The sequence below is a fragment of the Pseudomonas sp. ENNP23 genome (assembly GCF_001728945.1).
In the GTDB taxonomy this organism is placed as follows: domain Bacteria; phylum Pseudomonadota; class Gammaproteobacteria; order Pseudomonadales; family Pseudomonadaceae; genus Metapseudomonas; species Metapseudomonas otitidis.
Map to the genome: position 1 here is coordinate 1 of NZ_LYSP01000044.1, position 54,845 is coordinate 54,845.

The 54,845-nt window shown below is 69.5% G+C and carries 51 protein-coding genes; 33 read left to right on the forward strand and 18 right to left on the reverse strand.

The window, feature by feature from the left end; genetic code table 11:
• The 11 genes from A9G05_RS21465 to A9G05_RS21515 form a co-directional block, all read left to right on the forward strand.
• Positions 1-447, forward strand: a 447-nt coding sequence (locus tag A9G05_RS21465) for a UbiA family prenyltransferase (RefSeq protein WP_171902737.1), incomplete at its 5' end; no start/stop codon positions are given.
• 146 nt (positions 448-593) lie between these two features.
• Positions 594-1,229, forward strand: a complete 636-nt coding sequence (locus A9G05_RS21470) for an SCO family protein (RefSeq protein WP_069562882.1) — start codon at positions 594-596, stop codon at positions 1,227-1,229.
• Positions 1,230-1,313: 84 nt separating this feature from the next.
• Complete coding sequence (locus tag A9G05_RS21475) at positions 1,314-1,826, forward strand: RNA polymerase sigma factor (protein ID WP_069562883.1); 513 nt, start codon at positions 1,314-1,316, stop codon at positions 1,824-1,826.
• A gap of 67 nt (positions 1,827-1,893) precedes the next feature.
• On the forward strand, positions 1,894-2,883 hold the full coding sequence (locus A9G05_RS21480) for a FecR family protein (RefSeq protein WP_069562884.1): 990 nt from the start codon (positions 1,894-1,896) through the stop codon (positions 2,881-2,883).
• Positions 2,884-3,029: 146 nt separating this feature from the next.
• Positions 3,030-5,690 carry a TonB-dependent receptor gene (locus tag A9G05_RS21485; protein ID WP_069562885.1) on the forward strand — a complete coding sequence of 887 codons (2,661 nt, stop codon included), beginning with the start codon at positions 3,030-3,032 and terminating at the stop codon, positions 5,688-5,690.
• A gap of 77 nt (positions 5,691-5,767) precedes the next feature.
• The gene (locus tag A9G05_RS21490; protein ID WP_069562886.1) at positions 5,768-6,370 is read left to right on the forward strand and encodes a heme acquisition protein HasA; all 603 of its coding nucleotides are present in this window, start codon (positions 5,768-5,770) and stop codon (positions 6,368-6,370) included.
• Between the two features lie 156 nt (positions 6,371-6,526).
• A complete protein-coding gene (locus A9G05_RS21495) occupies positions 6,527-8,302 on the forward strand; it encodes a type I secretion system permease/ATPase (protein ID WP_069562925.1) in 1,776 nt (591 codons plus the stop codon).
• A gap of 13 nt (positions 8,303-8,315) precedes the next feature.
• Positions 8,316-9,638 (forward strand): HlyD family type I secretion periplasmic adaptor subunit, encoded by a 1,323-nt coding sequence (locus A9G05_RS21500; RefSeq protein ID WP_069562887.1) that lies wholly within the window; start codon positions 8,316-8,318, stop codon positions 9,636-9,638.
• Positions 9,638-10,972: a TolC family outer membrane protein gene (locus A9G05_RS21505; protein WP_069562888.1), complete on the forward strand. Its 1,335-nt coding sequence runs from the start codon at positions 9,638-9,640 to the stop codon at positions 10,970-10,972. The genes A9G05_RS21500 and A9G05_RS21505 overlap by 1 nt, the downstream gene beginning before the upstream one ends.
• Before the next feature lie 116 nt (positions 10,973-11,088).
• Entirely contained in the window at positions 11,089-11,682 is a 594-nt protein-coding gene (locus A9G05_RS21510; RefSeq protein WP_044403861.1) for a biliverdin-producing heme oxygenase, read from the forward strand.
• Positions 11,675-12,076 (forward strand): YbaN family protein, encoded by a 402-nt coding sequence (locus A9G05_RS21515; protein ID WP_069562889.1) that lies wholly within the window; start codon positions 11,675-11,677, stop codon positions 12,074-12,076. The genes A9G05_RS21510 and A9G05_RS21515 overlap by 8 nt, the downstream gene beginning before the upstream one ends.
• A 465-nt stretch (positions 12,077-12,541) precedes the next feature.
• Here the strand turns inward: A9G05_RS21515 and A9G05_RS21520 are convergent, their stop codons facing one another.
• From A9G05_RS21520 to A9G05_RS21535, 4 genes are all read right to left on the reverse strand, one after another.
• Positions 12,542-13,312, reverse strand: a complete 771-nt coding sequence (locus A9G05_RS21520) for a MetQ/NlpA family ABC transporter substrate-binding protein (RefSeq protein ID WP_069562890.1) — start codon at positions 13,310-13,312, stop codon at positions 12,542-12,544.
• A 55-nt stretch (positions 13,313-13,367) separates the two neighbouring features.
• Entirely contained in the window at positions 13,368-14,033 is a 666-nt protein-coding gene (locus A9G05_RS21525) for a methionine ABC transporter permease (protein ID WP_044403853.1), read from the reverse strand.
• A complete protein-coding gene (locus A9G05_RS21530) occupies positions 14,033-15,040 on the reverse strand; it encodes a methionine ABC transporter ATP-binding protein (RefSeq protein ID WP_069562891.1) in 1,008 nt (335 codons plus the stop codon). The genes A9G05_RS21525 and A9G05_RS21530 overlap by 1 nt, the downstream gene beginning before the upstream one ends.
• Positions 15,041-15,218: 178 nt before the next feature.
• On the reverse strand, positions 15,219-16,031 hold the full coding sequence (locus tag A9G05_RS21535; RefSeq protein ID WP_069562892.1) for a hypothetical protein: 813 nt from the start codon (positions 16,029-16,031) through the stop codon (positions 15,219-15,221).
• A gap of 234 nt (positions 16,032-16,265) precedes the next feature.
• On the opposite strand from A9G05_RS21535, the gene A9G05_RS21540 reads away from it, so the two are divergent.
• The gene (locus tag A9G05_RS21540) at positions 16,266-17,915 is read left to right on the forward strand and encodes a GMC family oxidoreductase (protein ID WP_069562893.1); all 1,650 of its coding nucleotides are present in this window, start codon (positions 16,266-16,268) and stop codon (positions 17,913-17,915) included.
• Here A9G05_RS21540 and znuB read toward each other — a convergent pair.
• From znuB to A9G05_RS21555, 3 genes are read right to left on the reverse strand one after another with little or no spacing between them, the layout of a single operon-like run.
• On the reverse strand, positions 17,912-18,697 hold the full coding sequence (gene znuB, locus A9G05_RS21545; RefSeq protein ID WP_069562894.1) for a zinc ABC transporter permease subunit ZnuB: 786 nt from the start codon (positions 18,695-18,697) through the stop codon (positions 17,912-17,914). The genes A9G05_RS21540 and znuB overlap by 4 nt on opposite strands.
• Positions 18,690-19,496 (reverse strand): zinc ABC transporter ATP-binding protein ZnuC, encoded by an 807-nt coding sequence (znuC, locus tag A9G05_RS21550; RefSeq protein WP_069562926.1) that lies wholly within the window; start codon positions 19,494-19,496, stop codon positions 18,690-18,692. Before znuC ends, znuB begins: the two co-directional genes overlap by 8 nt.
• Positions 19,493-19,993 carry a Fur family transcriptional regulator gene (locus tag A9G05_RS21555; protein ID WP_069562895.1) on the reverse strand — a complete coding sequence of 167 codons (501 nt, stop codon included), beginning with the start codon at positions 19,991-19,993 and terminating at the stop codon, positions 19,493-19,495. Before A9G05_RS21555 ends, znuC begins: the two co-directional genes overlap by 4 nt.
• Between A9G05_RS21555 and A9G05_RS21560 the strand changes: the two genes are divergently transcribed.
• The 4 genes from A9G05_RS21560 (at position 19,992) to A9G05_RS21575 (ending at position 25,641) form a co-directional block, all read left to right on the forward strand.
• Positions 19,992-20,969: a metal ABC transporter solute-binding protein, Zn/Mn family gene (locus A9G05_RS21560; RefSeq protein WP_083272632.1), complete on the forward strand. Its 978-nt coding sequence runs from the start codon at positions 19,992-19,994 to the stop codon at positions 20,967-20,969. The genes A9G05_RS21555 and A9G05_RS21560 overlap by 2 nt on opposite strands.
• A 147-nt stretch (positions 20,970-21,116) precedes the next feature.
• A complete protein-coding gene (locus tag A9G05_RS21565) occupies positions 21,117-23,252 on the forward strand; it encodes an adenosylcobalamin-dependent ribonucleoside-diphosphate reductase (protein WP_069562897.1) in 2,136 nt (711 codons plus the stop codon).
• A gap of 12 nt (positions 23,253-23,264) precedes the next feature.
• On the forward strand, positions 23,265-23,951 hold the full coding sequence (locus A9G05_RS21570) for an NrdJb (protein WP_069562898.1): 687 nt from the start codon (positions 23,265-23,267) through the stop codon (positions 23,949-23,951).
• A 610-nt stretch (positions 23,952-24,561) separates the two neighbouring features.
• Positions 24,562-25,641: a DUF4419 domain-containing protein gene (locus A9G05_RS21575; protein ID WP_069562899.1), complete on the forward strand. Its 1,080-nt coding sequence runs from the start codon at positions 24,562-24,564 to the stop codon at positions 25,639-25,641.
• Here A9G05_RS21575 and A9G05_RS21580 read toward each other — a convergent pair.
• On the reverse strand, positions 25,638-26,588 hold the full coding sequence (locus A9G05_RS21580; protein ID WP_069562900.1) for a homoserine kinase: 951 nt from the start codon (positions 26,586-26,588) through the stop codon (positions 25,638-25,640). The genes A9G05_RS21575 and A9G05_RS21580 overlap by 4 nt on opposite strands.
• Positions 26,589-26,620: 32 nt before the next feature.
• Positions 26,621-26,905 (reverse strand): DUF2782 domain-containing protein, encoded by a 285-nt coding sequence (locus tag A9G05_RS21585; protein WP_044403825.1) that lies wholly within the window; start codon positions 26,903-26,905, stop codon positions 26,621-26,623.
• Positions 26,906-26,982: 77 nt separating this feature from the next.
• Here A9G05_RS21585 and polA point away from each other — a divergent pair, with 77 nt between their 5' ends.
• Positions 26,983-29,733 (forward strand): DNA polymerase I, encoded by a 2,751-nt coding sequence (gene polA / locus A9G05_RS21590; RefSeq protein WP_069562901.1) that lies wholly within the window; start codon positions 26,983-26,985, stop codon positions 29,731-29,733.
• A 248-nt stretch (positions 29,734-29,981) separates the two neighbouring features.
• Here polA and yihA read toward each other — a convergent pair whose 3' ends face one another.
• Positions 29,982-30,635, reverse strand: coding sequence for a ribosome biogenesis GTP-binding protein YihA/YsxC (yihA, locus tag A9G05_RS21595; RefSeq protein WP_069562902.1), 654 nt, complete (start codon positions 30,633-30,635; stop codon positions 29,982-29,984).
• 177 nt (positions 30,636-30,812) lie between these two features.
• Between yihA and A9G05_RS21600 the strand changes: the two genes are divergently transcribed.
• From A9G05_RS21600 to A9G05_RS21620, 5 genes are all read left to right on the forward strand, one after another.
• Positions 30,813-31,103 carry a cytochrome c5 family protein gene (locus A9G05_RS21600; RefSeq protein ID WP_069562927.1) on the forward strand — a complete coding sequence of 97 codons (291 nt, stop codon included), beginning with the start codon at positions 30,813-30,815 and terminating at the stop codon, positions 31,101-31,103.
• A 54-nt stretch (positions 31,104-31,157) separates the two neighbouring features.
• Positions 31,158-31,763: a cytochrome c gene (locus A9G05_RS21605; RefSeq protein WP_069562903.1), complete on the forward strand. Its 606-nt coding sequence runs from the start codon at positions 31,158-31,160 to the stop codon at positions 31,761-31,763.
• 151 nt (positions 31,764-31,914) lie between these two features.
• Entirely contained in the window at positions 31,915-32,547 is a 633-nt protein-coding gene (locus tag A9G05_RS21610; protein WP_069562904.1) for a thiol:disulfide interchange protein DsbA/DsbL, read from the forward strand.
• A gap of 20 nt (positions 32,548-32,567) precedes the next feature.
• Positions 32,568-33,443, forward strand: coding sequence for an endonuclease/exonuclease/phosphatase family protein (locus A9G05_RS21615; RefSeq protein ID WP_069562905.1), 876 nt, complete (start codon positions 32,568-32,570; stop codon positions 33,441-33,443).
• Positions 33,440-35,482, forward strand: coding sequence for a GGDEF domain-containing protein (locus A9G05_RS21620; protein ID WP_069562906.1), 2,043 nt, complete (start codon positions 33,440-33,442; stop codon positions 35,480-35,482). The genes A9G05_RS21615 and A9G05_RS21620 overlap by 4 nt, the downstream gene beginning before the upstream one ends.
• A gap of 7 nt (positions 35,483-35,489) precedes the next feature.
• Here A9G05_RS21620 and A9G05_RS21625 read toward each other — a convergent pair whose 3' ends face one another.
• Positions 35,490-36,908 carry a DASH family cryptochrome gene (locus A9G05_RS21625; protein WP_069562907.1) on the reverse strand — a complete coding sequence of 473 codons (1,419 nt, stop codon included), beginning with the start codon at positions 36,906-36,908 and terminating at the stop codon, positions 35,490-35,492.
• A gap of 190 nt (positions 36,909-37,098) precedes the next feature.
• Here A9G05_RS21625 and A9G05_RS21630 point away from each other — a divergent pair, with 190 nt between their 5' ends.
• From A9G05_RS21630 to A9G05_RS21640, 3 genes are all read left to right on the forward strand, one after another.
• A complete protein-coding gene (locus A9G05_RS21630) occupies positions 37,099-37,719 on the forward strand; it encodes a hypothetical protein (RefSeq protein WP_069562908.1) in 621 nt (206 codons plus the stop codon).
• 71 nt (positions 37,720-37,790) lie between these two features.
• Positions 37,791-38,384 carry a MarC family protein gene (locus A9G05_RS21635; protein ID WP_069562909.1) on the forward strand — a complete coding sequence of 198 codons (594 nt, stop codon included), beginning with the start codon at positions 37,791-37,793 and terminating at the stop codon, positions 38,382-38,384.
• Entirely contained in the window at positions 38,381-39,166 is a 786-nt protein-coding gene (locus tag A9G05_RS21640; protein WP_069562910.1) for an N-acetylmuramoyl-L-alanine amidase, read from the forward strand. Before A9G05_RS21635 ends, A9G05_RS21640 begins: the two co-directional genes overlap by 4 nt.
• Before the next feature lie 9 nt (positions 39,167-39,175).
• Here the strand turns inward: A9G05_RS21640 and A9G05_RS21645 are convergent, their stop codons facing one another.
• Together A9G05_RS21645 and algB are read right to left on the reverse strand one after the other, a co-directional pair.
• Positions 39,176-40,963, reverse strand: coding sequence for a KinB sensor domain-containing domain (locus A9G05_RS21645; protein ID WP_069562911.1), 1,788 nt, complete (start codon positions 40,961-40,963; stop codon positions 39,176-39,178).
• Positions 40,960-42,309 carry a sigma-54-dependent response regulator transcription factor AlgB gene (algB, locus tag A9G05_RS21650; protein ID WP_069562912.1) on the reverse strand — a complete coding sequence of 450 codons (1,350 nt, stop codon included), beginning with the start codon at positions 42,307-42,309 and terminating at the stop codon, positions 40,960-40,962. The genes A9G05_RS21645 and algB overlap by 4 nt, the downstream gene beginning before the upstream one ends.
• Before the next feature lie 284 nt (positions 42,310-42,593).
• Between algB and A9G05_RS21655 the strand changes: the two genes are divergently transcribed.
• The 6 genes from A9G05_RS21655 (at position 42,594) to A9G05_RS21680 (ending at position 45,691) form a co-directional block, all read left to right on the forward strand.
• Entirely contained in the window at positions 42,594-43,028 is a 435-nt protein-coding gene (locus tag A9G05_RS21655) for a PA2169 family four-helix-bundle protein (RefSeq protein ID WP_069562913.1), read from the forward strand.
• A gap of 40 nt (positions 43,029-43,068) precedes the next feature.
• Complete coding sequence (locus A9G05_RS21660; protein WP_069562914.1) at positions 43,069-43,323, forward strand: hypothetical protein; 255 nt, start codon at positions 43,069-43,071, stop codon at positions 43,321-43,323.
• Positions 43,324-43,340: 17 nt separating this feature from the next.
• On the forward strand, positions 43,341-43,535 hold the full coding sequence (locus A9G05_RS21665) for a hypothetical protein (protein ID WP_069562915.1): 195 nt from the start codon (positions 43,341-43,343) through the stop codon (positions 43,533-43,535).
• Positions 43,536-43,563: 28 nt separating this feature from the next.
• The gene (locus A9G05_RS21670; protein WP_044406249.1) at positions 43,564-43,725 is read left to right on the forward strand and encodes a DUF1328 domain-containing protein; all 162 of its coding nucleotides are present in this window, start codon (positions 43,564-43,566) and stop codon (positions 43,723-43,725) included.
• Positions 43,726-43,734: 9 nt separating this feature from the next.
• Positions 43,735-44,190, forward strand: coding sequence for an inhibitor of vertebrate lysozyme family protein (locus A9G05_RS21675; protein WP_069562916.1), 456 nt, complete (start codon positions 43,735-43,737; stop codon positions 44,188-44,190).
• A 274-nt stretch (positions 44,191-44,464) separates the two neighbouring features.
• Complete coding sequence (locus A9G05_RS21680) at positions 44,465-45,691, forward strand: nucleoside recognition domain-containing protein (protein ID WP_069562917.1); 1,227 nt, start codon at positions 44,465-44,467, stop codon at positions 45,689-45,691.
• A 224-nt stretch (positions 45,692-45,915) separates the two neighbouring features.
• On the opposite strand, the gene A9G05_RS21685 is transcribed toward A9G05_RS21680, so the two are convergent.
• From A9G05_RS21685 to A9G05_RS21705, 5 genes are all read right to left on the reverse strand, one after another.
• Positions 45,916-46,947 carry a DUF5924 family protein gene (locus A9G05_RS21685; RefSeq protein WP_069562918.1) on the reverse strand — a complete coding sequence of 344 codons (1,032 nt, stop codon included), beginning with the start codon at positions 46,945-46,947 and terminating at the stop codon, positions 45,916-45,918.
• Between the two features lie 78 nt (positions 46,948-47,025).
• Positions 47,026-48,399, reverse strand: coding sequence for a pitrilysin family protein (locus A9G05_RS21690; RefSeq protein WP_069562919.1), 1,374 nt, complete (start codon positions 48,397-48,399; stop codon positions 47,026-47,028).
• A gap of 69 nt (positions 48,400-48,468) precedes the next feature.
• Entirely contained in the window at positions 48,469-50,052 is a 1,584-nt protein-coding gene (locus A9G05_RS21695) for a PAS domain-containing methyl-accepting chemotaxis protein (RefSeq protein WP_069562920.1), read from the reverse strand.
• Complete coding sequence (locus A9G05_RS21700) at positions 50,049-52,280, reverse strand: bifunctional diguanylate cyclase/phosphodiesterase (protein ID WP_139131218.1); 2,232 nt, start codon at positions 52,278-52,280, stop codon at positions 50,049-50,051. Before A9G05_RS21700 ends, A9G05_RS21695 begins: the two co-directional genes overlap by 4 nt.
• A 151-nt stretch (positions 52,281-52,431) precedes the next feature.
• The gene (locus A9G05_RS21705) at positions 52,432-52,746 is read right to left on the reverse strand and encodes a hypothetical protein (RefSeq protein WP_069562922.1); all 315 of its coding nucleotides are present in this window, start codon (positions 52,744-52,746) and stop codon (positions 52,432-52,434) included.
• A 178-nt stretch (positions 52,747-52,924) separates the two neighbouring features.
• On the opposite strand from A9G05_RS21705, the gene A9G05_RS21710 reads away from it, so the two are divergent.
• A complete protein-coding gene (locus A9G05_RS21710) occupies positions 52,925-53,836 on the forward strand; it encodes a bile acid:sodium symporter family protein (protein WP_069562923.1) in 912 nt (303 codons plus the stop codon).
• The gene (locus A9G05_RS21715; protein ID WP_069562924.1) at positions 53,824-54,777 is read left to right on the forward strand and encodes an SDR family oxidoreductase; all 954 of its coding nucleotides are present in this window, start codon (positions 53,824-53,826) and stop codon (positions 54,775-54,777) included. The genes A9G05_RS21710 and A9G05_RS21715 overlap by 13 nt, the downstream gene beginning before the upstream one ends.
• Positions 54,778-54,845: the final 68 nt, after the last annotated feature.

Genomic DNA, 54,845 nt, shown 5'->3' on the forward strand with positions numbered 1-54,845 from the left:
CTGGCCGGGGCCGCCCCGCCGCTGCTGGGCTGGGTTGCCGTCACCGGCCACGTCTCTGCCGAGCCGCTGCTGCTGGTGCTGATCATCTTCGCCTGGACCCCGCCGCACTTCTGGGCCCTGGCCATCCACCGCAAGGCCGAATACGCCAAGGCCGACATCCCCATGCTCCCGGTCACCCATGGCGAGCACTACACCAAGGTGCACATCGTCCTCTACACCCTGGTGATGTTCGCCGTCAGCCTGCTGCCCTACGCCATCCACATGAGCGGACTGCTCTACCTGGCCTGCGCCGTGCTGCTCGGCGGGCGCTTCCTGCACTGGACCTGGATGCTCTACCGCGACAGCCGACCGCACGCCGCCATCGGCACCTTCAAGTACTCTATCGCCTACCTTTTCCTGCTCTTCATCGCCTTGCTGCTGGATCACTACCTGCTGCTGGCGGTCTGAGCCCTCGGGCCCTGAGCAGGTTCTGATGCATCGCCCCTTGCGCCCAGCGCCGTGAGGGGCAGGCTGCATCACCGCGTTCGGACGAGCCCCGACCCACCGGGCCTGATAGGCTTGCCGGCACCGCCCATTCCAAGCGAAGAGCAACCATGACCCGCGTGCAGAAAACCGTCTTCATCCTCATCGCCCTGGTGGCCCTGGTCCTGGGCCTGACCGTGAACAAGGTGCTCAACGGCCAGCGCCAGGCCGACCCCACCCGCCTGCTCGACGCCGGCATCGTCCTGTTGCCCCAGCCGCGCACCGTGCCTGCCATCAGCCTGACCGACCAGGATGGCAAGCCGATCGCCATGAACGAACTGAAGGACAAATGGAGCCTGCTGTTCTTCGGCTACACCTTCTGCCCCGACATCTGCCCCACCACCCTGGCGCAGATGCGCGAGCTCAAGGGCCTGCTGCCCGAGGCCGCGCGTGATCGCGTGCGCATCGTCATGGTCAGCGTCGACCCCAACCGCGACACCCCGCAGCAGCTCAAGCAGTACCTGGGCTACTTCGACCCGGCTTTCCTCGGCGCCACCGGCGAGCTGGCCAGCATCCAGAAGCTGGCCAACGCCGTCAGCATCCCGTTCATCCCGGCCGACACCAGCAAGGAGAACTACACCGTCGACCACAGCGGCAACCTGGTGGTGATCGGCCCGGACGGCACCCAGCGTGGCTTCATCCGCGCCCCGCTGAACAACCAGAAGCTCAAGGAACAACTGCCGGTGTTGGTGACCCCGGCCAGTTGATTCCGTATCGCTTTCTTATTTGAAATTGATTCTCAATAAATCTAGGATGGCGCTCCCTTCACCTGCCAAAGCCAGGGAGCGCGCTTGTTGGAGCCCGATCTCAAGAGCCTGTTCATCCAGCACGCCAAGGCCCTTCGCAGCCTGCTGACGCGCAAGGTACGGGACCCGCAACTGGCCGCCGACCTGGTGCAGGAAAGCTTCCTGCGCCTGGCCGAGCAACGCGGCAAGGACGCCATCGACAACGGCCCCGCCTACCTCTACCGCACCGCCCACAACCTGCTGGTGGACCATGTGCGCCAGCAGGCCCGCCGGCGCACCGACCTGGTCCCCCAGGAAGCCCTGTACGAGATCGTCGAAGACGCCCCGCCCCTGGACGAACAGGCCGCCGCCGAGCAGCATCGGCGCCGCCTGCGCGAAGCCCTGGCCGAGCTGCCGCCGCGCACCCGCGAGATCTTCCGCCTCAACCGCCTGCACGGCCTGACCCACGCCGAAGTGGCGCGCCAGTTGGATATCTCCGACAGCTCGGTGCAGAAGCACCTGGCCAAGGCCCTCGCCCACGTCATGCAGCGCCTGCAGGACGGCCCGCGGAGCAACTGACGGATGGTTTACGGTGAATGGCGTCCCCGAACGTCAGCCTTCCTATAACGAGAAACGAGAGACCGACGTGATCAGCCAGCACCTGCGGGAGCAGCAAATACGCGAGGAAGCCGCCGACTGGGCGGTACGTCTCAGCCAGGGCGACCCGGACCCGGCAACGGCCGAGGCCCTGGCGCGCTGGTGCCAGGCCGACCCGCGCCACCCCGAGGCGCTGGCGTTCGCCCAGGCCACCTGGGACGCCCTCGGCCAACTGGCCGACGAGCCGGCTGCCAGCGACCCGCCGCGCCGCCGTGGACCCCGGCAGACCGCACGCCCCACCACCCGCTCGCGCCGTCGCTGGCGCTGGGCCAGCGGGGTCGCCGCGCTGCTGCTGGTGACGGTGCTCGGCGTGGACGTGGGCCGTCCGCTGCTGCTGCCCCTGCTGGCCGACCACGCCTCCGGCACGGGCGAAGTGCGCCGGGTCACCCTGCCCGACGGCAGCGAGGTGGAGCTGGACTCCCGCAGCGCCATCGACGTCCTCTACAGCGACGGCGAGCGGCGCGTCCGCCTGCTGGCCGGGGAAGCCTGCTTCAGCGTCGCGCCCATGGGGGGTGACGAGCGCCGGCCCTTCGTGGTGGAAAGTGCCGGTGGCACCACCCGCGCCCTCGGCACCCGCTTCCTGGTGGGGGAGCGTGGCCATGGGGCCTGGGTCGGCGTGCTCGAACACAGCGTCGCGGTGAACCTCGAAGGCGTTCCCGGTGAACGGGTACTGAGCGAGGGGCAGAGCGCCCGCTACGACCGCACCCAGGGCATCCAGCCCCTGCTCGGGCTCGACCTGCAGCGGGCCAGCAGCTGGCGGCGCGGGGTACTGGTGTTCGACCGGGTGCCCCTGGCCGAGGTGGCCGAACAACTCAACCGCTACCGCACCCGCCGCCTGGTGATCACCGACGCCCGCCTGGCACGCCGGGAGGTCAGCGGCGTGTTCCGCCTCGACATCCTCGACGAGGCCCTCGACACCCTCACCCACGAACTGCACGCCCAGCGCCTGGACGTGCCCGGCGCCACCTTCCTCTACTGACCCTCCCGGGCCCGTAACAACGGGCCTGCGGCCCGCCCTTTCACCCGCCCGGAAAATTCTTTTACTGACTTTGCGTGAGTGGCGCGTCTTGCTGTTGAGAGTGATTTGCATTCACCGAACAACACTACGCAGTACAGGAACACACGATGAACGCACGCAAAGGGATGGGCCGGCGATTCCGCCGTTCGCTGCTCGTCTTGGGGGGACGCTGGGCCCTGATTGGCGCGGGGGCCCTGCCCCTGGTCGCGGTGGAACAGGTCCATGCCGAAGCCATCCAGGTCGCCTTCGACATCCCGGCCCAGGCCCTCGACCAGGCGGTGCTCACCTTCGCCGAACAATCCGGTGTGCAGGTGATCTTCGACGCCTCGCGCTTCGCCGACCTCCAGGGCGCCCCGGTGCAGGGCCGCTACGCCGCCGACGAAGCCCTGCGCCGCCTGCTGCAGGGCACCCCGGTGAGCTTCCGCTTCACCTCCCCGCGTGAGGTCAGCCTGGTGCGCGAAGCCAGCGGCGACGCCCTGGAGCTGGGCGCCACCCAGGTGCAGGGCCAGGCCAACGCCCACGACTGGGTCTACGAGTCCCCCCGCTCGGTGACGGTGATCGACCGCGAGCAACTGGACCGCAACCCGCCGCGCCACGCCGCCGACATGCTCGAACAGAGCGCCGGCGTGTACACCGCCGTCAGCCAGCAGGACCCGGGCCTCTCGGTGAACATCCGCGGCCTGCAGGACTACGGCCGGGTCAACATGAACATCGACGGCATGCGCCAGAACTTCCAGCAGAGCGGCCACCAGCAGCGCAACGGCACGATGTACATCGACCCGGAACTGCTCTCCGCCGTGACCATCGAGAAGGGCGCCACCTCCGGCATGGGCGGCGCCGGGGTGATCGGCGGGGTGGCCGAGTTCAGCACCCTCAACGCCCGCGACTTCATCCACGAAGGCAAGGAGTTCGGCGGCCGCGTGCGCGCCACCACCGGCCTGGGCGGTTACGCCAACGGCACCGACTTCATCGGCAGCAGTGCCTTTGCCCTGGGCAACGAGGTTGGCGACCTCCTCTTCGCCGCCAGCGAGCGCCACCTGGGCGACTACGACCCCGGCACCCACGGCAGCATCGGCGAGCTGCGCACCGGCTCCAGCTTCAACCCCGCCGTCGAGGAGCGCATCAAGCACTCGCCAGTGGCCTACTCCGGCTCCACCATGCGCTCGCGCCTGGCCAAGCTCGGCCTCAACCTGCCGGCCGACCAGCGCGTGCAGCTCAGCTACCTGCGCACCCAGGTGGCCTACGACGACGCCAACATGATGAACGTGGAGAAGACCGAGCTCTGGGAGAAGCTCGGCAGCAGCAACGTGGTGTCGCAGAACGTCGCGCTGGACTACAGCTACAGCCCCGACGACCTGCTGGTGGACTTCAAGGCCAAGCTCTACCACGTCGACAACCGCAACCGGCAGACCACCCTGGCCCGTGGCAGCAGCGCCGGCTACGCCATCACCTACCAGACCGACACCTACGGCCTGCAGCTGGAGAACACCTCCACCTTCCTGCTCGGCGAGCTCACCACCCTCAAGGCCAACTACGGCCTGGAGTACTTCCAGGACAAGGTCCGCCCCGACTCCACCCAGACCGTGGCCAGCGGCTCCGCCGTGGGCTTCCCGGTGTCCGAAGGCATGACCCCCAAGGGCGACCGCGCCATGGGCAGCCTGTTCGCCAACCTGCAGCTCGACTACGACGACTGGCTGACCCTGGACGCCGGCCTGCGCTACGACCGCTACCACCTGGAGGGCGAGACGGGCTTCAACATGACCCTCTATCGCCTCAACACCCCCGGCAACCCCACCTACAGCGTCCCGCTGCGCTACGAGGTGGACCGCGAGGAAGGCGCGTTCTCGCCCACCTTCGGCATCGCCCTCAAGCCCGGCCCGGACTGGCTGCAGCTCTTCGCCCGCTACGGCGAGGGCTGGCGTCCGCCGGCGGTGACCGAGACGCTGATTTCCGGGCGCCCCCACGGCAGCAGCGCGGAAACCATGTACCCCAACCCCTTCCTCAAGCCGGAAAGCTCCCAGTCCTGGGAAGTGGGGTTCAACATCTTCAAGCAGAACCTCTTCACCGACGGCGATGCCCTGGGCCTGAAGGTGGCCTACTTCGACACCCGCATCGACGACTTCACCTACATGTCGGTCGGGCTGCAGCGCCCGGGGGTGGGGGTGGCAGCCCTGGGAGTGTCGGCCTACGTCAACGACCGCACCAGCACCCGCTTCCGGGGCGTCGAGTACGCCCTCGACTACGACATGGGCGCCTACTACGGCAACCTCGCCTACACCCACATGATCGGCGAGAACCAGTACTGCTCGAACGACGCCTGGCTCGGCGGCGCGGTGTCCCCCGTCTACGGCAGCGGCCGCCGCCCGCCGGTGACCGGCTACGTGCCCAACGCCACCGCCAACGCCGTGGTGAGTTGCGGCGGCCACATGGGCAGCGCCGAGCACATGCCCATGGACCGTGGCAGCCTGACCCTCGGCACCCGCCTGCTCGACCGCCGCCTCGACCTCGGCGCGCGGGCCCGCTACAGCGAGGGCTACGCCCTGGACGCCGGCGACGCCGCCGCGCGCGACCAGGTCTACCCGGCGGACTGGAAGGCCTACACCGTCTACGACCTCTATGGCAGCTACAAGGCCACCGACAACCTGACCCTGCGCCTGGCCCTGGAGAACGTCACCGACCGCGCCTACCTGGTGCCCCTGGGGGACGTGCTCGCCTTCACCCTCGGTCGGGGCCGCACCCTGCAGGGCACCGTGGAATACACCTTCTGACCCGGATTTGCCCATGACGGGCAAAGCCGTCGCGCAGCGCCGTGCCGCGCGGCGGAAACTTCAACTGGAGACACTGCATGAGCCTTTCGATTTCCTACTCCGCCACCTACGCCAACTGGACCATCACCGACTACCTGGCCGACTGGGCCGGCTACTTCGGCGATGCCAACCACCGCCCCGGCCAGGTGCAGGACGGCGTCAACACCGGCGGCTTCTACCCGGGCCGGCTCGAAGGTACCGAGTACGCCCTGACCAGCCCCAACAGCGACGCCGCTTTCGTGGCCGAAGGCAACCTCCACTACTCGCTGTTCTCTCAGCCGGCCCACACCCTGTACGGCAACCTGGACAGCGTGTCCCTGGGCAGCGACCTGACCAAGACCGCCTCGGGCTTCGAGTTCGGCGCCGGCAAGGAAGAGGCCAGCTTCAGCGGCCTGGGGCTGTCGAGCCTGCTCAGCGAAGGCCACGCCGGCACGGTCCACCAGGTGGTCTACGGCCTGATGGGCGGCAACACCAGTGCCCTGGAAAGCGTGCTGAACGACCTGCTGGACGACTACGGCGTGTCCACCGCCAGCACCTTCGACGCCGTCGCGGCCGCCCTGGCAGCCGGCCCGCTGAGCGCGGCACCGGCCGAAGCGGTGGGCCTGCAGCAGCCGCTGGACGACCTGGCCCTGGCGGCCTGATCGGCGGGAAAAGGAGACGCGAATGGAGGGTGACCCCCATTCGCGTGGAGTGACCCCCGCAGCCCGAGTCTTGGCGGGCGAGGGCTGCGGAGGGTGCGAATTCTGTGAGCCGCCGGGGTGGGCGTCAACCTGCCGCCGGCGCCCCTGGGGCCGTCCATGACCACCCTTCACCCTGATGACCTGCGCCAGGCCCTGGCTGCCAGCCGCCCGGCGCTGCTCAACGTCGGCCTGTTCACCGCCGTGATCAACCTGCTGATGCTGGTGCCGGCGCTGTACATGCTGCAGGTTTACGACCGCGTCCTGGCCTCGGGCAACGCCATGACGCTGCTGATGCTGACCCTCATGGCCCTCGGCCTGTTCGCCTTCATGGGCGCGCTGGAGTGGCTGCGCAGCCTGGTGGTGATCCGCCTCGGCGCACGCCTGGACATGGCCTTCAACGCGCGCATCCACGATGCCGCCTACCGCGCCGCGAGCCGCAGCGGTGCCAGCCCGGCCCAGGCCCTGGCCGACCTCAACAGCCTGCGCCAGTTCGCCACCGGGCCGGCGCTGTTCGCCTTCTTCGACGCCCCCTGGTTCCCGGTGTACCTGGTGGTGATCGGCCTGTTCAGCCCCTGGCTCGGCCTCTTCGCCCTGGCCGGCGCCCTGGCGCTGGTGGCCCTGGCCTGGCTCAACGAGCGGCTCAGCCACGGCCTGTTGCAGCAGGCCGGGCAACTGGCGCAACAGGCCAGCCAGCAGGCCACCGGGCACCTGCGCAACGGCGAGGCCATCGACGCCATGGGCATGCTCGGCCGCCTGCGGGCGCGCTGGCTGGCGCAGCACCGCGGCTTCCTCGCCTGCCAGGGGCTGGCCAGCGAACGCATGGCCGCCGTCGGCGCCCTCTCCAAGGGCGTGCGCCTGGGCCTGCAGTCCCTGGTGCTGGGGCTCGGCGCCTGGCTGGCGCTGGAACACCTGATCACACCGGGGATGATGATCGCCGGCTCGATCCTCATGGCGCGGGTGCTGGCGCCCATCGACCAACTGATCGCCGTGTGGCGCCAGTGGAGCGGCGCCCGCGACGCCTGGCAGCGCCTGCAGGCCCTGTTGCAGGCCGAACCGCCGCGCCGCGGCGGCATGCCCCTGCCGGCGCCACGGGGGGCGCTGGAGGTCGAACAACTGTCCGCCTTCGCCCCCGGCAGTCGGCGGCCTTGCCTGGCCGCCATCGGCTTCGCCCTGGAGGCCGGGCAGTCCCTCGGCATCATCGGCGCCTCCGGCTCCGGCAAGTCCAGCCTGGCGCGCCTGCTGGTGGGCGCCGCCGAGCCGGCCAGCGGCAAGGTCCGCCTGGACGGTGCCGACCTCGCCCAGGCCGACCGCGAGCGCCTGGGCGACCACATCGGCTACCTGCCCCAGGACGTGCAACTGTTCGCCGGCAGCGTGGCCGAGAACATCGCCCGCTTCGCCGAACCGGACCCCGAGCAGGTGGTGGCGGCCGCGCGCCTGGCCGGCGTGCACGAACTCATCCTGCGCCTGCCCGAGGGCTACGACACGCGCCTGGGCGAGGGCGGCGCCGGCCTCTCCGGCGGGCAGCGCCAGCGCATCGGCCTGGCCCGAGCGCTCTACCGGCTGCCGGCCCTGGTGGTGCTGGACGAGCCCAACGCCAACCTCGACGAAGACGGCGAACGCGCCCTGCTGGACGCCCTCGCCCGCCTGGGCGAAGCCGGCCGCACCCGCGTGCTGATCACCCACAAGCCCAGCCTGCTGGCCAGCGTCGACCACCTGCTGGTGCTCAAGGGCGGCCAGATGCAGGCCTTCGGCCCCGCGGCGCGGGTGCTCCAGGCCCTGCAGCGCGAGCCTGCCGCTGCACCGCCCGCCGTCGCCCCGGCCCCTGCGCCCGCCCCCCGCCGGGCTGCCTCCGCCTACAGCCTCAACTACCGCCTGGATGCCACCCGCTCCTGAGCCAAGGATTGCCATGCCCGCCTTGCCCGATGCCCCCCGCCCCCTGGCCGATGTGCTGCCCCTCGACGACCACCGCCCCGCACGGCTCGGCCGCTGGCTGGTGCTGGCCGGCTTCGGCGGCTTCCTGCTCTGGGCCGCCCTTGCCCCGCTGGACAAGGGCGTTGCCGTCAGCGGCAGCGTGGTGGTCGCCGGCCACCGCCAGGCCGTGCAGCACCCCACCGGCGGCGTGGTGGCGCGCCTGCTGGTGCACGACGGTGAGGCCGTGAGCGCCGGCCAGGTGCTGCTCACCCTCGATGCCACCCGCCCGCGCGCCGAACGCGACACCCTGCGCCAGCAGTACCGCGACGCCCAGGCCGCCGCCGTGCGCCTGGCGGCCGAAACCGAAGGGCAGGCGCAGCTACGCTTCCCGCCGAGCCTGCCGGCCGACGACCCCGACATGCAGGCCAGCCAGGCCCTGCACCAGCAGCTGTTCGCCAGCCGCCGCGAAGCCCAGCGCCTGCAACAGGCCGCCCTGCGCGAGGGGCTGGCCGGTGCCCGCGCCCACCTCGCCGGGCTGGAGAGCGCCCAGCGCTACCGCCGCGAGCAGCGCCAAGCCCTGCTGCAGCAGCTCCAGGGGCTGCGCGGCCTGGCGCAGGAGGGCTACATCCCGCGCAACCGCCTGCTGGAGAACGAGCGCCTGCTGGCCCAGCTCGACGGGGAGCTGGGCGAAGCCGTCGGTGCCATCGGCCACGCCCGCCAGCAGATGCAGGAGCTGGGCTGGCGCGAACGCCAGCAGGCCGAGGAGTACCGCCGCGACCTGCACCAGCAGCAGGTGGACAACCGCCTGCGCCTCGGCGAGCTGGCCAGCCGCCTGGCCAGCGCCGAGTTCGAACTGGCCCACACCGAGGTGCGTGCCCCGGTGGCCGGCACCCTGGTGGGGCTGGCGGTGTTCACCCCCGGCGGGGTCATCGCCCCCGGCCAGCAACTGATGGAGGTGGTGCCCCGCGATGCGCCGCTGCTGGTGGATGCCCGCGCCCCGGTGGAACTGGTGGATCGCCTGCGCCCCGGGCTGCCTGTGGAGCTGCTGTTCGCCGCCTTCAACCAGAGCAGCACGCCCCGGGTGCCCGGCGAGCTGGTGCTGGTGTCCGCCGACCGCCTGCTCGACGAGCAGACCCGCGAGCCCTACTACCAGGTGCGCATCCGCGTCAGCGAGGACGGTGCCCGGCAACTGGTCGGCCTCGACATCCGCCCCGGCATGCCGGTGCAGGCGTTCGTCCGTACCGGCGAGCGCTCGCTGCTCAACTACCTGTTCAAGCCCCTGGCCGATCGCCTGCACCTGGCCCTGTCGGAGGACTGATGCGCGCCCTGCTCCCCGCCCTGCTGCTGGCGCTCGCCTGGCCGGCCAGCGCCCTCGACCTGCGCGACGCCTACGCCCTGGCCCTGCGCAACGACCCGACCCTGCAAGCCGCCCTGGCCGAGCGCGATGCCGGCCAGGAGGCCCGTGCCATTGGCCGGGCCGGGCTGCTGCCGACGCTGTCCTACAGCTACAGCAGCGCGCGCAACGACTCCGAGGTGACCCAGGCCAGCGTCCAGGGCAACGTCACCAGCCAGCGTGACTACCGCAGCCGCGCCTCCACCCTGACCCTGCAGCAGCCGCTGTTCGACTACGCCGCCTGGGCCGCCTACCGCCAGGGCGAGGCCGAGGCGCTGATGGCCGACGCGCGCTACCGCGGGCGCAGCCAGGAGCTGCTGGTGCGCCTGTTCAGCGCCTACAGCGAGGCGCTGTTCGCCCAGGACCAGATCGCCCTGGTCCAGGCCCAGCGCCGCGCCTATGCCGAGCAGTTGCAGCTCAATCAGCGGCTGTTCCAGGCCGGCGAAGGCACCCGCACCGACCTGCTGGAAACCGGCGCCCGCCTGGAGCTGGCCCGCGCCCAGGAGATCGAGGCTGTGGATAACCTCGACGCCGCCCTGCGCCAATTGCAGGCCATCGTCGGCGAGCCCCTGGCGGTGCAGGACCTCACCCCGCTGGCGGAGGACTTCACCCTGCAGCCGCTGCAACCGGCGCGCTTCGAGACCTGGCGCGACCTCGCCCTGGCCGCCAACCCGGAGCTGGCCGCCCAGCGTCACGCCCTCGATCGCGCCCGCTACGCGGTGGAGCGCAACCGCGCCGGGCACCTGCCCACCGTCAGCGCCTACGCCAGCACCAGCAAGACCCGCTCCGGCTCCGAGAGCACCTACAACCAGGAATACGACACCGACAGCATCGGCCTGCAGATCAGCCTGCCGCTGTTCGCCGGGGGCGCCGTCAGCGCCTCCACCCGCCGCGCCGTGGCCGAGGTGGAGCAGGCCAGCCACAGCCTCGACGCGCAGACCGCCGAGACCCTCAACCAACTGCGCCAGCAGTTCAACCTCTGCGCCAGCAGCGCCGCCAAGCTGCGCGCCTATGCCCTGGCGGTGGAGTCCGCCAGCACCCTGATCGAAGCGACCCGGCGCAGCGTGGCCGGGGGCGAGCGGGTCAACCTCGATGTGCTGGACGCCGAGCAGCAGCTCTACAGCGCCCGGCGCGACCTGGCCCAGGCGCGCTACGGCTACCTGCGTGCGTGGCTGCAACTGCGGTATCTGGCGGGGCAACTGGTGCCGGGGGATCTGGAGGCGCTGGCGGCGTACTTCAGCGCCGAGGCGCGGGGCTAGCCGACACGGCATGACGGCGCTGTCCAATTATTTTTACTGAGTCTCGTTCGCTAAAACGTCATGTGTGAAAGGCCCGGCGCTTCGCCTGGGCAGTTCACCCGAATCGAGACATCGCCATGACCGCATCCCAGCCGCAACTGTCCCATCCCCTGCGTTCCCAGCGCCTGAACCAGGTCACCCACGAGCCCCACAGCCGCCTGGACGCGCTGGTGAAGAGCCACGACCCGTTCGGCAAGCGCGAGCACTTCGCCCGCTTCGTCGCGGCGCAGTACCTGTTCCAGATGGACCTGGCCGGGCTTTACGCCGACGCCAGCCTGGGCCAGTTGTTCGAGGACCTGCCGGCCCGTGCTCGTCACGAGCAGGCCAAGGCCGACCTGGCGGACCTGGGCCACCCGTTGCCGGCGGTCGAGGGCGAGGCGCCCACCGTCGGGCTGAGCCTGGGCGCGGCCCTGGGCTGGCTGTTCGTTTCCGAGGGTTCCAAGCTCGGCGCGGCGTTCCTCTACAAGCGTGCCGAGGGCCTGGGCCTCTCCGACACCTTCGGCGCCCGCCACCTGGGCGAGCCGGCCGGCGGCCGCGCTCAGGGCTGGAAGGCCTTCGTCGCCACCCTCGACGGCCTGGCCCTGGACGCCGAGCAGGAGCGCCTGGCCGAGGCCGCCGCCATCGCGGCGTTCAACCGCTTCACCGACCACCTGGAACGCTGCTTTGCCTGATACCCCCGCCCCCACACCCGGCCGCCTGCGCTGGCTGTGGGTGGCCCTGGCCTACCTGGCCATCGGCCTGGCGCTGCTGGGCGTGGTGCTGCCGGGGCTGCCCACCACCGAGTTCGTGCTGCTGGCGGCCTGGGCCGCCTCCCGCGGCTCGCCGCGCCTCAGCACCTGGCTGGAGAACCACCGCCTGCTGGGCCCGCCGCTGCGCAACTGGCGCCGTGGCGGGGTGATCACCCGCCGCACCAAGCTGGCGGCCAGCGTCAGCATGAGCCTGGGGCTGACGCTGATGGCCTGCACCGTGTCGCACACGCCGTCGGTGGTCATGGCCGGAGTGGGGATGGTGTTCGGGGCCGCGTGGATCTGGTCGCGGCCGGAGCGGGTGGTCGCATCGCAGTGATGCCAACTGCTTGAGGTATTCGAGCCCAGCTCGTTATCGCGTGTGCTGATGCGTTCTGTTTCGCCTTCCCAGGCGAGTCACTTTTCTCAATCGCCCAGAAAAGTAACCAAAAGGGCTCGCCCCTGCATCCGGGTCCCGCTTCGCGGGACTCCCCTCGCTCCGTCGCTGCTACGGGGGCCGGCGCGATGGGCCATCCCTGGCCTGGCGCGCCTCTCGCGGCATCCATGCCGCTCGTCCCCCTGCGCAACGACTGCGCTCGGCCTCCTGAAGGGGCAGTGTCCCCGCCTCCCCTTGGTCGCCTGACACGACGTCAGCGTGCGCTTCGGATCTGCACCCCTCTGCCCTCCAAGAGGAGTGCCGGGAGCGCGTGGCGGCAGGGTGCTCAAGAGGCACCAACCGAGGAACGGCGGCACAGCCACAAAAAAGCCCGCTCGATGAGCGGGCTTCTTCATGACCGGGAAGCGATCAGAACGCCGGTACCACGGCGCCCTTGTACTTCTCCTCGATGAACTTCTTCACCTCTGGGCTGTGCAGGGCCTTGGCCAGCTTCTGCATGTCGGTGCTGTCCTTGTTGTCCGCGCGGGACACCAGGATGTTCACGTAGGGCGAGTCGCTGCCTTCGATGGCCAGGGCGTCCTGGGTGGGGTTCAGCTTGGCTTCCAGGGCGTAGTTGGTGTTGATCAGGGCCAGGTCGACCTGGGTCAGCACGCGCGGCAGGGTGGCCGCTTCCAGTTCACGCACCTTGATGCCCTTGGGGTTCTCGGCGATGTCCTTGGGGGTGGCGGTGATGCCGGCCTCGGGCTTGAGGGTGATCACGCCGGCCTTGGCCAGCAGCAGCAGGGCGCGGCCGCCGTTGGTGGCGTCGTTGGGGATGACCACCGAGGCGCCCTGGGGCAGCTCGTCGAGCTTCTTGATCTTGCTGGAGTAGGCGCCGAAGGGCTCGATGTGCACGCCGGCGACGTTCACCAGTTGGGTGCCCTTGGACTTGTTGAACTCATCCAGGTACGGCTGGTGCTGGAAGAAGTTGGCGTCCAGGCGCTTCTCGGCCACCTGCACGTTGGGCTGCACGTAGTCGGTGAAGACCTTGATCTTCAGGTCCACGCCTTCCTTGGCCAGCTGGGGCTTGATGAATTCGAGGATCTCCGCGTGGGGCACCGGGGTGGCGGCCACGGTCAGGGTGTCGGCCTGGGCGGAGAGGGCGGCGAAGGCGGCAGCGGCCACCAGCAGTTTTTTCATGGAACGCTCCTTATGGGAATGCGAGGGCCGGGTCGGGTGGACGCCGGCCATCCTTTCATTTGCGGGAGAAATGCACCACCAGCTTGTCGCCGACGGTCTGCAGGATCTGCACCAGCACCAGCAGCAGGACCACGGTGACCACCATGACGTCGGTCTGGAAGCGCTGGTAGCCGAAGCGGATGGCCAGGTCGCCGAGGCCGCCCGCGCCCACCACGCCGGCCATGGCGGTGTAGGACACCAGGGTGATGGCGGTGACGGTGATGGCGGCGATGATGCCCGGTCGGGCTTCCGGCAGCAGGGCGTTGACCACGATCTGCCGGGTGGTGGCGCCCATGGCCTGGGTGGCCTCGATGATGCCGCGGTCCACCTCGCGCAGGGCGGTTTCCACCAGGCGCGCGAAGAACGGCGTGGCGCCCACCACCAGCGGCGGGATGGCGCCGGCGACACCCAGGGAGGTGCCGGTGATGAGGACGGTGAAGGGGATCATCACGATCAGCAGGATGATGAACGGCAGCGAGCGCAGCACGTTCACTACCAGCGACAGCAGGCTGTAGACGGCGCGGTTCTCGAACAACTGGCGCGGGCTGGTGAGGAACAGCAGCACACCCAGGGGCAGGCCCAGCAGGACGGTGAACAGCAGCGAGCCGCCCAGCATCATGAGGGTGTCGAGGCTGGCCAGCCAGATTTCGTACCAGTCGATGTTGGCGATGAGTTCGTTCATCAGCGCAGGACCTCCAGGTGAACGTCCGCTTCACGGAAGCAGGCCAGCGCGGCCTCGATGTCGCCGCCGGTGAGGGCCAGGGTCAACTGGCCGTAGGGGGTGTCCTTGATGCGGTCGATGCGCCCGGCCAGGATGCTGTAGTCCACCCCGGTCTGGCGGGCGACGGTGCCCAGCAGCGGGGCATAGGTGGCTTCGCCCTGGAAGGTCAGGCGCAGGATGCGGCCCTGGACATGGGCGAAGTCCTCGCGCTGCTCGCCTTCGTCCACCTGCTCGTCCTCCTGGACGAAGCGCTGGGTGGTGGGGTGCTGCGGGTGCAGGAAGACGTCGGCCACCGGGCCCTGCTCGACGATGACGCCGGCGTCCATAACCGCGACGTGGTCGCAGACGCGGCGGATCACGTCCATCTCGTGGGTGATGAGGACGATGGTCAGGTTCAGCTCGCGGTTGATCTCCGCCAGCAGTTGCAGGACCTGGCCGGTGGTCTGCGGGTCGAGGGCGCTGGTGGCCTCGTCGCAGAGCAGGATCTTCGGCCGGGTGGCGAGGGCGCGGGCGATGCCGACGCGCTGCTTCTGCCCGCCGGAAAGCTGGGCGGGGTACTTGCGGGCGTGGGCGGCGAGGCCGACCCGGGCCAGCAGTTCCTCGACGCGCTGCTCGATCTCGGCGCGGGACAGCTCGCCGGCCAGCTTCAGCGGCAGGGCGACGTTGTCTGCGACGGTCTTGGAGGAGAGCAGGTTGAAGTGCTGGAAGATCATGCCGACGCGCTGGCGGAAGCGCCGCAGGCCTTCGGCGTCGAGGGCGGTGATGTCTTCGCCGTCGATGACGATGCGCCCGCCGCTGGGCTCTTCCAGGCGGTTGATCAGTCGCAGCAGGGTGCTCTTGCCGGCACCGGAATGGCCGATCAGGCCGAACACTTCGCCTTGGGCCACGCTCAGGTCGGTCGGTCGCAGCGCGGGGATGTCGCGGCCTTCGACCCGATACGCCTTGTGGACGTCATGGAATTCGATCACGTAGGGAAACCTTGTGGGGCTCTCGGGGGGCCCGATGGGGCCTAAAAAGCCGCGTAGTCTACCGCTTCGCGGGGGGTGGCCGAAAATCTTTGTCGGCCTAGGGGTATAGCCACTTGGAATAAGGCGGGGGCGAAAGCGGGGTTTTGCGGCCCGGCCTGGGAGGGGGCCGGGCGCGGGGTCAGCGTGCGGGGTTCAGTTGCAGGCGCGGTGTCTGGCTGGGGTCGACGCTGTGGGCCAGGCGCAGCTTGTAGGCGGGGTCGAGCTTCTTCACCCGGGCCTGGAGCAGCGCCACCACCCAGGGGTACTGCTTGGCTTCGCGCACATGCAGGCGCACGTCGCAGTCGAAGGCGACCACGTCGGCGGCCACTGCGTCGAGCAGGCTGCGCAGGCGTTCGTTGTCGTCGTTGTCCAGCATCGGCAGGGCCACGTCGTTGGCGACGCGGCGCACCGGGCGTGCAGGGGCGGCGGGCTTCTCCTCCACCGGCTGGGCCTGGGGCGCCGGGGTGGCGGCCTGGCGCTGGGCGGCGAGCTGCTGCTGGCGCGCCTGCTCGGCACGGGCGGCGGCTTCACGGGCGGCAGCCAACTGGGCGGCGCGCTCGCTTTCGCTGGCACGGGCGTGGGCGATGGCGCCGTCCAGGCCGGTGGTCAGCGCCGGGGCCTGGGGCATCAGGCTGCGGGCGTGGCTGAGGGCGGTGGTGGCGCTGTTGAGGTCACCCTGCTGCAGGGCGGCCTGGCCTTTCTTCAGCCAGGCTTCGGAGAGCTGGCGCTGGTACTGCTCGAGGCGGGTGTCGCCGGCGGCGCTGGTCTGCAGGGCTTTGAGCTGGGCCTCGGCCTCGGCGAGCTGGCCGTTGGCCAGGGTCAGGTCGAGCTGGCGGAAACGGGTGACCAGTTCATCGGCGGGGATGACGGTGTCCTGAGGTTTGCTCTGGCACGCGGCTAACAGCAGGGAAATCGCGATAACGGGAAGGTATCGGGTTGCGAACGGCTTCATTCCTGCGATTCTCGTTTTGTTCAAAAAACGCGCAATTCTACACGGCGCGACCGGGCAGGACAAAAGTGTAGGCGCCGGCCTGCCCTCAGCGTGCTATCAGACCCGTTGCCTGGCCTGGCGTTCGCCGGCCGTCGGGAAAATCAGCTAGGTCGGGTTCGACCTTTCCGGCCGACCGTGCCGGCGGCCTGCTAGGCTCGGCCCTGCCCGACAAAACGACAAGAAGAGGAAGGACCCATGGACCTCGAAACCCTCCCCTACGACTACCTGATCGTCGGCGCCGGCCCGGCCGGCTGCCTGCTGGCCAACCGGCTGTCGGCCGACCCGGCCTGTCGCGTGCTGCTGCTGGAAGCCGGCGGGCGCGACAACCACCCGTGGATCCACATTCCCGTGGGCTACCTGTTCTGCATCGGCAACCCGCGCACCGACTGGTGCCTGCGCACCGAGGCCGAGCCGGGGTTGAACGGCCGTTCCCTGGGCTACCCGCGCGGGCGGGTGCTGGGGGGCAGCTCGTCGATCAACGGGATGATCTACATGCGCGGCCAGGCGGCGGACTACGACCACTGGGCGGCGCTGGGCAACCCTGGCTGGGGCTGGGACGAGGTGCTGCCGCTGTTCAAGCACTGCGAGGACCACTTCGGCGGTGCTTCGGCGCACCACGGCGCCGGGGGCGAGTGGCGGGTGGAGCGGCAGCGCTTGTCCTGGGCGCTGCTGGAGGCCTTCCGCGCTGCCGCCGGGGAGACCGGCATCGCCCCGGTGGAGGATTTCAACACCGGTGACAACGAGGGCTGTGGCTACTTCCAGGTGAACCAGCGCGGCGGCGTGCGCTGGAACGCCTCCAAGGCCTACCTGCGGCCGGTGCTGGGCCGGCCGAACCTGCGGGTGCTGACCGATGTGGAGGTGGAGCGGGTGGTGCTCGAAGCGGGCCGCGCCTGCGGTGTGGTGGCGCGCTGGCGGGGCGACCTGTGCAGCTTTGCCGCGGGGGAGGTGGTCCTCGCGGCGGGAGCCATCGGTTCACCGACGCTGCTGCAGCGCTCGGGGATCGGCCCGCGCCCGCTGCTGGAGCGCCTCGGCATCGGCGTGCGGCACGAGCTGCCGGGGGTGGGCGGCAACCTGCAGGACCACCTGCAACTGCGGCTGATCTACAAGGTCAGCGGCGTGCCGACCCTCAACCAGATGGCCGGCAGCCTGTGGGGCAAGGCCGGCATGGGCCTGCGCTACCTGCTCAGCCGCAGCGGCCCGCTGGCCATGGCGCCGAGCCAACTGGGCGCCTTCGCCCGCTCCGGCCCGGAGCAGGAACGGGCGAACCTGGAGTACCACGTACAGCCGCTGTCCCTGGAGCGCTTCGGCGAGCCGCTGCACCCCTTCCCCGCCTTCACCGCCTCGGTGTGCAACCTGCGTCCGGCCAGCCGGGGCCGGGTGGACATCCGCGCCGCGGAGGCGAAGGCGCCACCGCTGATCCAGCCGAACTACCTGAGCGAGGAGGAGGACCTGCGGGTGGCCGCCGATGCCATCCGCCTGACCCGGCGCATCGCCGCCGCGCCGGCGCTGGCGCCCTACCGGCCGGAGGAGTACCTGCCGGGCCCGGCGTTGCAGAGCGAGGCGGAGCTGCGCCAGGCGGCGGGCGACATCGGCACCACCATCTTCCACCCGGTGGGCACCTGCCGCATGGGCGCGGGCCGCGAGGCGGTGGTGGACGCGCGCTTGCGGGTGCACGGGGTGCCGGGGCTGCGGGTGGTGGATGCGTCGATCATGCCGGCCATCGTCTCGGGCAATACCTGCTCGCCGACGCTGATGATCGCCGAGAAGGCGGCGCGGATGATCCTGGAGGATCGCCGCTCAAGCGTCCGCCAGCCCGCGCGCAGCGAGCCGGCGACGGTCGGCTAGGTGCGGCGCGGGGCGGCGAAGCTGAGCAGGAACAGCGCCGCCGCCGAGACCACGATGGACGGGCCGGCGGGGGTGTCCTTGAACCAGGACAGCGCCAGGCCGGTGCACACCGCCACCAGGCCCAGCAGGCTGGCGCCGGCGGCCATCTGCTCGGGGGTGCGGGCGTGGCGCTGGGCGGCGGCGGCGGGAATGATCAGCAGCGAGGTGATCAGCAGCACGCCGACGATCTTCATGGCCACGGCGATCACCACGGCGATCAGCAGCATCAGCGCCAGGCGGATGGCGGTGACCGGCAGGCCCTCCACCCGTGCCAGCTCCTCGTGCACGGTGATGGCCAGCAGCGGCCGCCACAGCGGCACCAGCAGGCCCAGCACCAGGGCGCTGCCGCCGAGGATCCAGGCGAGGTCCGTGGGGCTCACCGCCAGCAGGTCGCCGAACAGGTAGCCCATCAGGTCCACCCGCACTTCGCTCATGAAACTCAGGGCCACCAGGCCGAGGGACAGGGTGCTGTGGGCGAGGATGCCCAGCAGGGTGTCCGAGGCCAGCGGCTGGCGCTGCTGGAGGGTCACCAGCAGCACCGCCAGCAGCACGCAGCCGACGGTCACCGCCAGGGTCGGGCTGATGTCGAGCATCAGGCCCAGGGCGACGCCGAGCAGGGCGGCGTGGGACAGGGTGTCGCCGAAGTAGGCCATGCGCCGCCACACCACGAAGGAGCCGAGCGGGCCTGCCACCAGGGCCAGCGCGAGGCCGGCGAGCAGGGCGTTGACGAGGAAATCAGCCATGGTTGCAGTCGGGGCCGTGCATGTGGGCAGGGGTGAAACGGGTGCCGACGGGGAAGCCGGGACGCTCGATCACTTCGCCGTGGAGGTCGTGTTCGTGGTCGTGGCGGTGGTGGTAGACGGCCAGGCTCTGGGCGTCCTTGCCGAACAGCTCGACGAAGGCCGGGTCGAAGCTGACCTGCTCGGGGTGGCCGGAGCAGCACACATGGCGGTTCAGGCACACCACCTGGTCGGTGGTGCTCATCACCAGGTGCAGGTCGTGGGAGACCATCAGCACGCCACAGCCGAGGCGGTCGCGCAATTGGGTGATGAGGCGGTACAGCTCGGCCTGGCCGGCGACGTCGACGCCCTGCACGGGCTCGTCCAGCACCAGCAGCTCGGGTTCGCGCAGCAGGGCGCGGGCCAGCAGCACGCGCTGCAACTCGCCGCCGGAAACGGTCTGCAGCGGGCTGTCGATCACCTGGGGGGCGCCCACTTCGCTGAGGGCGGCGAGCGCTGCGGCGCGGTCGACCCCCGGCACCAGCCGCAGGAAGCGCAGCACGGTGAGCGGCAGGGTGGCATCCACCTGGAGCTTCTGCGGCATGTAGCCGATGCGCAGGCGCGGCTTGCGCCAGACGCTGCCGCGCTGGGGCTGCAGCAGGCCGAGCACGGTGCGTACCAGGGTGGTCTTGCCGGCGCCGTTGGGGCCGATCAGGGTGACGATCTCGCCGGGGCGCAGGCTCAGGCCCACGTCCTGCAGCACCGCCTGGCCGGCGAAGGTGACGCCGACGCCCTCCAGGCGGATCAGCGCGTCCTGGCTCATGCCTTGCCCCGGCAGGTGGCGCACAGGCCGATCACTTCCACGGTCTGCCCTTCCACGGCGAAGCCGACGGCCTGGGCGCTGGAGATGATGGCCTCGCTGATGGCCGGCTGCTCCAGCTCGATGGCGGTCTGGCACTGGCGGCAGATCAGGAACTGGCCCTGGTGGGCTTCGCCGGGGTGGTTGCAGCCGACGAAGGCGTTGAGCGAGGCGATGCGGTGCACCAGGCCGTTTTCCAGGAGGAATTCCAGGGCGCGGTACACCGTGGGCGGCGCGGCGCGACGGCCGTCTTCCTCGGTCAGCACGCCGAGGATGTCATAGGCGCCCAGCGGCTTGTGGCTGGCCCAGACCAGCTCCAGCACGCGCTTGCGCAGGGCGGTCAGGCGCAGGCCGTCGCGGGCGCAGAGGGCTTCGGCCTCGGCCAGCGCATCCCTTACGCAGTGGGAGTGGTCGTGGGGGCGGCAGGCCAGGGGGGCTTGGGTCTTGATCGGCTTGAGCATGGCGGCGACGTTGAGTCAAAGAGACGTTATTCTATTACGCCTTTGTGTCGGAGTCCTCCCCGTGTCGCGTCTCATCCTGCTCGCCCTCCTTGCCTGCCTGGCGCTGCCGGCTGGCGCCGAAGTCCGTGTGCTGACCAGCATCAAGCCGCTGCAGCTTATTGCCGCTGCCGTGCAGGACGGTGTGGGTGAGCCCGAGGTGCTGCTGCCGCCGGGGGCCTCGCCGCACCAGTACGCGCTGCGGCCCTCCGACGTTCGGCGGGTACGCGAGGTGCCGCTGCTGTACTGGGTCGGCCCGGACCTGGAAGGCTTCCTGCCCAAGGTGATCGCCGGGCGCAGCGCGCCGGCCGTGGCGGTGCAGGACCTGCCGGGCATGCAGTTGCGTCATTTCGAGGCCCTCGGCCACGACGAGCATGAGCACGAGGACGCCCACGAGCACGACCATGACCACCGCCCCGGCTCCCTGGACGCCCACCTCTGGCTGCTGCCGGCCAACGCCCGGGTGATCGCTGCCCGCATGGCGGCGGACCTGTCGGCGGCGGACCCGGCCAACGCGGCGCGCTACCAGGCCAACCTGAAGGCCTTCGGCGAACGCCTGGACCAGCTCGACGCCCACCTCAAGGCCCGCATGGCGGCCGTCAGCGGCAAGCCGTTCTTCGTCTTCCACGAGGCCTTCAACTACTTCGAGAGCGCCTACGGCCTGCGTCACGCCGGGGTGTTCAGCGTGGCGGCCGAGGTACAGCCGGGTGCCCGCCACGTGGCGGCGATGCGCGAGCGACTGCGGGCGGCCGGCCCCAGCTGCGTGTTCAGCGAGCCGCCGGTGCGCCCGCGCCTGGCCGAAACCCTGACCCAGGGCCTGCCGGTGCGCCTGGCCGAGCTGGATGCACTGGGCATGCAGGTGCCGGTGGCCGCAGGCGGTTACGAGCGCCTGCTGGACGACCTGGCCCAGGGCCTGGCGGGGTGCCTGGAGGCGCTTTGAGGCGCCCCGGGCCACTTATCCACAGCGCGTAACCTGCGCGCGCCCAAAAGCCACACCATCGGTCGAGTCGCGACGACTTCTCTTGGGTCGACGGTCTAACTTCCTCTCGGGACATCTCTGCCCCGGCGACAGGAGGCTCCGACCCCTATGACCCGCACCGGCTCCCCCGCGAAGACCCGCCTGCCGCTGCCCTTGCAGGCGGCTTCCGAAGACATCTGGGACAGCAAGTACCGCCTGCGCCGGCGCGACGGTACGCCGCTGGACGACACCCCGGACCACAGCCTGCAACGGGTGGCCCGGGCCCTGGCCGAGGTGGAGCCGAAGGACGTCGAGCACTGGTACGAGCGCTTCCTCTGGGCCCTGCGCCAGGGGGCGCTGCCGGCCGGGCGCATCCTCTCCAATGCCGGTGCCCAGGCGCACAAACCGGCCACCTCGACCATCAACTGCACCGTCTCGGGGGTGATCCATGACGCCATGGACGACATCCTCGGCAAGGTCCACGAAGCCGGCATGACCCTCAAGGCCGGCTGCGGCATCGGCTACGAGTTCAGCACCCTGCGCCCCCGGGGCGCCTTCGTTTCCGGTGCCGGGGCGCACACCAGCGGGCCGCTGTCGTTCATGGACGTGTACGACCGCATGTGCTTCACCGTCAGCTCCGCCGGGGGTCGGCGCGGGGCGCAGATGGCCACCTTCGACATCGCCCACCCGGACGTGCGCGAGTTCATCCGCGCCAAGCGCGAGGACGGCCGCCTGCGCCAGTTCAACCTCAGCCTGCTGGTGACCGATGCCTTCATGCAGGCCGTGGAGCAGGATGCCGAGTGGCCGCTGGTGTTTCCCCTGCATGCCCGCGAGCTGGACGAGGTGGACCTGGGCGACCCGGCCCAGGTGCTCTGGCGCGACTGGCCGATCCACGCGGGCTACCAGGTACGGGAGGACGGCCGGGTGGCCTGCCGCATCTACGGCCGGCTCAAGGCGCGGCACCTGTGGGACATGGTGATGGCCTCCACCTACGACTACGCCGAGCCGGGCTTCATCCTCATCGACCGGGTCAACGCGCTGAACAACAACTGGTGGTGCGAGGCGATCCGTGCCACCAACCCCTGCGGCGAGCAGCCGCTGCCGCCCTACGGTTCCTGCCTGCTGGGCTCGATCGACCTGACCCGCTTCGTCGACGACCCGTTCACCGACCAGGCGCGCTTCGACTGGGAACGCTTCCGCGAGGTGGTGAAGGTCTTCACCCGCCTGCTGGACAACGTGGTGGAGATCAACGGCCTGCCCCTGGCGCAGCAGCGCGAGGAGATCACCGGCAAGCGCCGCCATGGCATGGGCTTCCTCGGGTTGGGGTCGGCGCTCGCCCTGCTCGGCCTGCGCTATGGCAGCCCGGAATCCTGCGTGTTCACCGAAGAGGTGGCCCGGGAGATGGCCCTGGTGGGCTGGCAGGCGGCCCTCGACCTGGCGAAGGAGAAAGGCCCGGCACCGCTGCTGGCGCAGCGCTTCACGGTGACCGAGGCGATGCTCCGGCAGCGCCCGGAGATGGCCGCCGACGGCTACAAGGTGGGTGACTCGGTGCCCGGCAGCGTGCTGCACGCGCGTTACTCGCGCTACATGCAGCGCATTGCCGAGCATGCGCCGGAGCTGGTGGCGCAACTGGCCGAGGTGGGTGCGCGCTTCACCCACCACAGCTCCATCGCCCCCACCGGCACCATCAGCCTGAGCCTGGGCAACAACGCCTCCAACGGCATCGAGCCGAGCTTCGCCCACGTCTATTCGCGCAACCTGATCCGCCCCGGGCGCAAGACCAAGCAGAAGGTCGAGGTGGTCAGCTACGAGCTGCTGGCCTACCGCGCCCTGGTGGACCCGCAGGCGACGCCGGGGGCCGAGTCGGCGGGCCATGGCCTGCCCGAGTGGTTCGTCACCGCCGAGGACATCACCCCCGCGCAGCACGTGGACATCCAGGCGGCGGCGCAGAAGTGGGTCGACTCCTCCATCTCCAAGACCGCCAACGTGCCCACCGACTACCCCTTCGAGGCCTTCAAGGACATCTACCTCTACGCCTGGCGCCAGGGCCTGAAGGGCTGCACCACCTTCCGCTTCAACCCGGCGGCCTTCCAGGGCGTGCTGGTGAAGGACGCGGACCTGGAGAAGACCCGCTACCGCTTCGAACTGGAGGACGGCAGCGTGGTGGAGCTGAAGGGCAACGAGGAGGTGGAGTACGACGGCGAGGTGCACACGGCGGCGAACCTGTACGAGGCCCTCAAGGAGGGCTACTACGGGCGTTACTGAGCGGAGGCGGCGATGAGCGTGAAGATCAACCAGCGGATCAAGGGCTTCCAGGTGGTGGATGTTGAGGCCGAGCGCGCCCGCCGCGCCGCCGAGGAAGCGGCCGCCGTGGTGCAGATGGACGAGACCCTGCAGCGCCCGGAAACCCTGGTGGGGGCGACCTACAAGATCAAGTCGCCGCTGTCGGAGCACGCGCTGTACGTGACCATCAACGACATCGTCCTCAACCCCGGCACGCCCCACGAGCAGCGCCGGCCCTTCGAGATCTTCATCAACTCCAAGGGCATGGAGCACTTCCAGTGGATCGTCGCCCTCACCCGCATCATGTCGGCGGTGTTCCGCAAGGGCGGCGACTGCACCTTCCTGGTGGAGGAGCTGAGCGCGGTGTTCGACCCCCGTGGTGGCTACCTCAAGCGCGGCGGGCTGTACATGCCTTCCCTGGTGGCCGAGATCGGCGCCGTGCTGGAACGCCACCTGGTGGCCATCGGCCTGATGCAGGGCCACCAGCCCGACCCGGAGCAGCAGCGCTTCCTCGCCGAAAAGCGCGCCGCCTACGAAGCCAGCCTCGGCACCACCACCGCCGAACCCGGCGAAGGCTTCCCCCCTGGCGCCCAGCTCTGCGGCAAGTGCAACACCCAGGCCGTCGTCCGCATGGACGGCTGCGCCACCTGCCTCAACTGCGGGCATTCGAAGTGTGGGTGAGCCGGGGTTTTCGCAACGCATGCGTTGCGCCGGCGAACGACCGGCCATGGATGGCCGGGCCGGGGTTGAGCTTGGGCAGCGGAGCAGCGACAGGGATGTCTGTGACTCAGCGGATCTTCATGCCAGACAAGCATGCGTTTTGAAGGGCGAACGACCGGCCATGGATGGCCGGGCCGGGGCTGAGCTTGGGCAGCGGAGCACCGACAGGGATGTCTGTGCCTAGGCGGATCTTCACGCCAGACAAGCATGCGTTTTGAAGGGCGAACGACCGGCCATGGATGGCCGGGCAGGGGTTGAGCTTGGGCAGCGGAGCATCGACAGGGATGTCTGCGCCTGAGCGGATCTTCACGCCGGACGAGCATGCGTTGCGCCGGCGAACGACCGGCCATGGATGGCCGGGCAGGGGCTGAGCTTGGGCAGCGGAGTATCGACAGGGACGTCCACAGCGGGCTCTACCCCTACTTGTTCAACGCATGCCTCGTGCCCTCCCTGGGCTGAAGCCCAGGCTACATCCGTTCCCTTCCGGGACTTCAGAGTCGGACTTAGGTAGCTGCGCCACTTTCGGCAAACCGGCAACATGTCGCCTTTTCCAGGTTCAGGGAGAACCCGCATGATCCGTTTCACCCTCTCGGATGTGGCACAGGGAGCGCGCTATCCACGCCTGCCGGCCGACACCGTCATGCGCGCGCTGCTCAATCGGCCGGTGGAAGCGCTGGACTGCATGACCGCCGAACTGCTGGAGGAGGACAACTGCAACGCCTTCGCCAAGGCCGCATGCCGTGCTTTCTATGGTCACCATCCGCTGGTCATCCGCCCGGACGACATCTGGTTCTGCATCGCCCAGGGCTTCGCGAACCATATGGCCCTGCATGGCGAGCAGCTAAGGCCCAATCTGGTGAGCCACCAGGGCAAGAAGACGCTGAGGGTGTTTTGCCCCGACTACCCCTTCGCCGACAAGAACCGGTGGGTAGAGCTGTTCGGTGATTTCTCCCGGCAGATCGCCGGGGAGATCCCGCAGTTCTCCGACTTCATCGCCACCGCCTTCTCCACCACCGGACCTGTCGAGCAGGCAGCCTTCGCGCTGTGCTGGATGGACGCCTTCAGTGGCTATTTCGACTACGAGATGCTGGCCGGCTGCGGCATACCCGAGATCGAGCTGCAGGGCACGGAGGACGATTGGGATCTGATTATCGAGCGCCTCACCGCCCTGGAGGGCTACGGCCTGGGTCATTGGGTGGCGAGCCTGAAACCGGTGCTGGAAGCCATCGCCCGCACGGCCTCCGGTGAAGTGGACCGTGCCTTCTGGGAGTCCTTCTTCCGCTATCGCAGCGGTTCGGGCCCGTCGGAGCTGACCGGCTGGATCCTTACGCTGTTCCCCTACATCGTCGACACGGCCACCGACGCGCTGCGGCCGAACCCCTACCTGGGGGATTGGCAGGTGCGTTTCGAGCGGGCGGGCGTGGCGGCGCTGAGCGGTGACTGGCTGATGCCGGACCAGGCCCAGGGGCCGGACATGCAGGCCATCCCCAAGAGCCTGGTGAGCGCGGCGCTGCTGATCGATGAGTTCACCATCGGCAAGAAGCGCAATGCACGGTTGGTGGGCGGGCTATTCGGCGTGGCCCAGCGCGACGAGGACGGCGCGCTGTACCCCGTCTTCGGCTGGGCGGTGGTGGAAGAGCCGGCCTGCTAAAGCGCAAAGGGCAGCGGCAGCTCCACCACCTGGCGATGGGCCAGGCGGCGCTGGAATTCGGCGGGGTCGTGGATCAGCACGTCCTGGCCGGCGAAGGCTTCGGCGGCGATCAGGCGCGATAGCCAGAAGCGCACGCAGGCGACGCGCAGCAGCGTCGGCCAGAGTTCGGCCTCGGCGGCGGTGAAAGGGCGCAGGGCAACGTAGGCGCCGAGCAGGGCGCGGGCGCGGGCCTCGTCGAGCTGGCCGTCGTCGTCGGAGCACCAGTCGTTGAGGGTGATGGCCAGGTCGTAGAGCATCGGGCCGGAGCAGGCGTTGTAGAAGTCGATCACCCCGGCCAGGTGCGGGCCGTCGAACAGGGCGTTGTCGCGGAACAGGTCGGCGTGCAGGTTGGCGCGCGGCAGGGCCTGGATGCGGGGCTTGAGGCCTTCGATCTCGGCCAGGGCCTGCTCCAGCAGCGGGCGGGCCTGGGCGTCGAGGCGCTCGGCCTGGTGCGGGCCTTCGCTGAGCATCCAGTCGAGCCCGCGGTCGCTCTTGCGTTCGATGGGCTGGTCGCGGGTGGCCAGGTGGATGCGCGCCAGCAGCGTGCCGACTTCACCGCAGTGGTGTGGGTTGGGTTCGCGCAGGTGGCGCCCGGCGAGGCGCGGCTGCAGCAGCGCGGGCTTGCCGGCGAGGCTGCGCAGGGCCTGGCCGTCTTCGCTGCGCAGGGCGTAGGGCACCGGCAGGCCGGCGCTGTGGAGCACGTCCAGCAGTTCGATGAAGAACGGCAGGTCGGCCACCGGGCCTCGTTCCACCAGGGTCAGGACGTATTCACCCCGCTCCAGGCTGACGAAGAAGTTGCTGTTCTCCGAACCTTCGGCGATGCCCTTGAAGTCCCGGAGCCGGCCCAGCCCGTAGGGGGCGAGGAAGGTTTCGAGTTCGGGGCGCTGCAGCGGGGTGAAAACGGACATTCGACTACCTTGTTGCGGCCACCGTGGCGGCCTTACCAGCTGAAGATCTCCCACTGCGGGATCAGCATGTCGGGGTTGTCCGACCGGATGAAGTTGCTGTCGCCGTCAGCGCGGACCAGGAAATAGGGTTTGCCACCCTTGGGGGTGACCTTGATCGCATAGAGGAAGCCGTTCACACGGTATTCCTGGATGGTCTTGTCGCCGTCCTGGCGGATGGTGACGTCGGGTTCCGGCGAGGGGGCCTCGTCGTCGGCGAAGACACTCACCGGCAGGAGGGCCAGCAGACCGGCGAGCAACAGGCGGTTGAAAGCGCGCATGGTGGTAACCTTGTCCCTTATCGTCAATGACCGGGCCATTCTACTGCGGGTCCGGTGAATAAAGGTTGAATTCACGCATGAGCCAAGCCCCTCTCGTCCTCGTCGACGGTTCCTCCTACCTGTACCGCGCCTTCCATGCCCTGCCGCCGCTGATGACTTCGGCGGGCCTGCCCACCGGTGCGGTCAAGGGTGTGCTGAACATGCTCAAGAGCCTGCGCAAGCAGTACCCGGACAGCCCGTTCGCGGTGGTCTTCGACGCCAAGGGCGGGACCTTCCGCGATGCGATGTTCGCCGAGTACAAGGCCAACCGGCCGTCCATGCCGGACGAGCTGCGGGTGCAGGTGGAGCCGCTGCACGCGACCGTGCGGGCCCTGGGCCTGCCGCTGCTGTGCGTTGAGGGCGTGGAGGCCGATGACGTGATCGGCACCCTGGCCCGGCAAAGCGCGGCGGGCGGGCGCCAGGTGGTGATCTCCACCGGCGACAAGGACATGGCGCAGTTGGTCGATCCGCACATTACGCTGGTCAACACCATGACCGGTAGCACGCTGGACATCGATGGCGTGAAAGAGAAATTCGGCGTCGGTCCTGAGCTGATCATCGATTACCTGGCGTTGATGGGCGACAAGGTCGACAACATTCCCGGCGTGCCCGGCGTGGGTGAAAAGACCGCCCTGGGTCTGCTCACTGGCGTGGGCGGCGGGCTCGATGTGCTCTACGCCAGCCTGGACAAGGTGCCCGAGCTGCCGATCCGCGGCGCCAAGGGGCTGCCGGCCAAGCTGCTGGAGCACAAGGACATGGCCTACCTGTCCTACCAGCTCGCCACCATCAAGTGCGACGTGGAGCTGAACGTCGAGATCGATGCCCTGCACCCCGGCGAGCCGGACCGCGAGGCCCTGGCCGAGCTGTACCGCACCCTGGAGTTCAAGAGCTGGCTGGATGACCTGCAGCGCCAGGCCAAGTCGGACGGCGAACAGCTGGCCCTGCTGGATGCCCCCACCGAGCCGGCCGTCGAGACGCGCTATGAAACCGTGCTGGAGCAGGCGCAGTTCGACGCCTGGCTGAAGAAGCTGGAGGCGGCGCCGCTGATCGCCTTCGACACCGAGACCACCAGCCTCGATGCCCAGCAGGCACAGGTGGTGGGGGTGTCCTTCGCCGTGGAAGCCGGCGAGGCCGCCTACGTACCCCTGGCCCACAGCTACATGGGCGTGCCCGCGCAACTGGACCGCGACGCGGTGCTGCAGGCCCTGAAACCGCTGCTGGAAGACCCCGCCAAGGCCAAGGTCGGCCAGCACGCCAAGTACGACATGAACGTCCTGGCCAACGCCTCGACCCCCATCACTGTCCAGGGCATCGCCTTCGACACCATGCTCGAGTCCTATGTGCTGGACTCCACGGCCACCCGCCACGACATGGACAGCCTGGCCCTGAAATACCTCGGCCACAGCACCGTCCGCTTCGAGGACATCGCCGGCAAGGGCGCCAAGCAGCTGACCTTCGACCAGATCGCGCTGGAACAGGCCGGCCCCTACGCCGCCGAGGACGCCGACGTGACCCTGCGCCTGCACCAGGCGCTGTGGCAGAAGCTGGAAGCCGTGCCGTCCCTGGTCACGGTGCTGAAGGACATCGAGATGCCGCTGGTGCCGGTGCTGGCGCGCATCGAGCGCAACGGCGCGCTGGTGGACGGCAAGCTGCTGGGCCAGCAGAGCCTGGAGCTGGGCGAGAAGATGGTGGCCCTGGAACGCCAGGCCTACGAGCTGGCCGGGCAGGAGTTCAACCTGGGCTCGCCCAAGCAACTCGGCGCGATCCTCTACGAGAAGCTCGGCCTGCCGGTGCTGGCCAAGACCGCCACCGGCCAGCCGTCCACCGCCGAGAACGTGCTGGCGGACCTGGCCGAGCAGGACTTCGAGCTGCCCAAGGTGATCATGCAGTACCGCTCCCTGAGCAAGCTCAAGAGCACCTACACCGACAAGCTGCCGGAGCAGATCAACCCGCGCACCGGGCGCATCCACACCTCCTACCACCAGGCGGTGGCGGCCACCGGGCGCCTGTCCTCCAGCGATCCGAACCTGCAGAACATCCCGATCCGCACGGCGGAAGGGCGGCGCATCCGCCAGGCCTTCGTCGCACCCAAGGGCTACAAGCTGCTGGCGGCGGACTATTCGCAGATCGAGCTGCGCATCATGGCCCACCTGGCCAAGGACGAAGGCCTGCTGGACGCCTTCCGTCACGACCGCGACGTGCACCGGGCGACGGCGGCGGAAGTCTTCGGCGTCGAGCTGGACCAGGTCAGCAATGACCAGCGCCGTAGTGCCAAGGCCATCAACTTCGGCCTCATCTACGGCATGAGCGCCTTCGGCCTGGCCAAGCAGATCGGCGTCGACCGCAAACAGTCCCAGGCGTACATCGACCGCTACTTCGCCCGCTACCCCGGCGTGCTCGCCTACATGGAGCGCACCCGCGAGCAGGCGGCGGCCCAGGGCTTCGTCGAGACGCTGTTCGGGCGCCGGCTGTACCTGCCGGAGATCCACTCGAAGAACCAGGCCATGCGCAAGGGCGCCGAGCGCACCGCGATCAATGCGCCGATGCAGGGTACGGCGGCGGACATCATGAAGCGCGCCATGGTGGCGGTGGATGCCTGGCTGCAGGAGAGCGGCCTGGATGCACGGGTCATCCTCCAGGTGCACGACGAACTGGTGCTGGAGGTGCGCGAGGACCTGGTGGACACCGTGCGCGACGCCATCCGCCCGCTCATGAGCGGCGCCGCCGCGCTGGATGTGCCGCTGGTGGTGGAAGTCGGCGTGGGCAACAACTGGGACGAGGCGCACTGAGTGCGCCCACCGGCTTAGCGCTGCATCGCATAAGAGGCAGCACTGACCGGACGAATAATTTCTGATGCAGCGGTGAACTTTTGTGAAGCACGCCCGGTCAGAGACTGGGAATGGCTGGTGAAGCCTTCGATGCTCCTTTTGCTGTGTTTAGTGTTGGCAGATATCTGAACCCCGCCCTAGCGGTTCAGACTTGAACCCCGGAACTTCCCCCTCCCCATACGAAGTCCGGGGTTTTTTTTGCCTGCGATTCAGGCGTCGGATGCGTCGCCGCCTTCCTCGAATTCCTCGCCCAGCTGCAGCCAGCGGGCCAGCACGGCCTGGGCCTCTTCCACGCCCTGGCGCTTGGGTGCGGAGAACAGCTGGATGCTGACGTCATCGCCCCAGCCCTTGCGGATTTCCTGACGCACCTTCAGCAGCGCGTTCTTCGAGGCGCCGTAGGCCAGCTTGTCGGCCTTGGTCAGGAGGATGTGCAGCGGCATATGGCCGGCGCTGGACCAGTCCAGCATCAGGCGGTCGAAGTCGGTGAGCGGGTGGCGGATGTCCATCATCAGCACCAGGCCGACCAGGCTCTCGCGACTGCTCAGGTAGGCCTCCAGGTGGTGCTGCCAATGCTGCTTGAGGGGGATCGGCACCTTGGCGTAGCCGTAGCCGGGCAGGTCCACCAGGCGGCGGTCCTCGTCCAGGGAGAAGAAGTTGAGCAGCTGGGTGCGGCCCGGAGTCTTCGAGGTACGCGCCAGGTTGGCGTGGGTCAGGGTGTTCAGCGCGCTGGACTTTCCGGCGTTGGAACGGCCGGCGAAGGCGACCTCCAGACCCTGGTCGGGTGGGCATTGGTCCACCTTGGCGGCACTGATGAGGAAGCGGGCCTGCTGGCACAGGCCGATGATCGGATTCTTGAATGACATGAAGGAGTCCACAGGGTGCGACCTGGTGTCGCAGAGGGCGGTTTCGTTTCCGTTTGGGCAGCGCCAGTATATAATGCCGCAGATTTAGTGTGCGCTTTATCCCCCAGGGTACAAGGGCCACGGGAACGACCAGGGCACTGCAGAAAGCCCGGCGAAGCCCCTCTGATGAGGTTGATCATGAAGAAGATGGTAGTCGTCGCAAGCCTTGCGGCGCTGGCCTTTGGCGCTCAGGCTGCTCAGGAACCGGAAGCCGTTTTCAACCGGACCTGCGGGGCCTGCCACAATGGTCAACTGCCTATGGCGCCCAAGAAGGGCGACAAGGCGGCCTGGGAGCCGCGACTGGCCAAGGGCACAGATGCTCTGGTTCAGAGCGTCACCAATGGTTTGAATGCCATGCCTCCCCGAGGCTTGTGCATGGACTGCAGTGCCGAAGACTACAAAGCGGTCATCCAGTGGATGAGCCAATAACGAAGGTAGTCGGGCGCTAGATTCTTTCACCCTTAGCCGTAATTGGATTAGCTGATGAACAAAGTACTCGTGAGTCTGCTGTTGACCCTGGGCATCACCGGTCTGGCCCACGCCGCAGGCGACGCCAAGGCCGGCCAGGCCAAAACCGCCGTATGCGGCGCTTGCCACGGTCCGGACGGCAACAGCCTTGCCCCGAACTTCCCCAAACTCGCCGGCCAGGGCGAGCGTTACCTGCTCAAGCAACTGCATGACATCAAGGCTGGCAAACGCCAGGTGCTGGAAATGACCGGCCTGCTGACCAACCTCAGCGACCAGGACCTCGAAGACATCGCCGCCTACTACTCCAGCCAGGCCGGTAGCGTCGGCGCCGCCGATCCCAAGCTGGTGGCCCGTGGTGAAGCCCTGTTCCGTGGCGGCAAGCTGGAAGAAGGCATGCCCGCCTGCACTGGCTGCCACGCCCCGGACGGCGCCGGCAACGCCGCTGCCGGCTTCCCGCACCTGGGTGGTCAGCACGCCCAGTACGTGACCAAGCAACTGACCGATTTCCGCGAAGGCAACCGCACCAACGACGGCGACAACATGATCATGCGCGCCATCGCCGCCAAGCTGAGCAACAAGGACATCGAAGCCGTTTCCAGCTATATCCAGGGTCTGCACTAAGCTTTCCCGAGCGGTAGTAAACGGTAAATGAAAGGGTGGCTAAGGCCACCCTTTTTCATTGGCCGCCTCGCTACAATGCGGAACCCGTCCAGCGGCCCCCGGTCGAAGCTGGGCCCGTCGCAGAACCCCACGATCCGTCTAGGAGCCAAGCATGCGTAACCTGATCCTTTCCGCCGTACTCGCCAGCGCGAGCCTGTTCGGCATGACCGCCGCCCACGCCGAAGACATCCAGGCGGGCAAGCAGTATGTCGAGCTGAGCAGCCCTGTGCCGGTTTCCAAGCCCGGCAAGATCGAGGTGGTGGAGCTGTTCTGGTACGGCTGCCCGCACTGCTACCAATTCGAACCGACCGTGAACGCCTGGTCCGAGAAACTCCCGGAAGATGTCAACTTCGTGCGCATTCCCGCCATGTTCGGCGGCTTGTGGAACGTCCATGGCCAGTTGTTCATCACCCTCGAGAGCATGGGTGTGGAGCACGCCGTACACAAGGCCGTGTTCGAGGCCATCCACAAGGAAGGCCAAAAGCTCGCCACCAAGGAAGCCATGGCTGATTTCCTCGCCCCCCACGGCGTCGACAAGGAAGCCTTCCTCAAGGCCTTCGACTCCTTCGGCGTGAAGAGCCAGATGGAGAAAGCCAAGAAGCTGGCCGTCGCCTACCAGATCTCCGGCGTACCGACCCTCATCGTCAACGGCAAGTACCGCTTCGACATCGGCTCCTCCGGCGGCCTGGAGCAGACCACTGCCGTCGCCGACTACCTGATCGCCAAGGAGCGTGCCGCGAAGTAAGCGGCACCGGGGGCAGGCCCATGCTGCGCCGCTGGAGCAACAATCGCACCGCTGGCCTGCGCACCGCGCAGGTCAACCCCCATTGCAACGCCAGCGGCCTACCCGAAGACGGTCGGCTGCGCCTGCTCAGCTTCAACATCCAGGTCGGCATCAACACCGGCCACTACCGCCACTACCTCACCCGCGGCTGGCAACACCTCCTGCCCCACGCAGGGCGTGCCGGCAACCTCCAGCGTATCGGCGCCCTCCTGGGCGACTACGACCTCGTCGCCCTGCAGGAAGTGGATGGCGGCAGCCTGCGCTCGGGCTACGTCAACCAGGTCGAACACCTGGCCCAGCTCGGTGCCTTCCCCTACTGGTACCAGCAGCTCAACCGCAACCTCGGGCGTCTGGCCCAGCACAGCAACGGCCTGCTCAGCCGCCTGCAGCCCACCCAGCTTGAAGACCACCCCCTGCCCGGTCCGCCCGGTCGAGGTGCCATCCTCATGCGCTTCGGCGAGGGCGACGACGCCCTGGTGGTGGTCATGATGCACCTCGCCCTCGGCACCAAGGCCCGCAGCCGCCAACTCGCCTATATCCGCGAACTGATCGGCAGCTACCGCCACCAGGTGCTCATGGGCGACATGAACACCCACGCCACCGACCTGCTGCACCACTCGCCCCTGCGTGATCTCGGGCTGCTGGCGCCGCAGGTCGAGGCCACCTTCCCGAGCTGGCGCCCCCAGCGCTGCCTGGACCATATCCTGCTCAGCCCCAGCCTCACCCTGGAGCGTGTGCAGGTGCTCAGCCAACCCATCTCCGACCACCTGCCGGTGGCCGTGGACATCCGTCTGCCTGCCTCCCTGCATGGCGACGCCCTCCCGGCCAGGCTCGACCCTTCCGGAACCGCACCATGAGCGACGACGGCCAGCGCTGGAAAGCCAAGTACCTGGAAAGCCTGGAAGAGCAGGAAAAGCTCGAACGCCTCTGGGAGGCGCGCCTCGACCTGTTGCGCCGGGGTCTGGTGCGCAGCTCCCTGGCCGCAGAAGGCACCGACAAGGCGGTGGACACCTGCATGCAGGAACTGCGCGAGATCATCCGCGGCGACAAGATCGATGCCGGCCTGTCCGCCCTGATCCCCCGGCTGGAAAAGGCCGTGCTCGACTCCGAGCAGCGCCGCCAGCAACGCATCCAGCAGAACGTCGGCGCCCTGAGTGGCCTGGCCAACCAGTTGCTCAAGCTCGACGTCCCCCGGGAGGTGCGCAAATCCCTCAAGCAGTTCGCCAAGCGCCTCGACGAGCGCGCCGGCAGCCCCCGCGAGATGCCCGCCCTGCTCAGCGAACTGAGCGAGCTGCAGAACCGCGCCCTCGACGTGCTGACCGGCGACGCCCCGCCGCCGCGCCCCGGCCTGTTGCAGCGCCTGTTCGGCAACGGCGAGGGCGGGGCCGACGAGGCCCAGCCCGGCGCGCCGGATGTTCCCCTGGCCAGCGCACTGGCCGTGCCGGCCCCGGCCCCCGCCCAGGTCCCGGCCGACGAGGACGACGAGCTGGACAACCCCGCCACCACACCCCAGCCTGCTGCACCTGCACCTGCACCTGCACCTGCACCTGCACCTGCACCTGCACCTGCACCTGCACCTGCACCTGCACCCAGCGCGGCAGCCCCGTCGAGCGCCCCCGAGCCTGGCGCAGAGGCCGCCATCTCCGTCGCTCCGGTGCCAGTTGTTCCTCCTGCCGCCGCTCCGGTCGCCCCGGCGCCCTACCCGGCCACACTCGAGGCCGCACCCGCCGCCCAGCCCCTAGCCGCGGCGGACGAGCCCCGCCCGGGTCTGGACAGCCTGCCCATGCCCCACAGCCTGATCACCGGCGAAGGGGACCCGGCCTACGAACTGCCACCCGCCCCCGAGCCCGGCTACAGCGCCGTCGCCCCCCATGTGGCCTCCAGCCTGCGCAACCTGCTGGACGAACTAGACCTGCCCGAGCGCCACAAGCCCCAGGCCGAAGACCTGCGGCGGCGCCTGGAAGGCAACCTCAACTGGTACGAACTGGTCCCCGTGCTGGATGACCTCGCCGTGCTGGTGCTGGCCATCACCGACAACGGCCACCGCGAATTCGCCGGTTACCTGCAGCAGCTCAACGAGCGCCTGGCTGCCTTCGTCGCCACCCTCACCAGCGCCCACCAGGGCTACAACGACGAACTGCAGAACGCCCGTCAGCTCGACGACCAACTGCGTGAGCAGGTCAGCGGGTTGCAGAACAGCGTCCAGGAAGCCACCGACCTGGACGACCTCAAGCGCGCCGTCGAGCAGCGCCTCGAAGGCCTGCTCAGCACCATGAACGACTTCCAGCGCGAGCGCGAAGTGCGCGAGGCCGAGGTCAGCGGGCGCCTGCAGAGTCTGATCGAGCGCGTCTCCACCATGGAGCAGGAAGCCAACACCTTCCGCGACCACCTTGAAGAGCAGCGCCAGAAAGCCCTGCGCGACGCCCTCACCGGCCTGCCCAACCGCGCCGCCTGGAGCGAGCGCCTGGAGCTGGAGGTAGCGCGCTGGAAGCGCTACGGCGGCGAACTGCTGCTGGGCGTGCTGGACATCGACCACTTCAAGCGGATCAACGACAACTACGGCCACCTGGCCGGCGACAAGGTGCTCAAGCTGATCGCCGGCGAGATCGCCAAGCGCCTGCGCAAAACCGACTTCATCGCCCGCTTCGGCGGCGAGGAGTTCGTCCTGCTGATCCCCGCCACCCAGCTCGACGGCGGTCGCCAACTGCTGGACAACCTGCGCGCGGGTATCGAACAGTGCCCGTTCCACTTCAAGGGTGAACCGGTGACCATCACCCTCTCGGGCGGGCTGGTGTCCTTTGCACCGGGGGAAAGCGACGCGGCCGCCTTCGAACGGGCCGACCAGGCCCTCTACCGGGCCAAGCGCGGCGGCCGCAACCGCATCGAACTGGGTTGAGCGCCGCCTAGGCGGCGCTGGTCAGGTAGGGCTTCCACGCCTCCGGCACCTGTTCCAGGCGTGGGTAGTCCAGCGCATCCAGTTGCAGGCGTGACAGCACGAAGGGCGTATGCCGCAGGTTGCGTGGCACCGCCCGCAGCTCCGGCAGCCACAGGCTCACGTACTCCGCCTCCGGGTCCAGATGGCGTGCCTGGCGCAAGGCATTGAACGCCTGGCTGCGCTGCGGATCGCTCGCCACCCCGGCCAGGTAGGCCCAGTTGCCCCAGTTGCTCGCCGGGTCGTGGTCCAGCAGGTGCTCCTCGAACCAGGCCGCGCCGTGGCGCCAGTCCTGCTGCAGGTCGCTGACCAGGTAGCTGGCCACCACCTGTCGCAGGCTGTGGGCGAGGAAGCCGGTGGTCGCCAGCTCGCGCATGGCCGCATCCACCAGGGGCAGGCCGGTGCGCCCGTGGCACCAGGCCTCGAAGCGCGCGTCCAGGTTCTGCGGCGCCCGTGCCGTGGCACGCACGCCGCCGGGCTGGAACAGCGCCTCGCCGTGGCGCAACAGCGTCCAGCGGAAGAAGTCGCGCCACAGCACCTGTTCCCACAGCAGGCGGGTGGACGCATTGGCCCCGTGCTGCGCCTCGTGGCGACGCAGCTCCGCCACCACCCGGCGGGCCGACAGGCAGCCGTTGGCCAGCCAGGGGGAGAACTTGGAGGAGTACTCGGTCCCGGTCAGGCCGTAGCGGGTCGTCTCGTAGTCGCGTACCCCGCGCCCTTCCCACAGGTAATCGCGCACCCGGGCCAGGGCCGCCGGTTCGCCGCCGGCGAAGGGGAAGGTGCTGTTCACGTGGGCCAGGGGCTCCCCCAGGCCGAGGCGGGACAGGCTCGGCAGCGGCTCGAACAGCCGCTCCGCCGGCTCCGGCGTCGGTGGCAGGGCGGCCGGGGCCGAGCGTGGCTGGAACACGCTGAGGCGTTGCTGCACCCGGTCGCGGAACTGGCTGAACACCGCAGGCAGCGCCTCCACCGGGCCCGGCAGCTCCTCGCGGCGCAACAGCGTATCGCCGGCGAAGGTGGACAGCGGCACGCCGGCCAGCGCCTGGCGGGTCTCCTCGATCAGCGTCCGGGCCACTGGTGCCACTTCATCCAGGGTCAGCACCTCGTCCAGTTGCAGGTGGTCCACCAGCGCCGGGATCACCTGGGACGCCACGCCCTGCACCACCAGCAGGCGTGACCCGCGGTGGCGCAGCTCGCCGTCCAGCGCCGCCAGGCTTTCCAGCAGGAAGCGCATGCGGTGCACGCCCATCGGCCGGGTGCCGAAGGCGCCGGGGCGCAGCAGGGTCGGGTCGAAGACGTACAGCGGCAGCACGCGCTCAGCGCCCAGAGCGGCCTGCACGGCCGGGTGGTCGTCGAGTCGCAGGTCCTGTTTGAACCAGAGCAGGCGACGCATGGCGAGAGTCCTCTTGGGCAGGTCCGTTTCCCGGGTTGTCCTTGTGTCTGTACACGTTATAGGCAATTTCCGGTAATTGAACAGTGCCGTCCGGAAGGGCCGGACGCACGCCGGGCGGCTGCGTATAATCGCGACCCCTTGCCTGGCGCCCCGCAATGAACGGGGCCGTCACCCTCACCGGAGCCTTTCGATGCGTGCATCCTTCCACCGCGCCGCCTGTTGGCTGGGCGCGCTGGCCCTGGGCCTGTGCTCCGCCCAGGCGCCGGCCGAATCCCTGCTGCCCTTGATGGACAGCAACCTGGCGTTCACCACCCTGCCCTATTCCGCCGGGGAGAGCTTCGTCCGCCCCGGCAACGAAGCCCCGCGCGCGCCCCTGGCCAGCGCCGGCCTCGGCTGGCACGCCAGCAGTGCCGAGCACCTGGCCCTGAGCGGGTTGAGCCTGATCGTCGTCGCGCCGGAGCTGGAGCTGTTCGACCTGGCGCTGCTGCCCCGTGACGACGCCCGCGAGCCGGGCCGGGCCACCCAGCTCAGCGGCACCTGGCTGTATGCCTTCGGCATCGGCGACAGCGAATGGCTGCTGGACGGCGGCCTCGACTGGGCCGGCAGCGAAGGCTCGCGAGCAGCGGGCTTCGGCTTCAGCCCGCAACTGAGCTTCGATGCCGGCGACTACTTCTTCTCCCGCGAGCGCGAGCTGCTGCTCGGCCTGCAGTACCTGCAACAGAGCGGCGGCCTGGGCCAGGGTGACGACCGCCTGCTGCCCCTGCCGGGCGACCAGCGTGCCCTGCGCGGCACCCTGCGCTACCGCTTCTGACGGTCGGTGGGTGCCGCTCGACGGCACCCGGCCCACCCTCCTACCATTCCGCATCCCGCACAGGAGCGCTCATGGACACCCTCGGAATCGCGGTGCTGATCTTCCTGGTCACCGACCCCTTCGGGAACATCGCCATCTTCCTCGCCGCCCTGAAGAACGTCGCCCCCGAGCGGCGCCTCAAGGTCGCCCTGCGCGAGCTGGTGTTCGCCCTCGGCCTGCTGCTGCTGTTCCTCACCTTCGGCGAGAACATCCTCAGCGGCCTGGGCCTGTCCCGCGAGGCCATCGCCATCGCCGGCGGCATCATCCTCTTCATCATCGCCCTGCGACTGATCTTCCCCCGGCCCGAAGGCGTGCTCGGCGACCTGCCCGGCGGCGAGCCGATGCTGGTGCCCCTGGCCACCCCAGCGGTGGCCGGCCCCTCCGCCCTCGCCGTGCTGATGACCCTGCGCAACACCCACCAGGGCCAGCTTTGGGAGCTGTACATCGCCGTTATCCTGGCCTGGGCCTGCACCGCCGTGATCCTTCTGCAGGCCGCCTTCCTCCAGCGCTTCCTCGGCCAGCGCGGCCTCATGGCCGTCGAGCGCCTCACCGGCATGTTGCTGATCATGCTCAGCGTCGACATGCTCCTCGACAACCTGCAAAGCGTGTTGCACATCCGCCCATGAAACGACTCCTCCCCCTTGGCCTGTGCCTGACCCTGCTCGGTGGTTGCGCCCATGACGGCCTGCAGATCGACCACAGCCACCCCTCGCAGAACCAGAACAGCCGGGTGCAGTACATCGTCCTGCACTACACCTCCACCAACCTGGCCAACTCCCTGCATCTGCTCACCGAAGGCGATGTCAGTGCCCATTACCTGATCGGTGCCCAGCCGCCCACCATCTATCAACTGGTGAGCGAGGACCGCCGCGCCTGGCATGCCGGGCAGAGCGAATGGCAGGGCCGCACCTGGCTGAACGCCAGCACCATCGGCATCGAGCTGGTCAACGAAGGCTACCGGCAGACCGACCACGGGCTGGAATGGGAGCCCTTCGACGAGGGCCAGATCAACGCCCTCATCCCCCTCCTCAAGGACCTGGTCAAGCGTCACGGACTGCCGATGGGCAGCATCATCGGCCACAGCGACATCGCCCCCCAGCGCAAGGTCGACCCCGGCCCCCTGTTCCCCTGGAAGCGCCTGGCCGACGCCGGCCTGGTGCCCTGGCCGGACGACCGCGCCGTGGCCGAGGAACAGGTACGCTTCGCCACCGCCCTGCCCACCGTGGACTGGTTCCAGATGCAACTGGAGCGCCAGGGCTATGCCGTGCCGCGCAACGGCCTGCTGGACGAAGCCACCCGCAACGTCATCGTCGCTTTCCAGATGAAGTACCGCCCGAGCCGCTACGACGGCCAGCCGGACGCCGAGACCGCCGCCCTGCTGCTGGTGCTCAACTGCGGCACGCACTGAGCACCGCTTCTAAACGGGCAGCGTCAGGTAGAACTGCGCCCCCTCGCCGGGGCGTGAGTAGATGCCGATGCGGCCGCCGTGCAGCCGCACGATCTCCTTGCACAGCGCCAGCCCCAGGCCCACGCCACCGGGGTTGTGCCCCAGTTGGACGAAAGGCTCGAAGATGCGTGCCTGCTGGCTGTACGGCACGCCGTCGCCGTTGTCCTCCACACTGAGGATCACCCGCTCGCCATGGCGGCGTGACTGCAGGCGGATGCGCCCATCGCGGGGGGCGTGGCGCAGCGCGTTGCTCATCAGGTTGTCCAGCACCCGCTCCAGTTGCGGTCGGTCCACCGGCACCCGGGGCAGCGGGCCCTGCAGGTCCAGCTCGATGGCCACCTGCCGCTCCCCGGCCTTGGCCAGAAAGCGCTCGCGCACCCCGCCCAGCAGCTCGTCCAGGTCGCAGGGCGCCAGGGTCAGGGGCTGCATACCGTTCTGGTAGCGGGAGAAGTGCAGCAGATCATTGATCAGCCGCACCAGGCGCTGCATCTCCTCGTCCACCGTCTGCAGCAGATCCGCCTCGCGGGAGTCCGGCGCCACCTTCACCCGCTCGCGCAGCAGGCCGAAGGCCATCTGCATGCCGGTCACCGGTGTGCGCAGCTCATGGGAGGCACGCAGCACGAACTCGTTGCGCACCCGCTCGAAGGCGCGCTGCTCGGTCACATCGCGCAGCACCATCACCGCACCCAGCACCCGCGCATCGTCCAGGCTCACCGGGGTCAGCCGCCAGCTCAGCAGGCGATGCTCACCCTCGGCGAGGATGTCCAGGTCCGGGTGCACCTGGTCCAGCGCCTGGCCGGCCAGCACCCGCCGGGTGGTCTCTTCCAGCGCCGGCACCGCCAGGGCGCGGCTCAGCGGCTGGCCCAACTGCTCGGTGTCCCAGGCCAACTGACGCTGCGCCACCGGGTTGGCGTGCTCGATGCGGCCGTCGCGGTCGAGGATCAGCAAGCCGTCGTCGATGCTGTCCAGCACCGCCTTCAGCCGCCGCTGCTCGGCCAGCATCTTCTCGATATTGGTTTCCTTCAGTTGCCGCAGGGCCTCGGCCATCAGCCCGAAGCGTCGGCTCAGAGAGGCCATCTCGCTCACCGAGGAGAGCGGCAGGGTGACCTGGAAATCGCCCTGGCCGATGCGGTCCGCCGCCCGCGCCAGCGCCTCGATGGGCGCACCGAAGCGCCGTGCAATGCCGTGGGCGGTCACCACCCCGATCAGCAGCACCGCCAGGGCCAGCAGGCCCAGCAACCCGGCCACCAGCACCGCCCGCTCGCGGGTGTAGCGCTCGGTGCTGGAGATGTTGTCCAGCGCGAGGCGCTGCAGGTCCAGCATGGCGTTGCGGGTGGCGTTCAGCGCCTCGCTGAAGGCCACATCGTCCATCGGCTGGCGGTCGTCGCTGGCCGGCGTTGCCGACACCTCGACGAAGCGTGCGAAGTGCTCGGCGATGGCCCGGAAGCCCTCCCGTGTGCTCGCGTCCCGTGCATTCATCAGCCCCCGCTCCACCCCGCTGCGAAAGTGCTGCTGGGCGTCGTGCAGCTTCACCGGGTCGGTATGCGGTGCCGTCAGCAGCACCAACTGGTCGCCCAGGTGGCGGCGCATCTGCTCACCCAGGTCGATGGTGGAGAAGTTGTAGGCGATCAGTTGCTCCTGGGAGCGCGCCAACTGCATCACGCTGGTCACCCCCAGCAGCAGCCCCAGCAGGGCCACGGTGATCAACGCGGAGATGCTGAGGAACAGCCGCGTGCGCAGCTTCATCGGGAACCTCACAGACTGTATTGCTTGCGCTTCCGGTACAGCGTCGAAGCGTCGATGCCGAGCGTCCGGGCCGCCTGGTCCAGGGTGTCGCTGGTGGCCAGCACCGCCGCGATGTGGGCCTTCTCCAGGTCCTCCAGGCTCATGGCGGCACCGATGCGCGGGGCGTTGTTGGCGCTCGATGCCTCGCTCAGACCGAGGTTGCCGACGTCCACCAGCTCCTGAGAGCAGATGATGCTGGCCCGCTCGATCACGTTGCGCAGCTCGCGCACGTTGCCCGGCCAGGCGTAGTTCAGCAACGCCTCCCGCGCCGCCTCGCTGAAGCCACGGGCCGGCCGCGCGTAGTCCTTCACGAAGCGTGCGAGGAAGCGCTCGGCCAGGCCCAGCAGGTCCTCGGTGCGCTCGCGCAGCGGTGGCAGGTGCAGGGTGATCACGTTCAGGCGGTAGAGCAGGTCCTCGCGGAAGCGCCCCTCGCGGACCATCTCGTCCAGGTTGAGGTTGGTGGCAGCGAGGATGCGCACATCGGCGCGGCGGGTCACCGCATCGCCCACCCGCTCGTACTCCTTGTCCTGGATGAAGCGCAGCAGCTTGGGCTGCAGGGTCAGCGGAAAATCGCCGATCTCGTCGAGGAACAGCGTGCCGCCGTCGGCCTGGCTGACCCGGCCCAGGGTGCTCTCGCTGGCCCCGGTGAAGGCGCCGCGGGTGTGGCCGAACAGCTCGCTCTCCATCAGCTCCGCCGACAGCGACGGGCAGTTGATGGTCACGCAGGCCTTCTTCGCCCGCTTGCTCCAGCCGTGGATGGCGCGGGCCAGCTCGCCCTTGCCGGTGCCCGACTCGCCGAGAATGAGGATGTTGGCATCGGTGCCGGCCACCTGCCGGGCCGTCTCCAGCACCGCCATCATCGCCGGGCTCTGGGAGTCCAGGCCGTCACCGGGCTTGCGCACCTCACCCTCCAGGGCCTCCAGGCGCGCGGTCAGCTGGCGCACTTCCAGTTGCTTGGCCGCCGACAGGCGCAACTGGTCGGGGCTGCACGGCTTGACCAGGTAATCCGCCGCGCCGGCCTGCATGGCGTCCACCGCCGTGTCCACCGCCGAATGCGCGGTGACGATCACCACCCGCATCCACGGCGCCTGCACGCGCATCTGCGCCAGCACGTCCAGGCCGTTGTCTTCACCCAGGCGCAGGTCGAGGAAGCACAGGTCGAACACCTGCCGTTGCAGGATCGCCTCCGCCTGCGCCGCACTGCTGGCGGTGGCCACGCTGTAACCCTCGTCCTCCAGGCAGTACCGGAAGGTGCGCAGGATCGCCGATTCGTCATCCACCAGCAGGATGCGTCCGCGGGTTTCCGTTGCCGATGCCATGTTCTTGCTCCGCTGTGTCGTGTCGTTGTTCGAGGGCGCGTACCCCGCCATCTGGGCGGGACGCGGAGGGACCGGGGTGGCCGTCTGGTGCTTAGTCCAGGAAAGATCGTGCAAGTTGCAAGACGATTTCTTACACGGATTGCAGCCTGCACGCAGGCGTTATTCTCGTGGCGAGGCTAACCAGTTGTTTTTCAAGGAGAAACAGCTTTCTGAAAAGCTGGCACAACGCTTGCGAAATCCCCTGCCGAGAGCGTCCGGAATCGCACGGACCAGGAGAACGCAAAATGACCCGTACCACCGCACAACTGAATGAACTGATCGAAATCACCCGCGACGGCGAGCGATTCTACCAGCACGCCATCGAAGAAGTCCGTGACCCCAACCTGCAGAACCTGTTCCGCGAGATGGCCAGCGCCAAGACCGAGGTCATCCAGGCGCTCACCGTGCGCGTCGCCGCCAACCACGAGACGCCCTCCACCGGCGGCACCCTGATGGGCACCCTGCGCCAGGTCTATGCCGACACCCGCGCCGCCCTGGCCAAGGACGAGCACGCCGCCTACGTCGGCCAACTGGAGCAGGCCGAGGACCGCATCCTGCAAGCCTTCGAGGATGCCCTGGAAACCGCCGAACCCAATGTCCGCGAGCTGATCGCGGTGGAAATGCCCAAGGTCCGCGCCTGCCACGACCGCATGCGCAGCCTCAAGCAGTCCATGGCCTGAGGCGGCCCCGTCCGCCACCTGTGCAGGGAGGAGAACCGGCATGAACCGTCCACATCCCCGTCTCGCGCTCCTTGACCAGGGCCTGCTGGTCGCCCTCGCGGTGTTCCTGCCGATGCGGGTGGAACACCCGTTGCGCAGCGCCCTGAAGGCCCGCGAACACCTGCCCGCCCACATCGAAGTGGTGCCCACGCCGGCGGCGGACCAGCGCCCGGCCACCCCACCGGCGGACGACCTGCACACCGTGGCGCAACAGCGCTTCCTCGAACCGACGCAGCAACCGCGCTGGGTGTTCTGACCCCAAGGAGCACGACCATGTGGACCCTGGCCCTCGTATTCGCCGCCCTGCTCACCCTCAGCCTGCTGGCCCTGGCCAGTGCCCTGGCGATGGGCAACGCGCTGCTGGAAAGCCATTACCTCAGCGACCTCGACACCCCGGATCCCCACACGCCCCAGGACGAAGCCTCCGCCTCGTTCGGTGCACAGCACGACCTCGGCCTGGCGCGCTGACCCTACCTACCACGCAGGAGAACTCACCATGCTCAGTTGGGCCCTTACCTTCCTCGTCATCGCCATCGTCGCCGCTGTCCTGGGCTTCGGCGGTATCGCCGGCACCGCCGCAGGCATCGCGAAGATCCTCTTCGTGCTGTTCCTGGTGCTGTTCATCGTCTCGTTCATCTTCGGCCGCCGCCGCGGCTAGGGAGGCCCGATGCGAATGCTGCGCCCACTCTGCGCCGCCCTGCTGCTCGGCCTCGCCGGCAGCACGGCGCTGGCCGCCGACACCGACGCCGAGTACCGCCTCAACGAACTGCTGGGCACCGACCCGCAGTGCCGCGAGACGTGGCAGGACCTGGTGGAGGACGAAAGCCGCCTGCCCGACTGGGTGATGAACCTCAGCGGCACCGCCACGCCCATGCAGGCGGTCAACGAGGATGGCGACAAGTACCTGGTGGGCCAGCTCTGCGACAGCGCCGACTGCGCCCACCAGAAGCTGCTGGTGGCCTTCAGTTGGGACAAGGAGAACGCCTACGCCCTGCTGGTGCAGGTCCCGCCGGGCCTGCCGGCGGACAAATTGCCCAGCCGCCACGCCAGCCTGCGCTGGCTGGGCGAGGCCCAGAAGGCGATCCTCGACGACGAGCTCCGGCGTGATCCGAACGGGTACTGAGCATTCAGACCACCGGCCCCGCAGGCGGGGCCACATGACCAGGGGGCCGGGTTGTTCCGCGTCGACAGGAGCGGCATGACCCAGGGGTACAGGGGGTACTTCCGCACAGGCGGGCCGGGTCAGGCGAAACCGACGCCGGGCGTTCCACACGGGACGCCCGGCGCGGCTCATTGATGTCCAGCCCACGGCTGGCCACCCGCCCGGCAGCGCTTCTGGCGCCGCCCCGATGCCCGCCGCTATCATCCGCCCCCATCGGATTCGAGGGACATCCCCCATGCTCAACGGCCTCTGGCTCGGCTTCTTCCTGGTGGCGGCAACCGCCGCAGCGGCACGCTGGATCGGCGGCGACCCCGGCGTCTGGGCGGCCATGGTGGAGAACCTGTTCGCCATGGCCAAGCTCTCGGTGGAGGTCATGGTGCTGCTGTTCGGCACCCTCACCCTCTGGCTCGGCTTCCTGCGCATCGCCGAACGCGCCGGGCTGGTGGAACGCCTGGCCTGGCTGCTGGGGCCGCTGTTCCGCCGGCTGATGCCCGAGGTGCCGGCCGGGCACCCGGCGCTGGGGCTGATCACCCTCAACTTCGCCGCCAACGGCCTGGGCCTGGACAACGCCGCCACCCCCATCGGCCTCAAGGCCATGAAGGCCCTGCAGGAGCTCAACCCCAGCGCCACCGTGGCGAGCAACGCGCAGATCCTGTTCCTGGTGCTCAACGCCTCGTCCCTGACCCTGCTGCCGGTGTCGATCTTCATGTACCGCGCCCAGCAGGGCGCCAGCGACCCGACCCTGGTGTTCCTGCCCATCCTGCTGGCCACCACCGCCTCGTCCCTGGTGGGCTTGCTGAGCGTCGCCCTGATGCAGCGCCTGCGCCTGTGGGACCCGGTGGTGCTGGCCTACCTGGTGCCCGGCGCGCTGCTGCTGGGCGCCTTCATGGCGGTGCTCGCCGGGCTCTCCGCCACTGCCCTGGCGGCGCTGTCCTCGTTGCTGGGCAACCTGGTGCTGTTCGGGCTGATCCTGGTCTTCCTGCTCGCCGGGGCCTTGAAGAAGGTGCCGGTCTACGAAGCCTTCGTGGACGGCGCCAAGGAAGGCTTCGACGTGGCCAAGGGCCTGTTGCCCTACCTGGTGGCGATGCTCTGCGCCGTCGGCGTGCTGCGCGCCTCGGGCGCCCTGGAGTTCGGCCTGGACGGCATTCGCAGCCTGGTGGAGTGGGCCGGCTGGGACACCCGCTTCGTCGACGCCCTGCCCACCGCGCTGGTCAAGCCGTTCTCCGGCAGCGCCGCGCGGGCCATGCTCATCGAGACCATGCAGAGCCAGGGGGTGGACAGCTTCCCCGCCCTGGTCGCCGCCACCGTGCAGGGCAGCACCGAGACCACCTTCTACGTGCTCGCCGTGTATTTCGGTGCCGTCGGCATCCAGCGCGCCCGCCACGCCGTGGGCTGCGCCCTGCTGGCGGACCTCGCCGGGGTGCTGGCTGCCATCGGCGTCTGCTACTGGTTCTTCGGCTGATCCCGGTTCCCCGGCGCTTCCCGGGCTGAAGCCCGGGCTACGGCGCTCCGCATCGACCCCGGCGATGGGCTTCGCACAGCTCAGCCCATCCTACGTTCGCCGCCATGCCCCGTCCGTAGGATGCGGTGAGCTCGGCTAACCGCATCAATCCCCGAGCCACCGTTCGTAGGGTGGGCTTCAGCCCACCGCCACGGCACCCCAGCGCCGCTGGGCCGCGCATCCGCTCAACGGGGCTTGGGCGGCAACGGGTCTTCGGTGACTTCGAAACGCAGGGTGCCGATCATCTGCCCGGCCTCGGTGACCACCCGCACCTGCCATTTGCCCACCGGGTTGGCGGGGAAGCGCTGCTTGTGGGTCCAGGCGCGGTAGCCGGCCTCGCGGCCGCCGTGGATGTCGAGGGCGATGCGGTCCACCTCGCGGCCCTCGAAGCGCCATACGTGGTAGATGCGCTCGTTCAGCCCGCGCGGGGCGTTGATCGCGGTGTAGGCGTAGAGGCCGTCGGCCCGCAGCTTGGCGGCGGAGATCTGCTCCACGCCCTGCCCCGGGGTGCGCTGGTTCATCTCCGGCGTCACCGCCACCTCGGTCAGCCACAGGGTGGCCGGCGGCACCATCACCCGGCCCAGCCAGCCGGCGGCGCCCAGGGCCAGGGTCAGCCCCACCAGGGCCAGGCCCCGACGCAGGCTGCGCACGCGCATGGCGCTGCACAGGCTGAGGAACGACAGCAGCACGGCGATGCCCAGGGCCCACTGGAAGCTCTGCGCCGTGGTCAGGTGCAGGATGATCGGCAGCGCCGTCAGCAGCACGGCGAACAGCGCCAGGGAGTGGTAGGCCAGGTACAGCCAGCGGCGCGGTGCCAGGGCGTTGTTGTAGACCGGGTCGGTGATGGAGAACAGCGCCGCCAGCCCCAGCACCCCGGTGAACAGGGCCTGGCCGCTGTTCCAACTGGTGGTGATGAAGAAGAACGGCAGCACGAAGAAGAAGCTTTCCTGGTGGATCAGTTGGGTCAGGAAGCGCGTCAGCGCCGGCGGCAGCTCGATCTTCAGCCAGCGCTCGAGGGCTCGGCGGAACAGGTTCTCCGCCAGCAGCCAGACCCAGCTCACCAGCACCAGCACCGCCACCACCTTGGCCAGGCGTGCGCCACGGTCCACCAGGATGAAACTGCCCACCCCCGAGCAGAACCCGTACAGCGCCACCAGGCGCGGGTGGCGCTGGATGAAGGCGATGAGGGTGAGCAGGCGGTCTTTCCAGAACGTCATGGCAGGGCGGCGTGGCAGGCGGGGGGCGGAAGGATACTGCCGTCGGCCGCAGGCTGAGAAGCCGGGCCGACGGCCAGTTCAGCGCCGCAGGCGGCGGTGCAGCCACCAGCCGGCCAGGGCCAGCAGGGCGAGCAGCGCGGCCAGCAGCCAGGCCAGTTGCTCGTAGGTCAGCAGCGGCGCCTCGATGCGCAGGTAGCCCGGCTCGGCGAACAGCGCGCGGACGGTGCTGTCGATCTGCTCCGGGGTGACCTGGGCGAAAGCCTTGGCGGTGCTCTCGAAGCGCCCGTCCTGGTAAGCGCCGAGGGCGCCCCAGTAGTAGTCCGCCAGGGCCACATCGCCCTGGACGGCCCAGACCTGGCGGTCCACCGCCAGCCGGCGCAGGCGCTCGAAGCTGGTGCGGTCGACGCCGTGCTCGCGCAGGCGTCGGGTGGTGTCCTGCAGCACCTGCACCGCTTCGTCGAGGTCCTCGCGCTCCAGGTCGGCATTGAGGCTGGTGAAGCTCTGCCCGCCATAGCCGTGGCGGTCGCTCCAGGGGCCGTAGGAGAGGCCGTTGCGGATGCGCAACTGCTGGTACAGCTCCCAGTCCAGGTAGTCCTGCAGCAGCTCCAGGGTGGCGTAGTCGGTCCCGTCTTCCAGCGGCTCGGGGAAGATCCAGTGCAGCGTGGCGCCATTGCCCACCAGGCCCTTGCGCAGGGTCAGGCGCGGCGCGGCCTCGGTGCTGATGGTGGGCAGCGCCGGGTGCTCGCGCACCTCCACCGGCGGCAGCTCGCTGTAGCGACGGTCGAGATAGGCGGGCAGGCGCGGGTCGAGGTCGCCGACCACGATCAGGGACATGTTGTTGGCGCCGTACCAGGTGTCGCGCACCTCCCGCAGGCGCTCCAGGGTCAGCCCCTCCACCGAGGGACGCCCGGCGCAGGCCAGGCCCAGCTCCACGGCGAGCTGATCGTGGGCCCCGCGGCCGAGAGCGTGGTGATCCAGCAGGCGCTCCAGGTGCGAGTAGCGTCCGCCACCCTCGCGCTGCACCACGCGCTTGGCAGCGGCGACGCGGCCCTCGTCCAGGGGCGTTTCGCGGAGGATCGCCAGCAGCAGGTCGAGGGCCTGGCGCTGGTTGCGCGCGGCCACTTCCAGCACGAAGGCGGTGTCGCTGTCGCTGGTGAAGGCGTTCCATTCGCCGCCCAGGGCCTGCATGCGTGCCTCCAGGTCGGCCTCGCCGTTGCCCGGCAGGCCGCTGAAGAACAGATGCTCCAGCAGGTGCGGCAGCTCCTTCTCGTCGCAGGCGAAGTCGTCGAAGCCGACCCCCACCACCAGGCGGATGGAGACGTGGCCCCGGTTCGGGGTGGGCTTGAGGATGACCTGCAGGCCGTTCTCCAGCAGGTAGCCCTCGACCTGGTCACGGTCGAAGGCGTGGGCCGGGGTGCCGAGCAGGAGCAGCAGACAAAGCAGGTAGCGCATGGCGGGCGGGGACGGCGGCGGGCGGGAACGAGGCGCCGAGCATAGCGGATCGTCCGCCCCCGTGCCCGTCTACGACAGGCTGCGCCGCCCGCTCCAGAACTGCAGCGCCAGTTGCCGCAGGTTGACCGCCAGCCCCGCCACCTCGCCGGCGCTGTGGTGGCTGCACTGGCCGCTGGCGGCGTTCTGGTCGGCCGCCAGGCGGATGGCCTCCAGGCTGCGCTGGATCTCGTCGCCGGCCGTGCCCTGCTGCTCCACCGCGCTGGCGATCTGCAGGCTCATGTGGGTGATCGCCGCCACCTGCTGGTTGACCTGCTCCAGCGCCTGGCTGGCGCGCCGGGCCTGCTCCAGGCTGTCGCCGGCGCGTTCACCGCTGCGGCGCATGGCCTGCATCGCCTGCTCGCTGCAGCTCTGCAGGGCGCTGATCATGCGGTGGATCTCGGCGGTGGACTGCTGGGTGCGCCCGGCCAGGGCCCGCACTTCGTCCGCCACCACGGCGAAACCGCGCCCGGCCTCGCCGGCACGGGCCGACTCGATGGCGGCGTTGAGCGCCAGCAGGCTGGTCTGCTCGGCCACGCCACGGATCACGTCGAGCACCTGGCCGATCTCGCCGCTGCGGGCCTGCAGGGTCTCCACCACCCAGCCGGCTTCGCGCACCTCGCGGTCCAGTTCGGCGATCCGCTCGCAGGTGGCCTGCACTTCTTCGCGGCCCAGGCGGGCGGCGTCGTCGGTGCGGTCGGCGGCGCTGGCGCTGTGCTGGGCGCTGCGTGCCACCTCTTGCACGCTGCTGGCCATCTGGCTCATGGCGCCGGCCACTTGGTCGGTCTCTTCCAGCTGGCGCTGGCTGCCGGCGCTGCCCCGGCTGACCGCCTCGGCCAGGCGCTCGGCGTGCTCGGCCAGCAGGTGGGAGGATTCGGCGATGCGCCCCACCAGGGCACCGGCCTCGGTCTCCAGCATCTGCAGGCACAGCGCCAGGCGGCCGAATTCGTCATGGCGCTGGCAGTACACCGCCTGGCTCAGGGGGTTGTCGGCGATGGCGCCGGCCCGCGCCAGCAGGGCGTCCAGCGGGCGCAGTTGCCAGCGCAGCCAGGCGCCGGCGGTGAGCACCGCCACCAGCAGCGAGGGCAGCGCGGCCCATTCGCCTTCGGGGGCCAGCACGGCGTGGGTCAGCAACCCGAGCACGCCACCCAGCAGTGGGCCGCCCAGCAGGCGCAGGTGCAGCGGCAGGGGCGGCGGGCGCAGCGGGCGCCCGCTGGACAGCTCGGCATAGAGCCGTTCGGCCCGGGCCACCTGCTCACGGGTGGGGCGGGTGCGTACCGACTGGTACTCCACCACCTGGCCCTCGCGCACCACCGGGGTGACGAAGGCGCTGACCCAGTAGTGGTCGCCGTTCTTGCAGCGGTTCTTCACCAGGCCCATCCAGTTGCGGCCGGCCTTGAGGGTCTGCCACAGGTGCTCGAAGGCCGCCGGCGGCATGTCCGGGTGGCGCACCATGTTGTGGCTGCGACCCAGCAGCTCCTCGCGGGTGAAGCCGCTGATGTCGATGAAGTCCTGGTTGACGTGGGTGATCACGCCCTTCAGGTCGGTGGTGGAGAGGATGTTGGCGTCGGCGGGGAAGTCCACCGCGCGGCCGGTGACCGGCAGGTTGCGCTTCATTGCTGGGCCCCCTCGAAGGCGCGGCTGGGCTGGCCGTGCAGGCAGGCGAGGCTGTCCTCGCCGTCCAGCAGGCGCTGCAGGCGCTCCGGATCGCGCGGTTGGCTGAACCAGAAGCCCTGGGCGTAGTGACAGTCCTCGTCGAGGAGGAAGTCCAGTTGGGCCGAGCTCTCCACGCCTTCGGCGATCACCTCCAGGCCGAGGCTGGCGCCCAGGCCGATGATGGCGCGGGAAATGGTGCGCAGCTCGGCGTCGTCGGGCACGCCGGCGATGAAGCTGCGATCCACCTTGAGGATGTGCAGGGGGAAGCGCTTGAGGTAGCCGAGGGACGAGTAGCCGGTGCCGAAGTCGTCCAGCGCCAGGCGCACGCCCTGGCAGGCCAGCTCGCGCAGGCAGGCGAGGGTGTCGGCGCCGTCCTGCATCAGCAGGCTCTCGGTGATCTCCAGCACCAGGCTGGCCGGGTCCAGCCCGGTCTCGGCGAGGATCGCCCGCAGCCGCTGGGCGAAGCCCGGCTGGTGCAGTTGGCGGCTGGAGAGGTTGACCGAGCAGCGCAGGTCGGCCTGGCCGGCCCGTTGCCAGGCGCGGGTCTGGCGGCAGGCCTCGCGCAGCACCCAGTCGCCCACGGCGATGATCTCGCCGGACTCCTCCAGGGCCGGGATGAAGCGCGCCGGGGACACCAGGGCGTCGCCCTGGCGCCAGCGCAGCAGAGCCTCCACCGCCACCAGGCGCGGCTGGCCCTGGTCGACCCGGCAGATGGGCTGGTAGTGGAGGAAGAATTCCTGCCGCGCCAGGGCCTGGGCCAGGGCGCTTTCCAGCTCCAGGCGCTGTTTGGCGGCGGTCTGCAGGTCCTGGCTGAAGCGGGCGATCTGCGCCTTGCCGGATTCCTTGGCACGGTACAGCGCCAGGTCTGCCGCCTGCAGCGCGTCGATGGTCTGGCCTTCGGCCTGCAGGGCGGTGAAGCCGATGCTGGCACTGACCACCAGGGTGCGTTCATCCAGGTGCAGCGGTTGGTGCAGGCTTTCCAGCATGCGCTTGGCCACCTGTTCGGCATCACCCAGGTGGGCCAGGTCGTCCAGCAGCACGACGAACTCGTCGCCGCCGAAGCGCGCCAGGTGGTCGCCGGGGCGCAGGCAGCGCTTGAGGCGCTGGGCCACCTCCACCAGCACGCGGTCGCCCACGGCGTGGCCGAGGCTGTCGTTGATCAGCTTGAAGCGGTCCAGGTCGATGAACAGCAGCGCAGCCTGCCGCGCGCCGGGCTTGAGCTGGCGCTGCAGGGCCTGCTGCAGCAGTTCGTCCAGGCGCAGGCGGTTGGCCAGGCCGGTGAGCGGGTCGTGGCGGGCGGCATGGCTGAGCTGGTGCTCGGTGGCCTTGCGCTGGCTGATGTCGCTCTGCGAGCCGGCCATGCGCTGCCCTTCGGCGACGCCGCGCACCTGCACCCAGAGGTAGCCGCCGTTCTGCTGGCGGATGCGGTACTCGTGGCTGAGCCAGGGGTCGTCGCCACGCAGGTGGGTGTCGATGGCCTGGCGCAGGGCCGGCAGGTCGTCGGGGTGGACGCGGGCGAACCAGGCGGCGCTGGTCTCGCCGAGGGCGTCGCGGGACAGGCCGAGCATGCTCGCCCAGCGCTCGGAGACGTAGAGCCGGTCGTGGGCCAGGTCCCAGTCCCAGATGCCGTCGTGGGCGCCGCGCAGGGCGCGGGCGAAGCGCGCCTCGCTGTCTTCCAGGGCCTGGCGCTGGGCGGCGCTGTAGGTGTCCACCGCCAGGGCGATGTCGAAGAACACCACCTTCAGCAGGCTGCCCAGGGTGCGGGTGGCGTCGCTGTCGCCCAGCAGGCTTTCGACCATCTGCGCCAGGTACAGGCGGTAGGCGCCCAGGTACCACTTCAGGTCCACGCCGACGTGCTGGTGCACCAGCCCCACGCGCAGGCGGTTCATCACGTAGTCCGGGTCGTAGGGGCCGCTCCACAGGCGCTGGTAGTAGTCCAGTTGGCTGGCCTTGAGCCGGGCCAGGGTGGCCGGGTTGCGCAGGATGCTGGCCAGCGGCGGGAACGCTTCCAGGTGTGCGTAGAGTCGCTCGACGAAGGCCTTGTGGACGGCCTCCATGGCCTCGGCATGTCGGTTCAGACGCTCCGCGTCCAGGGCCTGCCAGTCCAGGTAGCGGCAGCGCTGGTCGATCTCGCGGTTGCTCAGGCCGATGCGTGCGCGCAGGCCGTCCAGTTGTCCTTTCAGCTCCATAGCGTCTCCCATGGATCGCGGGCAATAAAAAAGGCGCCACGGGAGGCCGTCCCCATGGAACGGCCTCCCGTGGCGCCTTGTCTTGCAGGCCCTTCGTCCTGCCCGGCAAAGCCGGCCCCCGCTGCCTGCGGGGCCTTCGCAGCGCTGGGTTTTACACCAGCGGGGCGGGGTGCGACAACTCTTCCCGCGCCGCCTCCAGGCGCCGGCGCAATTGCCCGAGTTCGCGGGATTTGAAGGCGTGGCGGGTGCGTTCGAGCACCGCGATGGCCTCGTCCAGCAACAGGCGCACACGGATCGCGTCGCTCAAGGACGGGTCATTGAGCCAGCGACACAGTGGAGCGCGAGAGCAGCCGGCAGCGTCCTCGACGACCTCGCAGACGATGCCCATGGCCGGCAGCATGTCGCGCAGCAGGCAGGCCAGCGCGGGGTCGTTGATGGCGACGAGCGGTGGTTCGGAACGATCCATGGGCAGGGACTATGGTTGATGGCAAAAGGCTATGCACTCTAGGCAGCGCCCACTGGCCGAACATTGACCGGCGTCAGTCTGTCGCGATTCGCCATGAGCGCAGGCCGGAGCGGTCACTGCCGGCGGCAGTGGGAGGCAGGTAGAGTGCCCGGCACAACGACAAGGACAGGCGCCCCGCATGAACTACGACGCGAACCAGCAGCTGGCACTCGGCCTGGTGCTGGCGGTGATGATCTTCGGCGTGTCCCTGGAGCTGCGCACCGCCCAGTTCCTCGCCGTGCTCCGACAGCCCCAGCCGGTGCTGGCGGGCATGCTCGGGCAGTGCCTGATCCTGCCCTGGGCGACCCTCGGGGTGACGCTGCTGGTGGACCTGCACCCGGGCCTGGAGCTGGGCCTGCTGCTGGTGGCCTGCTGCCCCGGCGGCAACCTGTCCAACGTGATGACCCACCTGGCGCGGGGCAATACCGCGCTGTCGATGAGCATGACCGCGCTGTCCAGCCTGCTGGCGCTGATGCTGCTGCCGTTCAACTTCGCCCTCACCAGCAGCCTCAACCCCGAGGGCGCGGCCTACCTGGCCGGGCGCCTGGATGCCCTGGCGATGGACCGCGGCAGCCTGCTGGCGAGCGTGTTGCTGCTGCTCGGCCTGCCGCTGGCGCTGGGCATGCTGGTGGGCAACCTGTGGCCACGCTGGGCGACCCGGGCGATGCCCGGGTTCAAGCGCTTCGCGCTGCTGGCCTTCGTGGCCTTCGTCGCCGGCGCAGTGGCCGGCAACTGGCGGCTGTTCGTCGACAACCTCGGACTGGTGCTCTTCATCGTGGTGCTGCACAACGCCAGCGCCATCGTGCTCGGCTGGCTGATGGCGGTGCTGGCCCGCCAGCACGGCGCCAACCGCCGGGCCATGGTGATCGAGATCAGCATGCACAACTCCGGGCTGGCGCTGGGGCTGATCTTCGCCCAGTTCGGCGGTGAGCCGAACATGGCCCTGGTGGCGGCCTTCTGGGGCACCTGGCACCTGGTCAGCGGCCTGCTGCTGGTGGCGTACTGGCGCAACCGCCCGTTGCCCGAGGAGGTGCCGGCATGCGCGTCCTGATCACCGGCGGCGCCGGCTTCATCGGCCGGCAACTGGTGGAGGCCCTGGCCGCGCGCCACCCGGACTGGCCGCTGTTGGCCACCGATGTGCGCGAGTGGCCGGCACCCGAGGGCGTGGCGCGGGCCTGGCTCGACGTCAGTCAGGCCCGGGCGGTGCATGACTGCATCCGCGCCTGGCGCCCGGAGGCCATCGTCCACCTGGCCTCGGTGGTGACGCCGCCGCCGGGCATGGACGAGGCCACCCTCCACGCCATCGACGTGGAAGGCACCCGCGCGGTGCTGGACGCCGCCCTCGCGGCAGGCGTCGGGCACCTGGTGGTGACCAGCTCCGGCGCCGCCTACGGCTACCACCCCGACAACGCCGAGTGGATCGACGAGGACCAGCCCCTGCGTGGCCACGATGCCTTCGCCTACGCCCGCCACAAGTGCGAGGTGGAGCAGTTGCTGGCCGAAGCGCGCCGGGCGCATCCGCCGCTGCGCCAACTGGTGCTGCGCCCCGGCACCATCCTCGGCTGCCAGGTGGACAACCAGATCACCGCGCTGTTCGAGAAGCCCTACGTGCTCGGCGTGCGCGGGCACGACAGCCGCTTCGTGTTCATCTGGGACGAGGACGTGGTGGACATCCTCGTCCAGGGCCTGGAGCGCGGCAGCACCGGGCTCTACAACCTCGCCGGGGATGGCGCGCTGTCCCTGACGGAGATCGCCGGGCTGCTGGGCAAGCCCTACCGGCCGCTGCCGGCGGGGCTGATCCGCCTGGCGCTGGGGCTGCTGCGGCCGCTACGGCTGACCCGCTACGGGCCGGAGCAACTGGACTTCCTGCGCTATCGACCGGTGCTGGACAACCGGCGGCTGAAGACGGTGTTCGGCTACGTGCCGAGGTACAGCAGCCGCGAGGCGTTCCTGGCCTTTCTCGCTGCACGGGGCGGGCGCCCCGAGGGCTGAGGTTCCGTCGCTTAACGCCCGTGACTTTTGTGGGGTACCACACTACAAGCGCGAAACTCCTCACGGCG

Coding starts and splice junctions, on each gene's coding strand:
- A9G05_RS21470 (WP_069562882.1), top strand. CDS start 594: ATGACCCGCGTGCAGAAAACCGTCTTCATCCTCATCGCCCTGGTGGCC.
- A9G05_RS21485 (WP_069562885.1), top strand. CDS start 3,030: ATGAACGCACGCAAAGGGATGGGCCGGCGATTCCGCCGTTCGCTGCTC.
- A9G05_RS21490 (WP_069562886.1), top strand. CDS start 5,768: ATGAGCCTTTCGATTTCCTACTCCGCCACCTACGCCAACTGGACCATC.
- A9G05_RS21495 (WP_069562925.1), top strand. CDS start 6,527: ATGACCACCCTTCACCCTGATGACCTGCGCCAGGCCCTGGCTGCCAGC.
- A9G05_RS21500 (WP_069562887.1), top strand. CDS start 8,316: ATGCCCGCCTTGCCCGATGCCCCCCGCCCCCTGGCCGATGTGCTGCCC.
- A9G05_RS21505 (WP_069562888.1), top strand. CDS start 9,638: ATGCGCGCCCTGCTCCCCGCCCTGCTGCTGGCGCTCGCCTGGCCGGCC.
- A9G05_RS21510 (WP_044403861.1), top strand. CDS start 11,089: ATGACCGCATCCCAGCCGCAACTGTCCCATCCCCTGCGTTCCCAGCGC.
- A9G05_RS21520 (WP_069562890.1), bottom strand. CDS start 13,312: ATGAAAAAACTGCTGGTGGCCGCTGCCGCCTTCGCCGCCCTCTCCGCC.
- A9G05_RS21525 (WP_044403853.1), bottom strand. CDS start 14,033: ATGAACGAACTCATCGCCAACATCGACTGGTACGAAATCTGGCTGGCC.
- A9G05_RS21535 (WP_069562892.1), bottom strand. CDS start 16,031: ATGAAGCCGTTCGCAACCCGATACCTTCCCGTTATCGCGATTTCCCTG.
- A9G05_RS21540 (WP_069562893.1), top strand. CDS start 16,266: ATGGACCTCGAAACCCTCCCCTACGACTACCTGATCGTCGGCGCCGGC.
- znuB (WP_069562894.1), bottom strand. CDS start 18,697: ATGGCTGATTTCCTCGTCAACGCCCTGCTCGCCGGCCTCGCGCTGGCC.
- znuC (WP_069562926.1), bottom strand. CDS start 19,496: ATGAGCCAGGACGCGCTGATCCGCCTGGAGGGCGTCGGCGTCACCTTC.
- A9G05_RS21560 (WP_083272632.1), top strand. CDS start 19,992: ATGGCGGCGACGTTGAGTCAAAGAGACGTTATTCTATTACGCCTTTGT.
- A9G05_RS21555 (WP_069562895.1), bottom strand. CDS start 19,993: ATGCTCAAGCCGATCAAGACCCAAGCCCCCCTGGCCTGCCGCCCCCAC.
- A9G05_RS21565 (WP_069562897.1), top strand. CDS start 21,117: ATGACCCGCACCGGCTCCCCCGCGAAGACCCGCCTGCCGCTGCCCTTG.
- A9G05_RS21570 (WP_069562898.1), top strand. CDS start 23,265: ATGAGCGTGAAGATCAACCAGCGGATCAAGGGCTTCCAGGTGGTGGAT.
- A9G05_RS21575 (WP_069562899.1), top strand. CDS start 24,562: ATGATCCGTTTCACCCTCTCGGATGTGGCACAGGGAGCGCGCTATCCA.
- A9G05_RS21580 (WP_069562900.1), bottom strand. CDS start 26,588: ATGTCCGTTTTCACCCCGCTGCAGCGCCCCGAACTCGAAACCTTCCTC.
- A9G05_RS21585 (WP_044403825.1), bottom strand. CDS start 26,905: ATGCGCGCTTTCAACCGCCTGTTGCTCGCCGGTCTGCTGGCCCTCCTG.
- polA (WP_069562901.1), top strand. CDS start 26,983: ATGAGCCAAGCCCCTCTCGTCCTCGTCGACGGTTCCTCCTACCTGTAC.
- yihA (WP_069562902.1), bottom strand. CDS start 30,635: ATGTCATTCAAGAATCCGATCATCGGCCTGTGCCAGCAGGCCCGCTTC.
- A9G05_RS21600 (WP_069562927.1), top strand. CDS start 30,813: ATGAAGAAGATGGTAGTCGTCGCAAGCCTTGCGGCGCTGGCCTTTGGC.
- A9G05_RS21605 (WP_069562903.1), top strand. CDS start 31,158: ATGAACAAAGTACTCGTGAGTCTGCTGTTGACCCTGGGCATCACCGGT.
- A9G05_RS21610 (WP_069562904.1), top strand. CDS start 31,915: ATGCGTAACCTGATCCTTTCCGCCGTACTCGCCAGCGCGAGCCTGTTC.
- A9G05_RS21615 (WP_069562905.1), top strand. CDS start 32,568: ATGCTGCGCCGCTGGAGCAACAATCGCACCGCTGGCCTGCGCACCGCG.
- A9G05_RS21620 (WP_069562906.1), top strand. CDS start 33,440: ATGAGCGACGACGGCCAGCGCTGGAAAGCCAAGTACCTGGAAAGCCTG.
- A9G05_RS21625 (WP_069562907.1), bottom strand. CDS start 36,908: ATGCGTCGCCTGCTCTGGTTCAAACAGGACCTGCGACTCGACGACCAC.
- A9G05_RS21630 (WP_069562908.1), top strand. CDS start 37,099: ATGCGTGCATCCTTCCACCGCGCCGCCTGTTGGCTGGGCGCGCTGGCC.
- A9G05_RS21635 (WP_069562909.1), top strand. CDS start 37,791: ATGGACACCCTCGGAATCGCGGTGCTGATCTTCCTGGTCACCGACCCC.
- A9G05_RS21640 (WP_069562910.1), top strand. CDS start 38,381: ATGAAACGACTCCTCCCCCTTGGCCTGTGCCTGACCCTGCTCGGTGGT.
- algB (WP_069562912.1), bottom strand. CDS start 42,309: ATGGCATCGGCAACGGAAACCCGCGGACGCATCCTGCTGGTGGATGAC.
- A9G05_RS21655 (WP_069562913.1), top strand. CDS start 42,594: ATGACCCGTACCACCGCACAACTGAATGAACTGATCGAAATCACCCGC.
- A9G05_RS21660 (WP_069562914.1), top strand. CDS start 43,069: ATGAACCGTCCACATCCCCGTCTCGCGCTCCTTGACCAGGGCCTGCTG.
- A9G05_RS21665 (WP_069562915.1), top strand. CDS start 43,341: ATGTGGACCCTGGCCCTCGTATTCGCCGCCCTGCTCACCCTCAGCCTG.
- A9G05_RS21670 (WP_044406249.1), top strand. CDS start 43,564: ATGCTCAGTTGGGCCCTTACCTTCCTCGTCATCGCCATCGTCGCCGCT.
- A9G05_RS21675 (WP_069562916.1), top strand. CDS start 43,735: ATGCGAATGCTGCGCCCACTCTGCGCCGCCCTGCTGCTCGGCCTCGCC.
- A9G05_RS21680 (WP_069562917.1), top strand. CDS start 44,465: ATGCTCAACGGCCTCTGGCTCGGCTTCTTCCTGGTGGCGGCAACCGCC.
- A9G05_RS21685 (WP_069562918.1), bottom strand. CDS start 46,947: ATGACGTTCTGGAAAGACCGCCTGCTCACCCTCATCGCCTTCATCCAG.
- A9G05_RS21690 (WP_069562919.1), bottom strand. CDS start 48,399: ATGCGCTACCTGCTTTGTCTGCTGCTCCTGCTCGGCACCCCGGCCCAC.
- A9G05_RS21695 (WP_069562920.1), bottom strand. CDS start 50,052: ATGAAGCGCAACCTGCCGGTCACCGGCCGCGCGGTGGACTTCCCCGCC.
- A9G05_RS21700 (WP_139131218.1), bottom strand. CDS start 52,280: ATGGAGCTGAAAGGACAACTGGACGGCCTGCGCGCACGCATCGGCCTG.
- A9G05_RS21705 (WP_069562922.1), bottom strand. CDS start 52,746: ATGGATCGTTCCGAACCACCGCTCGTCGCCATCAACGACCCCGCGCTG.
- A9G05_RS21710 (WP_069562923.1), top strand. CDS start 52,925: ATGAACTACGACGCGAACCAGCAGCTGGCACTCGGCCTGGTGCTGGCG.
- A9G05_RS21715 (WP_069562924.1), top strand. CDS start 53,824: ATGCGCGTCCTGATCACCGGCGGCGCCGGCTTCATCGGCCGGCAACTG.